47 protein-coding genes and 1 riboswitch are annotated in these 54684 nt (G+C 74.9%); of the genes, 22 read left to right on the plus strand and 25 right to left on the minus strand.

Features of this window, described 5'->3' with window-relative positions; all coding sequences use genetic code 11:
• The 3 genes from ACZ5D2_RS36115 to ACZ5D2_RS36125 form a co-directional block, all read right to left on the minus strand.
• The coding region (locus ACZ5D2_RS36115; RefSeq protein WP_468935402.1) for an alcohol dehydrogenase catalytic domain-containing protein at window positions 1-674 on the minus strand (674 nt) is incomplete at its 3' end.
• 389 nt (window positions 675-1063) lie between these two features.
• The gene (locus ACZ5D2_RS36120; RefSeq protein ID WP_371675819.1) at window positions 1064-1885 is read right to left on the minus strand and encodes a TetR family transcriptional regulator; all 822 of its coding nucleotides are present in this window, start codon (window positions 1883-1885) and stop codon (window positions 1064-1066) included.
• A gap of 178 nt (window positions 1886-2063) precedes the next feature.
• Window positions 2064-3878: a 3-hydroxyacyl-CoA dehydrogenase family protein gene (locus tag ACZ5D2_RS36125; RefSeq protein WP_371675818.1), complete on the minus strand. Its 1815-nt coding sequence runs from the start codon at window positions 3876-3878 to the stop codon at window positions 2064-2066.
• 469 nt (window positions 3879-4347) lie between these two features.
• On the opposite strand from ACZ5D2_RS36125, the gene ACZ5D2_RS36130 reads away from it, so the two are divergent.
• Complete coding sequence (locus ACZ5D2_RS36130) at window positions 4348-4917, plus strand: HEAT repeat domain-containing protein (RefSeq protein WP_371675817.1); 570 nt, start codon at window positions 4348-4350, stop codon at window positions 4915-4917.
• Window positions 4918-5011: 94 nt separating this feature from the next.
• On the opposite strand, the gene ACZ5D2_RS36135 is transcribed toward ACZ5D2_RS36130, so the two are convergent.
• Entirely contained in the window at window positions 5012-5443 is a 432-nt protein-coding gene (locus ACZ5D2_RS36135; protein ID WP_371675816.1) for a RidA family protein, read from the minus strand.
• A 24-nt stretch (window positions 5444-5467) separates the two neighbouring features.
• Entirely contained in the window at window positions 5468-7057 is a 1590-nt protein-coding gene (locus ACZ5D2_RS36140) for an alpha/beta hydrolase (RefSeq protein ID WP_371675815.1), read from the minus strand.
• 648 nt (window positions 7058-7705) lie between these two features.
• Here ACZ5D2_RS36140 and ACZ5D2_RS36145 point away from each other — a divergent pair.
• From ACZ5D2_RS36145 to ACZ5D2_RS36160, 4 genes are all read left to right on the plus strand, one after another.
• Window positions 7706-8149, plus strand: a complete 444-nt coding sequence (locus ACZ5D2_RS36145) for an SRPBCC family protein (protein ID WP_371675814.1) — start codon at window positions 7706-7708, stop codon at window positions 8147-8149.
• 229 nt (window positions 8150-8378) lie between these two features.
• Window positions 8379-9212: a M55 family metallopeptidase gene (locus tag ACZ5D2_RS36150; RefSeq protein ID WP_468935407.1), complete on the plus strand. Its 834-nt coding sequence runs from the start codon at window positions 8379-8381 to the stop codon at window positions 9210-9212.
• A gap of 1 nt (window position 9213) precedes the next feature.
• Window positions 9214-10557, plus strand: a complete 1344-nt coding sequence (locus ACZ5D2_RS36155; protein WP_371681117.1) for a M20/M25/M40 family metallo-hydrolase — start codon at window positions 9214-9216, stop codon at window positions 10555-10557.
• Window positions 10558-10570: 13 nt separating this feature from the next.
• Window positions 10571-12562, plus strand: coding sequence for a dipeptidyl-peptidase 5 (locus tag ACZ5D2_RS36160; RefSeq protein WP_468935409.1), 1992 nt, complete (start codon window positions 10571-10573; stop codon window positions 12560-12562).
• 115 nt (window positions 12563-12677) lie between these two features.
• Here ACZ5D2_RS36160 and ACZ5D2_RS36165 read toward each other — a convergent pair whose 3' ends face one another.
• Complete coding sequence (locus ACZ5D2_RS36165; RefSeq protein ID WP_468935411.1) at window positions 12678-13436, minus strand: hypothetical protein; 759 nt, start codon at window positions 13434-13436, stop codon at window positions 12678-12680.
• A 34-nt stretch (window positions 13437-13470) separates the two neighbouring features.
• Between ACZ5D2_RS36165 and ACZ5D2_RS36170 the strand changes: the two genes are divergently transcribed.
• Window positions 13471-14064: a GNAT family N-acetyltransferase gene (locus ACZ5D2_RS36170; RefSeq protein WP_371675810.1), complete on the plus strand. Its 594-nt coding sequence runs from the start codon at window positions 13471-13473 to the stop codon at window positions 14062-14064.
• 64 nt (window positions 14065-14128) lie between these two features.
• Window positions 14129-16096, plus strand: a complete 1968-nt coding sequence (locus ACZ5D2_RS36175) for a DUF5107 domain-containing protein (RefSeq protein ID WP_371675809.1) — start codon at window positions 14129-14131, stop codon at window positions 16094-16096.
• Window positions 16097-16109: 13 nt separating this feature from the next.
• Here ACZ5D2_RS36175 and ACZ5D2_RS36180 read toward each other — a convergent pair whose 3' ends face one another.
• Complete coding sequence (locus ACZ5D2_RS36180) at window positions 16110-16853, minus strand: nucleotidyltransferase domain-containing protein (protein ID WP_468935413.1); 744 nt, start codon at window positions 16851-16853, stop codon at window positions 16110-16112.
• Between the two features lie 126 nt (window positions 16854-16979).
• The gene (locus ACZ5D2_RS36185; RefSeq protein WP_468935415.1) at window positions 16980-17846 is read right to left on the minus strand and encodes a methyltransferase domain-containing protein; all 867 of its coding nucleotides are present in this window, start codon (window positions 17844-17846) and stop codon (window positions 16980-16982) included.
• Window positions 17847-18034: 188 nt separating this feature from the next.
• Between ACZ5D2_RS36185 and ACZ5D2_RS36190 the strand changes: the two genes are divergently transcribed.
• The 5 genes from ACZ5D2_RS36190 to ACZ5D2_RS36210 all read left to right on the plus strand — a co-directional run bounded on the left by ACZ5D2_RS36190 (window position 18035) and on the right by ACZ5D2_RS36210 (window position 23491).
• Entirely contained in the window at window positions 18035-18607 is a 573-nt protein-coding gene (locus ACZ5D2_RS36190) for a TIGR03086 family metal-binding protein (protein ID WP_371675806.1), read from the plus strand.
• Window positions 18608-18746: 139 nt separating this feature from the next.
• The gene (locus tag ACZ5D2_RS36195) at window positions 18747-20006 is read left to right on the plus strand and encodes an aminotransferase class I/II-fold pyridoxal phosphate-dependent enzyme (RefSeq protein WP_468935462.1); all 1260 of its coding nucleotides are present in this window, start codon (window positions 18747-18749) and stop codon (window positions 20004-20006) included.
• A 43-nt stretch (window positions 20007-20049) separates the two neighbouring features.
• Window positions 20050-21252: an MBL fold metallo-hydrolase gene (locus ACZ5D2_RS36200; RefSeq protein ID WP_468935417.1), complete on the plus strand. Its 1203-nt coding sequence runs from the start codon at window positions 20050-20052 to the stop codon at window positions 21250-21252.
• Between the two features lie 60 nt (window positions 21253-21312).
• The gene (locus tag ACZ5D2_RS36205) at window positions 21313-21981 is read left to right on the plus strand and encodes a formylglycine-generating enzyme family protein (RefSeq protein ID WP_371675804.1); all 669 of its coding nucleotides are present in this window, start codon (window positions 21313-21315) and stop codon (window positions 21979-21981) included.
• Between the two features lie 82 nt (window positions 21982-22063).
• Window positions 22064-23491 carry an amidase gene (locus ACZ5D2_RS36210; RefSeq protein WP_468935419.1) on the plus strand — a complete coding sequence of 476 codons (1428 nt, stop codon included), beginning with the start codon at window positions 22064-22066 and terminating at the stop codon, window positions 23489-23491.
• A 77-nt stretch (window positions 23492-23568) separates the two neighbouring features.
• Here the strand turns inward: ACZ5D2_RS36210 and ACZ5D2_RS36215 are convergent, their stop codons facing one another.
• Together ACZ5D2_RS36215 and ACZ5D2_RS36220 are read right to left on the minus strand one after the other, a co-directional pair.
• A complete protein-coding gene (locus ACZ5D2_RS36215) occupies window positions 23569-24282 on the minus strand; it encodes a DedA family protein (RefSeq protein WP_371675802.1) in 714 nt (237 codons plus the stop codon).
• Complete coding sequence (locus ACZ5D2_RS36220) at window positions 24279-25055, minus strand: MBL fold metallo-hydrolase (RefSeq protein WP_468935421.1); 777 nt, start codon at window positions 25053-25055, stop codon at window positions 24279-24281. Before ACZ5D2_RS36220 ends, ACZ5D2_RS36215 begins: the two co-directional genes overlap by 4 nt.
• 141 nt (window positions 25056-25196) lie before the next feature.
• Here ACZ5D2_RS36220 and ACZ5D2_RS36225 point away from each other — a divergent pair, with 141 nt between their 5' ends.
• The 4 genes from ACZ5D2_RS36225 to ACZ5D2_RS36240 all read left to right on the plus strand — a co-directional run bounded on the left by ACZ5D2_RS36225 (window position 25197) and on the right by ACZ5D2_RS36240 (window position 29847).
• Window positions 25197-25601 carry a hypothetical protein gene (locus tag ACZ5D2_RS36225; protein ID WP_371675800.1) on the plus strand — a complete coding sequence of 135 codons (405 nt, stop codon included), beginning with the start codon at window positions 25197-25199 and terminating at the stop codon, window positions 25599-25601.
• A 145-nt stretch (window positions 25602-25746) separates the two neighbouring features.
• On the plus strand, window positions 25747-27852 hold the full coding sequence (locus ACZ5D2_RS36230) for a phage holin family protein (protein ID WP_468935424.1): 2106 nt from the start codon (window positions 25747-25749) through the stop codon (window positions 27850-27852).
• 75 nt (window positions 27853-27927) lie between these two features.
• Entirely contained in the window at window positions 27928-29343 is a 1416-nt protein-coding gene (locus ACZ5D2_RS36235; protein WP_468935426.1) for an amino acid permease, read from the plus strand.
• A gap of 54 nt (window positions 29344-29397) precedes the next feature.
• On the plus strand, window positions 29398-29847 hold the full coding sequence (locus tag ACZ5D2_RS36240; RefSeq protein ID WP_371675797.1) for an SRPBCC family protein: 450 nt from the start codon (window positions 29398-29400) through the stop codon (window positions 29845-29847).
• A 78-nt stretch (window positions 29848-29925) separates the two neighbouring features.
• Here ACZ5D2_RS36240 and ACZ5D2_RS36245 read toward each other — a convergent pair whose 3' ends face one another.
• Window positions 29926-31509, minus strand: a complete 1584-nt coding sequence (locus ACZ5D2_RS36245; protein WP_266843735.1) for an RNA polymerase sigma factor — start codon at window positions 31507-31509, stop codon at window positions 29926-29928.
• 237 nt (window positions 31510-31746) lie between these two features.
• Window positions 31747-32508 (minus strand): methyltransferase domain-containing protein, encoded by a 762-nt coding sequence (locus ACZ5D2_RS36250; RefSeq protein WP_371675796.1) that lies wholly within the window; start codon window positions 32506-32508, stop codon window positions 31747-31749.
• A 57-nt stretch (window positions 32509-32565) separates the two neighbouring features.
• A riboswitch (ZMP/ZTP riboswitch) is annotated at window positions 32566-32663 on the plus strand.
• 27 nt (window positions 32664-32690) lie between these two features.
• Here ACZ5D2_RS36250 and ACZ5D2_RS36255 point away from each other — a divergent pair.
• The gene (locus tag ACZ5D2_RS36255) at window positions 32691-33560 is read left to right on the plus strand and encodes a bifunctional 5,10-methylenetetrahydrofolate dehydrogenase/5,10-methenyltetrahydrofolate cyclohydrolase (protein ID WP_356218220.1); all 870 of its coding nucleotides are present in this window, start codon (window positions 32691-32693) and stop codon (window positions 33558-33560) included.
• A 142-nt stretch (window positions 33561-33702) separates the two neighbouring features.
• Here ACZ5D2_RS36255 and ACZ5D2_RS36260 read toward each other — a convergent pair whose 3' ends face one another.
• The 5 genes from ACZ5D2_RS36260 to ACZ5D2_RS36280 all read right to left on the minus strand — a co-directional run bounded on the left by ACZ5D2_RS36260 (window position 33703) and on the right by ACZ5D2_RS36280 (window position 40038).
• Window positions 33703-34905 (minus strand): MAB_1171c family putative transporter, encoded by a 1203-nt coding sequence (locus ACZ5D2_RS36260; protein WP_371675795.1) that lies wholly within the window; start codon window positions 34903-34905, stop codon window positions 33703-33705.
• A complete protein-coding gene (locus ACZ5D2_RS36265) occupies window positions 34902-36374 on the minus strand; it encodes an NAD(P)/FAD-dependent oxidoreductase (RefSeq protein ID WP_468935429.1) in 1473 nt (490 codons plus the stop codon). The genes ACZ5D2_RS36260 and ACZ5D2_RS36265 overlap by 4 nt, the downstream gene beginning before the upstream one ends.
• A 74-nt stretch (window positions 36375-36448) precedes the next feature.
• The gene (locus ACZ5D2_RS36270) at window positions 36449-37027 is read right to left on the minus strand and encodes a toxin-antitoxin system, toxin component (protein ID WP_371675793.1); all 579 of its coding nucleotides are present in this window, start codon (window positions 37025-37027) and stop codon (window positions 36449-36451) included.
• A gap of 360 nt (window positions 37028-37387) precedes the next feature.
• Window positions 37388-38221 (minus strand): helix-turn-helix domain-containing protein, encoded by an 834-nt coding sequence (locus ACZ5D2_RS36275; RefSeq protein ID WP_371675792.1) that lies wholly within the window; start codon window positions 38219-38221, stop codon window positions 37388-37390.
• A gap of 23 nt (window positions 38222-38244) precedes the next feature.
• Window positions 38245-40038: a hydroxysqualene dehydroxylase gene (locus ACZ5D2_RS36280; protein WP_468935433.1), complete on the minus strand. Its 1794-nt coding sequence runs from the start codon at window positions 40036-40038 to the stop codon at window positions 38245-38247.
• 169 nt (window positions 40039-40207) lie between these two features.
• On the opposite strand from ACZ5D2_RS36280, the gene ACZ5D2_RS36285 reads away from it, so the two are divergent.
• Entirely contained in the window at window positions 40208-40513 is a 306-nt protein-coding gene (locus ACZ5D2_RS36285; protein WP_371675790.1) for a 4a-hydroxytetrahydrobiopterin dehydratase, read from the plus strand.
• A gap of 131 nt (window positions 40514-40644) precedes the next feature.
• On the opposite strand, the gene ACZ5D2_RS36290 is transcribed toward ACZ5D2_RS36285, so the two are convergent.
• The 6 genes from ACZ5D2_RS36290 to ACZ5D2_RS36315 form a co-directional block, all read right to left on the minus strand.
• Window positions 40645-41070 carry an RICIN domain-containing protein gene (locus ACZ5D2_RS36290; protein WP_468935438.1) on the minus strand — a complete coding sequence of 142 codons (426 nt, stop codon included), beginning with the start codon at window positions 41068-41070 and terminating at the stop codon, window positions 40645-40647.
• A gap of 11 nt (window positions 41071-41081) precedes the next feature.
• The gene (locus ACZ5D2_RS36295) at window positions 41082-41930 is read right to left on the minus strand and encodes an aldo/keto reductase (RefSeq protein ID WP_468935441.1); all 849 of its coding nucleotides are present in this window, start codon (window positions 41928-41930) and stop codon (window positions 41082-41084) included.
• Window positions 41931-42189: 259 nt separating this feature from the next.
• The gene (locus ACZ5D2_RS36300; protein ID WP_371675787.1) at window positions 42190-42960 is read right to left on the minus strand and encodes an ABC transporter ATP-binding protein; all 771 of its coding nucleotides are present in this window, start codon (window positions 42958-42960) and stop codon (window positions 42190-42192) included.
• Window positions 42957-45794: an ABC transporter permease subunit gene (locus ACZ5D2_RS36305; protein WP_468935445.1), complete on the minus strand. Its 2838-nt coding sequence runs from the start codon at window positions 45792-45794 to the stop codon at window positions 42957-42959. The genes ACZ5D2_RS36300 and ACZ5D2_RS36305 overlap by 4 nt, the downstream gene beginning before the upstream one ends.
• Before the next feature lie 9 nt (window positions 45795-45803).
• Window positions 45804-47075 (minus strand): ABC transporter substrate-binding protein, encoded by a 1272-nt coding sequence (locus tag ACZ5D2_RS36310; protein ID WP_468935448.1) that lies wholly within the window; start codon window positions 47073-47075, stop codon window positions 45804-45806.
• A gap of 138 nt (window positions 47076-47213) precedes the next feature.
• A complete protein-coding gene (locus tag ACZ5D2_RS36315; protein WP_371681114.1) occupies window positions 47214-49037 on the minus strand; it encodes an AMP-dependent synthetase/ligase in 1824 nt (607 codons plus the stop codon).
• Between the two features lie 255 nt (window positions 49038-49292).
• On the opposite strand from ACZ5D2_RS36315, the gene ACZ5D2_RS36320 reads away from it, so the two are divergent.
• Complete coding sequence (locus tag ACZ5D2_RS36320) at window positions 49293-50030, plus strand: hypothetical protein (RefSeq protein WP_468935451.1); 738 nt, start codon at window positions 49293-49295, stop codon at window positions 50028-50030.
• A 32-nt stretch (window positions 50031-50062) separates the two neighbouring features.
• Here ACZ5D2_RS36320 and ACZ5D2_RS36325 read toward each other — a convergent pair whose 3' ends face one another.
• A complete protein-coding gene (locus tag ACZ5D2_RS36325; RefSeq protein ID WP_371675783.1) occupies window positions 50063-50914 on the minus strand; it encodes a LysR substrate-binding domain-containing protein in 852 nt (283 codons plus the stop codon).
• A gap of 152 nt (window positions 50915-51066) precedes the next feature.
• On the opposite strand from ACZ5D2_RS36325, the gene ACZ5D2_RS36330 reads away from it, so the two are divergent.
• The gene (locus ACZ5D2_RS36330) at window positions 51067-52119 is read left to right on the plus strand and encodes a bile acid:sodium symporter family protein (protein WP_468935454.1); all 1053 of its coding nucleotides are present in this window, start codon (window positions 51067-51069) and stop codon (window positions 52117-52119) included.
• 9 nt (window positions 52120-52128) lie between these two features.
• Window positions 52129-52554, plus strand: coding sequence for a (2Fe-2S) ferredoxin domain-containing protein (locus ACZ5D2_RS36335; RefSeq protein WP_266843755.1), 426 nt, complete (start codon window positions 52129-52131; stop codon window positions 52552-52554).
• 48 nt (window positions 52555-52602) lie between these two features.
• On the opposite strand, the gene fdhD is transcribed toward ACZ5D2_RS36335, so the two are convergent.
• Window positions 52603-53445: a formate dehydrogenase accessory sulfurtransferase FdhD gene (fdhD, locus tag ACZ5D2_RS36340; RefSeq protein WP_468935457.1), complete on the minus strand. Its 843-nt coding sequence runs from the start codon at window positions 53443-53445 to the stop codon at window positions 52603-52605.
• 206 nt (window positions 53446-53651) lie between these two features.
• Here fdhD and ACZ5D2_RS36345 point away from each other — a divergent pair, with 206 nt between their 5' ends.
• On the plus strand, window positions 53652-54593 hold the full coding sequence (locus ACZ5D2_RS36345; RefSeq protein ID WP_266843757.1) for a beta-ketoacyl-ACP synthase III: 942 nt from the start codon (window positions 53652-53654) through the stop codon (window positions 54591-54593).
• Window positions 54594-54684: the final 91 nt, after the last annotated feature.

Below are 54684 nucleotides of genomic sequence, written 5' to 3' on the forward strand. Positions count from 1 at the left end.
CCCTGCTTCATCCCGGCGCCGTTGCGGGAGACCAGCTGGCGGTACGCGGTCGAGTTGACCAGGCCCGGGGACGCGGCCTCCTCCCAGCTGAGGTGGTCCGGCTTGGGCATCAGCTGGTTCGACTTGACCAGGGCGATCTCGGCGAGGCCGCCGAAGTTGGTCTCGAAGCCCCAGATGCGCTGCTCGGGGTCGAGCATCGTGTCGTTGTGGCCGTCCGAGGACTCCAGCTCGACCGAGAGGCAGTGCGCGACGACCTCGTCGCCCGGCTTCCAGGCGTTGACGCCGGGACCGGTGCGCAGCACGACGCCCGCGAGGTCGGAGCCGATGACGTGGTACGGGAGGTCGTGGCGCTTGGTGAGCTCCGAGAGGCGCCCGTAGCGCTCCAGGAAGCTGAAGGTGGACACCGGCTCGAAGATCGAGGTCCACACGGAGTTGTAGTTGACCGAGGAGGCCATGACGGCGACCAGGGCCTCGCCCGGCCCGAGTTCGGGGACCGGGACCTGGTCGAGGTGCAGGGACTTGCGGGGGTCCTTCTCGCGGGTGGTGAGCCCGGCGAACATCTCCGCCTCGTCCTTGTGCACGGTGATCGCGCGGTACGAGTCGGGGAGCGGCAGGGCCGCGAAGTCGGCGGCCGTAGCGGCCTGCGACTGGATCGCGTCCAGGATGTCCTTCACGGTATTGCCTCCGGCTGAGCGCTGATGAGGGTGCGCTGAGGGATACGCGTTGCGTGCGTGGGAGCGGGTGGGGGTGCTGCGAGTGCCGTCGGTCCGGCGGAGCGGTGGTGCTGGCGCACCCGTGGTGAGGTGCGCGGGGCCTGGTGACGCAGGCATCCGGGGCGCGTTCCGTGCCGAGTGGGCGTGGGCCGCGGGGACATCCGGACGAGATTCAACGTATGGCACCCCGTGTCACTCAGCAAGGCACCGCGTGCCAAAACTTTCTCTCATTTGCCTATTGACCTGCGCAGATGAGCGATGATCGATCAGAGTTACCGGCGAGTAGGGGCAACCCGGACAAACGAAAGTGGCCGCCCCCGAATCGGGAGCGGCCACTGTGACGAGCGTGACTACTTGTTCCTGAGTGCCTCTTCGATGGTCCTCATGACCTCGTCGAGCGGAGCGTCGGTCCGGGCCACCGCGACCAGCACCTCGCCCTCGGTGCGGACGGCCGCCTGCGGAGCCGGGTCCGGGGCGCCCGCGACGGCCGTGCGGCCCGCGCCGATCCCGGAGCCGAAGGTCTTGCGGACGATCGAGAAGGCGTGGTCCAGCTGCGCCTCCACGTCCCCCTGCCCGCCGGCCCGCAGCCAGCGCCGCAGCACGTGGTTGTGGGCGGTGACCACCGCCGAGGCGGCCACCTCGGCCAGCAGCGGATCGTCGTTGCCGTCGTGGTGGTCCTGCTCGTCGAAGTGGGCCAGCAGGTAGCGCGTGAACAGCCGCTCGTACCGGGCCACCGAGGCGATCTCCCGCTCCCGCAGCGCCGGCACCTCGCGGGTCAGCCGGTAGCGCTCCACCGACACCGCCGGCGAGGCGGCGTACATCTTCATGACTTCCTTGATCCCCCGGCACACCGTGTCGAGCGGGTGCTCGTGCGCCGGGGCCACGTCCAGGACCGCCTCGGCACGGATCAGGGTGTCGTCGTGGTCCGGGAAGATCGCCTCTTCCTTGGAGCGGAAGTGCCGGAAGAAGGTCCGGCGGGCCACCCCGGCGGTCGCGGCGATCTCGTCGACCGTGGTGGCCTCGTACCCCTTCGTCGCGAAGAGCTCCATGGCGGCCGCGGCGAGCTCGCGGCGCATCTTGAGCCGCTGGGCGGCGGCCCGCGTGCCGGCCGCGCTCTCCGGGGCGTCGGAGGCCGAGGAGGCGCGGGGTGAGGTCTTGGCGGGCTGGGACATAGAGCGAAAGTACTTCATTCGCGCGGGCGAGCGCGCCTGTGGGGGGTCGGACAGGGGTGGATGCGGGGGAGGGCCCGCACTGGGCCCGGGAGGGTTCGTCCGCCGTGAGGGTCCGGCGGACCCGAGCAGCCCTCCCCACGCATCCTGCTCGTGGACCGCCGGATCGGGGGGAGTCCCCTTACCGGCGGGCGTACTCACGGAATCCGCGGCCCGTCTTCCGGCCCAGGCAGCCCGCCGCGACCAGGTGCTCCAGCAGCGGGGAGGGGGCCAGGCCGGGGTCGCGGAACTCCTGGTGGAGGACCTTCTCGATGGCGAGCGACACGTCCAGGCCGACGACGTCGAGCAGCTCGAAGGGCCCCATCGGGTACCCGCCGCCCAGCTTCATCGCGGCGTCGATGTCGTCGATGCCGGCGTAGTGCTGCTCGACCATCTTGATCGCGTTGTTCAGGTACGGGAACAGCAGCGCGTTCACGATGAAGCCCGCCCGGTCCCCGCAGTCCACCGGGTGCTTGCGCACCTTCGCGCAGACCTCGCGGACGGTGGCGTGCACGTCGTCGGCCGTCAGGACGGTCCGGACCACCTCGACCAGCTTCATGGCCGGGGCCGGGTTGAAGAAGTGCATGCCGATCACGTCCTGGGGACGCGCCGTGGCCCGCGCGACGGCGATCACCGGGAGCGAGGAGGTGGTGGTGGCCAGGACCGCGCCCGGCTTGCACACCTTGTCCAGGCCCGCGAAGAGCTCCTGCTTGACGGCCAGGTCCTCGGCGACGGCCTCCACCGCCAGGTCCACCTCGGCGAAGGCCTCCAGCGAACCGGCCGGGGTGATCCGGCCGAGGGTCTGCGCGGCGGCCTCCTCGGTCAGGCGGCCCTTGGACACCGCACGGCCCAAGGACTTCCCGATCGCGGCCTTCGCGGCCTCGGCCTTCTCCTGGCTGCGGGCCGCCAGCACCACGTCGTAGCCGGCCTGCGCGAAGACCTGGGCGATGCCGCTCGCCATGGTCCCCGAGCCGGCCACGCCCACCGAGGAGACCGGACGGCCCGTGCCCAGCAGGGACCCGTCCAGCGGGGTCTGCAGGTCGCGGACGACCACCGCGCTGCCCGGTGCCTCGTAGGTGTAGAACCCGCGGCCCGACTTCTGGCCGGTCAGTCCGGCCTCGGCGAGGTGGCCGAGGATCGGGGCCGGGGCGTGCAGCCGGTCGCCGGAGGAGGCGTACATGGCCTCCAGCACGGTGCGCGCGGTGTCCACGCCGATCAGGTCGAGGAGCGCCAGGGGCCCCATCGGCAGCCCGCAGCCCAGCCGCATCGCCGCGTCGATGTCCTCGCGGGAGGCGTACTTCGCCTCGTACATGGCGGCGGCCTGGTTGAGGTAGCCGAAGAGCAGGCCGTCGGCGACGAAACCGGGCCGGTCACCGACCGCGACGGGCTGCTTGCCCAGCTCGCGGGCCAGCTCGGTGACCGCCTCGACGGCGGGCGGCGCGGTCAGCACGCAGGAGACGATCTCCACGAGCTTCATCGCCGGGGCCGGGTTGAAGAAGTGCAGGCCGAGCACCCGCTCGGGGCGCAGCGACTCGGCGGCGAGCCGGGTCACCGACAGGGCGTTGGTGCCGGTGGCCAGGATCGTGTCGGGGCGCACGATCGCGTCGAGCTCGTCGAAGAGGCGGTGCTTGAGCTCGTAGTCCTCCGGGACCACCTCGATGACGAGGTCGGCGTCGGCCGCGGCGCCGAGGTCGGTGAAGGTGCGGAAGCGGGCCAGGACCCCCTCGCGCTCCTGCTCGGTGAGGCGCTCCTTGGCGACGGAGCGGGCCGTGGCGGCGGCGAGGGAGGCGGTGGCCCGGCGGGCGGCGGCCTCGCTGACGTCGATGCCGATGACCTCGCGGCCGGCCCGGGCGAGGACCTCGGCGATGCCGGTGCCCATCGTGCCGAGGCCGACGACGGCGACGGTGCGCGGACTGCTGGACGGGGTGGACTGACTGGACGTGGACGGAAGGTCCATCGCGGGACTCCAGTGGAATGAGGGTGACGACTGGGAAGCGCGCGCGGTGCACGGTGCGCGCGGGGTGCCGTACGGCGAAGGGGTGCGGAGAAGTGCGGAAACGCGGTGCGGGGACGCCGTGCGTCGACGCGGTGCGCGCAGAGCCGTACGGGCGTGCCGTGCGGGGTGGGCCCGCGGTGCTCGCGTCCGGGGAGGCCGGATGCGGCGGGCCCGGGCGGCACGACCCTGTCCCGGGGTCCTGCCGTGCGTGTGGGTGGTGCGGTGAACCGACTGGCACGGGAGGCTGCGTCACCAGGCCGGTCCCGTGCGTGTGGGATCGACAGTAACCCGGTGGTAACTGGCGCGCCAGAGCACGGAGATGTGACCTGTACCGCCCAAATGTACCGATCATCGATGATCGATCAACCGGGTCCTGCGGAACTCCGCCGAACGGGGCGTGGCGAGGCCCGCCCGGCCCTAGGGTGGCCGTGTGAACGACGTGCTGGAGCGCCTGCGGGCCGAGGCGGACGGATCGCCGGAGTACGAGGAACTGCTCGTGGCGGGTCCCGACGCGCTGGCCGCGTCGCTGACCTCCGCCGGGCGGCACCTGTGGGCGCGCGAACTGGCGGCCTACCGGCTCGGCTTGGCCCGGGACCGGCGCGCCTTCGAGCCGCTGGTCCTGCTGCTCAACCACCGGGACCCGGCGCGCTGCGAGGCCGCCGCGCAGGCGCTCGCCGTCCTCGGGGACCCGCGCACCGCCCGCGCGGCGGCGGCGCTCGCGACGAACGCCCTGCGCACCGCCTACGCCCTGCACCCGGTCCGGCTGCTGGCCGCGCTGCGGGCCCCCGAGTCGGCCCCGGCGCTGATGGCCACCCTGTCGAGGCTGCTCGCGCCGCACGACCCGTACTGGCGGGTGGCCCTCGCCTGCGTCGAGGGGCTCGGGGCGCTGGCCGACCCGCGCGCCCGCGACGTCCTGGTCCGGGCCCAGGCGCACCCCCGGCTGGCGGCGGCGGCCACCGACGCCCTGGGCCGGCTGCTGGCCGGCCACCCGGACGCGTAACCGGGTCCCGCCGGCCGCCCGGCGCGGCGGCCGTCCCCCGGCGGCCGCCCTTCAGCCCGCTCCTCTTCCGCGGCCGCCCTTCCGCGGGCGCCCCTCAGCGGCCGCCCGTCTCCGGGACGATCGCGAAGGCCTCGATCTCCATGAGCAGCTCGGGCCGGAACAGGGCCGAGACCACCACCGCCGAGGAGGCCGGCAGCAGGTGCGGGGGGATCACCGCGTCGCGGGCGGCCCGGACGGCCGGGAAGTGGGCCGTGTCCGTCATGAAGTAGGTCAGCTTCACCACGTCCTCGAACCCGGCCCCGGCCGCGGCCAGGCACCGTCGCAGGTTCTCGAACACCTGCCGGGCCTGGGCCGCCGGGTCGCCCTCGCCGACCACCTCGCCCTTCTCGTCGAGCGCGCACTGCCCGGAGACGGCCACGAAACGCCCCGTCCCCCAGACGACGTGCTGGTAGCCGTGGCCGGGGGCGACCCCCTCGGGCGCCGTGATCCGGGTGAGCGCGCCGCCGTCGTTCTCAGAAATGGTCATGGACACGATCTTGCCGGGTACGGGTCAGCCGCGGAACCCCAGCAGTCCGTGCAGGGCGGCTCCCCCGGCCGACGGCGGCACCGCGCGCGTCGCGGCGGCCGGCTTCGGGGCGGGCTGGGCCGGGCAGGTGGCGTCCGCGGCCTGACCCGTCCTCAGGTACGCGGCGAGCTTCTCGTCCAGGCACTTGTTCCCGCTCAGGGCGACGCCGTGGTTGCCGCCGCCCTCCTCCACCACCAGCGCCGAGCCGGCCAGCTTGTCGCGCATGGTCACCGCGCCCTCGAAGGGGGTCGCCGCGTCCTCGGTCGCCTGGAACAGCAGCGCCGGGGGCAGGTCGTGGTTCGTCACGTCCGGAGCCTGGAGCGGCTCCGTCTTCCAGAACGCGCACGGGGCGTTGTACCAGGCGTTGTTCCAGGTCATGAAGGGCGCCTTGGCGTGCGTGCGCCACATGTCGGCCCGCCACCGGTTCCAGTCCCGGGGCCAGGCCGAGTCCCGGCACTGCACCGCCGTGTACACGCTGTAGCTGTTGCCCGCCGAGGGCTCCACCGCCGCGAACCGTTCGTACGCCGCCACGAGCGGCTTCGGGTCCTCGCGCACCGCGTACGAGGCGAAGGCCTCGGCGAGGGCCGGCCAGTAGCCGTTGTAGTAGCCGCCCGGCATGTAGGTGTCCTCCAGCTCCGCCGGCCCCACCTTCCCGCCCGCCGGAGCGGACCGCAGCGCCGTGCGCATCGCGTACCAGCGCTCCTCGACCGCGGCCGGGTCGGTGCCCAGGTGGTAGGTGGCGTCGTACTGGGCCACCCAGGCCAGGAAGGACTTGTGGCGGGCGTCGAAGGCCTGGTCCTGGGCGAGGTTGTCCTCGTACCAGACCCCGCCCGGGTCGACCACGGAGTCCAGCACCAGGCGGTGCACCCGGTCCGGGTGCAGGCGGGCGTAGACCGCGCCCAGGTAGGTCCCGTAGGAGTAGCCGAAGTAGCTGAGCCGCTCGGCGCCCAGGGCCGTGCGCAGGACCTCCAGGTCGCGGGCGGCCGAGACGGTGCCCACGTACGGGAGGACGTCCGCGTGCTTGGTCTGGCAGGACTCGGCGAAGGACCGCACCCGCTCCAGGTTGGCCTGCTCGGTCGCCGGGTCGAGGGGTACGGAGTCGGGGCGGACCGGCTTGAAGTGACCGGCCCCGCAGTCCAGGACGGGCTCGCTCTTGCCCACGCCCCGGGGGTCGAAGCCGATCACGTCGTACTGGCCGGCCACGTCCTTGGGCAGAGCGGAGGCGACGAAACCGGCCAGGGTGCGCCCGCTGCCGCCCGGGCCGCCGGGGTTGACCAGCAGGGGGCCCTGGGAGGTGGCGGCGGTGTGCGGGACCCGGGTCAGGGCCAGGGAGATCTGCCGCCCGGCGGGGTGGTCGTGGTCGAGCGGGACCTTCAGGGAGGCGCACTGCAGCGTCGGGTAGCGGGGCGTCGCGCAGCCGCTCCAGCGCAGGGTGGCGGCGGCCGGGGCGGGTGCGGGCGCCGCGGCGGGCGCCGGAGCGGCGACGACCGGGCTCGCGAGGGCGGCGGCGATGGCGGAGAGCGACAGCAGTACGGCGGCGCGCTTCTTCGACGGATGCGGAACGGGGTGCAGCATGGGGCCTCCCAGCCGAGGGTTCTGGGCGGAATCGTCCCGGAAACCGTCGCGGGAAGACGGGATTGGGCAGCCTATTGGCCCGATGTGATGACCCCTCGGCAGGCGCGCGCGGCCATCGGGGTGATCGCCGGAGGGCCGGCCGGGCCGGCCCCGCGGGGGGCGGGGCCCCCGGAACGCTCCGGGACGGGTGCGGCTCGCGCCGCCCGCGGTCCTGACGGGCCGGTGCCGAATTCGGCACCGGGTCGGCGGACTTGGCGCGCGCCCCCGTGCCGGCGACCGGCCGGCGCGCGCGGCCCGCCCCGTACACGCGTGCGCGGCGCTCGACCGGGTGGGGGTGGCGCCCCCCGGTCCGGGCCGCGAACCGCTCGCGCGGTCCGGGCCGCAGATGGAGTACCGGGGGTGTCGCGGGCGTCGCCCCCGGCGCGGCGACGGCCCAGGTCGTCCGCCCCGGGGGGCGCGGAGCCGGGATGCCGGGCCGTCCGGTCCGCCCCGCGCGCGGACCCCTCCGGGCCGGCCCGCCCGCCCGGAGGGGCACGGACGTTCCCGTGAGCACGCGGGGGCGCTTCCCCGGGCCCCGGATTTGGGCGCCCGCCCCGGAGGTGGTTGGCTTGCCGCCGACGAGCGAGAACGACTGCTGGAGGAACAGGTATGGCGCAGGTCGAGGCCACCACGGAGCGCATCATCGGGGCCGACGCGGAGACCGTGTTCGACACGCTCGCGGACTACACCGGCAGCCGTTCCAAGCTGCTCCCCGAGCACTTCAGCGAGTACGAGGTCCGCGAGGGCGGCGACGGCGAGGGCACCCTGGTCCACTGGAAGCTCCAGGCCACCAGCAAGCGCGTACGGGACTGCCTGCTGGAGGTCACCGAGCCCACCGACGGCCAGCTCGTGGAGAAGGACCGCAACTCCTCCATGGTCACCACCTGGACCGTGACCCCCGCGGGCGAGGGCAAGTCCAAGGCCGTGGTCAGCACCGTCTGGAACGGCGCGGGCGGCATCGGCGGCTTCTTCGAGCGCACCTTCGCGCCCAAGGGCCTCGGCCGCATCTACGACACCGTCCTCGCGAACCTCGCGCAGGAAGTCGAGTCCTGAGCAAGGCCGTTGCCGCGGCACCCCGGGAACCGGCTCACCGGTTCGGGTGGTTTTCCGCGCCGCGGTGAGCCGCCCGGCGCCCCGGCCGGGCGCCCCGGCCGGGTCCCGGCCCGCTACCGGGCCCGAGGGCCGGCCCGCCCGGCGCCGCCCCCCGGGCGTGGCCCCCGGGACCGGAGGGGGGCGGGCGGCTAGGGTGGGGCCCTCCGCGACCCGACCCACCGGGGGCACGATGAAGATCCTCATCTCCGCCGACATGGAAGGCGCCACCGGCGTCACCTGGCCCGCCGACGTACTGCCCGGGACCGCCCAGTGGGAGCGCTGCCGGGCCATGTTCACCTCCGACGTGAACGCCGCCGTGCTCGGCCTCTACGACGGCGGCGCCGACCGGGTCCTCGTCAACGAGGCCCACTGGACCATGCGCAACCTGCTGCTGGAGCGGCTCGACGCACGGGCCGAGATGCTCACCGGCCGTCACAAGTCCCTCTCCATGGTCGAGGGCGTGCAGCACGGGGACGTCGACGGCGTCGCCTTCGTCGGCTACCACACGGGCGCCGGCGCCGAGGGGGTCCTCGCCCACACCTACCTCGCCAACTCCATCACCGGGGTCTGGCTCAACGGCCTGCGCGCCAGCGAGGGACTGCTCAACGCCCACGTCGTCGCCGAGTACGGGGTCCCCGTCATCCTGGTCACCGGCGACGACCTGACCTGCGCCGACGCCGCCGCCTACGCCCCCGACGCGCGCACCGTCGCCGTCAAGGACCACGTCTCGCGCTACGCGGCCGTCTGCCGCACCCCGGCCCGCACCGCCGCCGACATCCGGGCCGCCGCCGCCGAGGCGGTCGCCCTCGCCGTCCGCCACGAGCCGGTACGGGGCGGCCCGTTCGCGGTGGAGGTGGAGTTCGACGCCGAACACCTGTCGATGGCCGCCACCGTGGTCCCCGGGGTCGAACGCTGCGCCGAACGCCGGATCGCCTACACCAGTGGGACCATGTACGAGGGGATCCGGACCTTCAAAGCCGTCACGACGGTCGTCTCCGCGGCCGTGGAGGAGCAGTATGGCTGACATGCGATGGGTGGACGGCGAAAACGGCGCGCTCGACGCGACGGCCTTCGAGGAGGCCGTCGGCTTCACCTCCGACCTGATCCGGATCGACACCAGCAACCGGGGCGGCGGCGACTGCCGCGAGCGGCCCGCCGCCGAGTACGTGGCGGAACGTCTCGCCGGCGCCGGACTGGAGCCGGCCCTGCTGGAACGCACCCCGGGCCGGACCAACGTGGTGGCCCGCGTCGAGGGCACCGACCCCACCGCGCCCGCCCTCCTCGTCCACGGCCACCTCGACGTGGTCCCCGCCGACGCCGCCGACTGGAGCGTGGACCCCTTCTCCGGGGAGGTCCGCGACGGCGTCGTCTGGGGCCGCGGGGCGGTCGACATGAAGAACATGGACGCGATGGTGCTGGCCGTCGTACGGGCCTGGGCGCGCCACGGCGTACGGCCGCGCCGGGACATCGTGATCGCCTACACCGCCGACGAGGAGGACAGCGCCGTCGACGGATCGGGCTTCCTCGCCGACCACCACCCGCACCTCTTCGAGGGATGCACGGAGGGCATCAGCGAGTCCGGAGCCTTCACCCTGCACACCGGGCCGGGCCGGTCCCTCTACCCCATCGCGGCCGGCGAACGCGGCACCGCCTGGCTGAAGCTCACCGCGCACGGCACCACCGGACACGGCTCCAAGCCCAACAAGGCCAACGCCGTCAGTCGGCTCGCCGCCGCCGTCGCCCGGATCGGCGAACACGAGTGGCCGGTCCGGCTCACCGGCACGGTCGCCGCCTGCATCACCGAACTCGCGGCCCTCCAGGGCCTGTCGGTGGATCCGCGCGCCCCCGGCTTCGACCTCGACGCCGTCCTCGGCAAGCTGGGCCCGGCCGGCGCACTGGTGGAGGCCACGGTCCGCAACAGCGCCAACCCGACGATGCTGGAAGCCGGTTACAAGCTCAACGTGGTCCCCGGACGCGCCACCGGGTACGTCGACGGGCGCACGCTGCCCGGCGGCGAAGCCGAGTTCGCCGCCACCCTCGACGCGCTCACCGGGCCCGAGGTCCACTGGGAGTTCCACCACCGCGAGGTCGCCCTCGAAGCCCCCGTGGACGGGCGGACCTACGGGATCCTGCGCGAGGCCGTCGAACACTTCGACCCCGACGGGCACGTGGTCCCCTTCTGCATGGCCGGCGGCACCGACGCCAAACAGTTCTCCCGCCTCGGCATCACCGGCTACGGCTTCTCCCCGCTCAAGCTGCCGCCCGGCTTCGACTACTGGGCCCTCTTCCACGGCGTCGACGAGCGGGTCCCGGTCGACGCCCTCCACTTCGGCGTCCGCGTCCTCGACCGCGCGCTGCGGACCCTGTGAGGGGCACCCGTTGATGGATCCGCCCGCCTCCGACGGCCCCTACGGCAGCTGGCCCTCGCCGATCGACGCCGCCCTCGCCGCCGCCCACGACGGCCGCCCCGAGTACCTGGGGACCGTCGGCGACGAGGTGTGGTGGACCGAGCCCCGCCCCGGCGAGGGCGGCCGCCGGACCCTGGTGCGCCGGCCCGCCGACGGCCGCGCCGCCCGCTCGGTGCTGCCCGCGCCGTGGAACGTGCGCAGCCGCCTCACCGAGTACGGGGGCCTGCCCTGGGCGGGTGCCCAACAGCCCTCGGGGGGACCGCTCGTGGTGTTCGTCCACCACGGCGACCAGCGGCTGTACGCGTACGAGCCCGACGCGCCCGCAAGCCCGGACCCCCGTCCCCTCACCCCCCTCTCCCCGGTCGGCGGCGGCCTGCGCTGGGCCGACCCGGTGCTGCGGGGCGCCGAGGTCTGGTGCGTGCTGGAGGAGTTCACCGGCCCCGCGCCCACCGACGTCCGCCGGGTCACGGCCGCCGTCCCGCTCGACGGATCGGCCGCCGGGGACCGGGCCGCCGTACGGGAACTCACCGACGACCGCCACCGTTTCCGGACCGGCCCCAGGCTCTCCCCGGACGGCCGGCGGGCGGCCTGGCTGGTGTGGGACCACCCCCGGATGCCCTGGGACGGCACCGAACTGCAGCTCGCCGACATCACCCCCGACGGCACCCTCACCGCCCCCCGCACCGTCCTCGGCGGCCCCGAGGAGGCCGTGGCCCAGGTGGCGTGGGCGGCCGACGGGACCCTGCTCGCGGTGAGCGACCGCAGCGGCTGGTGGAACCCGTACCGGGTGGACCCGGACGGCGGAGAGGCCGTCAACCTCTGCCCCCGCGAGGAGGAGTTCGGCGGCGCGCTGTGGAAACCCGGGCTGAGCTGGATCGCCCCGCTGCCCGACCGGCTGATCGCCGTCCTGCACGGCCAGGGCGCCGCCGTCCTCGGCATCCTCGACCCGGAGAGCGGCCACCTGGTCGACGCGGCCGGTCCCTGGACCGCCTGGCAGCCCGCGCTGGCCGTCAGCGGCACCCGCGTCTACGGGGTCGCGGCGAGTCCCCGCAGCGGCTACGAGATCGTCGAACTCGACACCGCGACCGGCCACACCCGGGTGGCCGGCGCCCGCGCCACCGACCCGGTCGACCCCGCCCACTACCCGGAACCGCAGACCAGGACCTTCCCCGGCCCCGGCGGCCGGGAGATCCACGCCCACGTCTACCCGCCGCACCACCCCGCCCGGCGGGCCCCCGCCGACGAACTGCCCCCGTACGTGGTGTGGGCGCACGGCGGCCCCACCGACCACGTGCCGCCCGTGCTCGACCTGCACATCGCCTACTTCACCTCGCGCGGCATCGGCGTCGTCGAGGTCAACTACGGCGGCTCCACCGGCTACGGCCGCGCCTACCGCGAGCGGCTGCGCGAGCAGTGGGGCGTCGTCGACGTCGAGGACTGCGCCGCCGTCGCCCGCGCCCTGGCCGCCGAGGGCACCGCCGACCCCGGCCGGCTCGCCATCCGGGGCGGCAGCGCGGGCGGCTGGACGGCGGCGGCCTCGCTGGCCGCCACCGACCTGTACGCGTGCGCGGCGATCATCTACCCCGTCCTGGACCTGCGGGGCTTCGCCGCCGAGACCCACGACCTGGAATCGCGCTACGTGGACGGTCTCGCCGGACCGCCGCCGACCCTGGCCGTGCGCTGCCGCGAGCGCTCCCCGGTGGCCCGAGCCGACCGGATCGCCGCGCCCTTCGTGCTGCTCCAGGGCCTCGACGACCCGGTCTGCCCGCCCGCCCAGGCCGAACGGCTGCTGGCCGCGCTGCGCGGGCGCGGCGTGCCGCACGCGTACGTCGCCTTCGAGGGCGAGGGGCACGGCTTCCGGCGCGCGGAGACGATGGTGCGGGCGCTGGAGGCGGAGCTGTCCCTGTACGCGCAGGTCTTCGGGTTCGTGCGGGACGACGTCCCCCGTCTGGCCCTGCACGGCTGACCCCCGCGGCCGGTGCGGGCGGTCACGGGGCCACGGCCCGCCCGCCGGCGCCGCCCGTAGGCCCGGCGGGTGCCGCCCGGGGGCCCGGCGGGGACCGTGGCCGGCACCCGCCGGATCAGGCGGTGTGCAGCCAGACGCGCAGCGGGCCGATCGGGGTGAACCCGGCGCGCACGGCCGCGTCGAGGTCCTCCCCCTGCTCGTACCCCACCACCGGCAGGCCGGGCCAGCGGGCCGCGACGGCCTCCAGGACGGCCGCCCAGGCCGCGTCGACCGCCGCGGCCGCCCCGTCCGGGTCGGAGCCCGCCCCGTGCGCCCCGTCCACCGTGAAGAGGTTGGACACGCCGACGACGCCGCCCCCGGCGCTCGCGACGGCCCCCGCCACGATCCGCCCTCCCGAGCGGCCCGCGAGGAAGACGAGGTCCCGGGCGAGCAGGTCCGCGTGGAACAGCCCGGTGCTCGCCGCACCGTCCCAGGCCGCCTCCCAGGCGTCCAGCTCGGCGGCGGTCCGGACCTCGGACCACTGCGTGCCCGGGGCCGGCCGCCCGGCCGGCCCCGCCGGGCGGTGGATCCACTGCGCCTCGAACAGCACCTCGAAGCCGGCCGGGGCCAGGTCCAGCGAGGCGAAGCTGTCCTTGACCGAGCAGCCGGGGGAGCCGGTGTCGATCCCGGCCACCACCTCCTGCGCCGAGGCCTCCGGGGTGAGGGAGACCGCGTCGGGGTAGAGCGGCGGGGTGCGCCGCGCGCTGCTCCACACGGAGCCGGAGAAGGCTCCGTCGCGGCAGACGGCCGCGACCCACTCGGCGTTGTTGCGGGCCGCCGCGAGCACCAGGGTCGCGGTGCCGACGGTTTCGGAATTCCGGGGGGTGATGATCACACCGGAATGCTGCCACGCCTCGTAGCCTGGGACGATGCCATTTCCTCCGTACCTCGTGACGGGCCCCCGGGTCGGCCTCGCCCCCTACCGCCCCGCCGACGGACCCGAGTTCACCGCCCGCGCCCGCGAGAGCCGCGACCTGCACGAGCCCTGGCTGTTCCCGCCCACCACGGTGGAGGAGTACGAGCCCTACGCCGCCCGGCTGGCCGGGGGCGAGGGGCGGGCCGGGTTCCTCGTCCGCGAACGCGCCACCGGGGACCTCGCGGGCTTCGTCAACATCAACAACATCGTTCTCGGCGCCTTCCGCTGCGGCGCCCTGGGCTACGGGGCCTTCGCGCACGCCGCCGGCCGCGGACTCCTGGGCGAGGCCCTCGACCTGGTCCTCGCCCACGCCTTCGCCCCGCAGGAGGGCGGCGGCCTCGGGCTGCACCGCCTGGAGGCGAACGTCCAGCCGGGCAACGCCGCCTCCATCGCCCTCGTCCGGGGGCGCGGCTTCCGTCTGGAGGGGCTCTCGCCGGACTTCCTCCACGTGGCCGGAGCCTGGCGGGACCACGAACGCTGGGCCGTGACGGCGGACATGTGTACGACCCCGCGGCCCGCCGGACCGGCCACGGGCTCCTTTGCGTAATCCTGACCGGTGGTGATGCGCGGAACCCCTGTGCACCGGCCGGGACGGCGTGTTCCATTTCCTCATGGCCACCACCGTCCGACGTGCCCTACTGACCCTCCCGGCAGCCCCGTTGGGACCCGACAACCCCCTCCCCGCCCTGCGCGCGCCCGAAGCGGTGCACGAACTGGACGAGCGCTCGCGCCACGGACTGCCGCGCGACATGGCCCGCCAGGTCGGCCACGAACCGCTGCGCTCGCTGCTTCCGGTGCACCTCCGCGACGGCTACGGACGCGAGCGCGCGGAGCGGGAGTTCGAGGCGGTCGTCATCGACAACGGCCGCCTGCGCGTCACGGTGCTGCCGGGGCTGGGCGGGCGGGTCCACTCCCTCGTCCACCTCCCCACCGGACGCGAACTCCTCTACCGCAACCCGGTGTTCCAGCCCGCCAACTTCGCCCTCAACGGCGCCTGGTTCTCCGGCGGCATCGAGTGGAACATCGGCGCCACCGGACACACCACCCTGTCCTGCGCCCCCCTGCACGCCGCGCTCGTCCCCGCCCCCGACGGCGGCGTGATGGTGCGGCTGTGGGAGTGGGAGCGGCTGCGCGACCTGCCCTTCCAGGTGGACCTGTGGCTGCCCGCCGACTCGGACTTCCTCCACGTCGGCGTCCGCGTGCGCAACCCGCACGAGCGGCCCGTCCCCGTGTACTGGTGGTCCAACACCGCCGTCCCGGAGGAGCCGGGCCGCCGCGTGCTCGCCCCCGCCGAGGAGGCCTGGCACTTCGGGTACGAGCGTGCGCTGCGCCGGATCCCCGTGCCGCGCTGGGAGGACGCCGACCGCACGTACCCGCTCAACAGCGCCCACCCGGCGGACTTCTTCTACGAGGTCCAGGACGCGGACCGGCCCTGGATCGCCTCCCTCGACGCGGAGGGGCACGGCCTGGCGCAGGCCTCCACCGGGCGGCTGCGCGGCCGCAAGCTGTTCGTGTGGGGCGCCGGCGCGGGCGGCCGGCGCTGGCAGGAATGGCTCACCGCCCCGGGCACCGGCGGCTACGCCGAGATCCAGGCCGGGCTGGCCCGGACCCAGCTGGAACACGTACGTCTGGAGGCCGGGGCGGAGTTCGCCTGGATGGAGGCGTACGGGCCGCTCTCGGCGGAGCCGTCGGCCGTCCACGGCGCCGACTGGGCGGCGGCCCGCGGTGCGGCCTCGGCGGCCCTCGACACCGCGCTGCCGGCCGAGGCGCTGGAGGCCGCCTACGGGGCGTGGCGCGGGCACGCCGACACCGAACCGGGGGAGCGGCTGGCCGAAGGCTCCGGCTGGGGCGCGCTGGAGGTGCTGTGCGGGGGCTTCAAGCTCCCCGGCACCCCCTTCCCGGAGTCCACCCTGGGGGAGGACCAGCGGCCCTGGCTGGAGCTGTGGCGCAGCGGGGTCTTCCCCACCCCGCGCAAGGTGGTGCCGCCGGGGCCGGCGCTGGTCGCGCCGCACTGGCGGGACATGCTGGAGACCGCCCCGGCCGACCCGCTGACCGAGTACCACCTGGGCGTGGCCCAGTGGCACGCGGGCGACACCGCCCAGGCCGTGCGCAGCTGGGAGCGCGGGCTGGCGCTGGCGCCCTCCCGCTGGCCGCTGCTGCGCGCCCTCGCGGTGGCCGACGCGCTGGCCGGGGACCGGGAACGGTCCGCCGACCGGTACGCGGAGGCCTTCGAGGACCTGGCGGGGGAGAGCCGGGGCGGCGAACGCTGGGAGGCCGCCGAGTCCGCGCTGGGGCGGGAGGCGATGACCGCGCTGCTCGCCGCCGGACGCCTGGCGGCGGCCCGCGCGGTCTGGGACCGGCTGCGGCCCGTGCTGCGGGAGCAGGGGCGGTTCCGGCTGCTCGCCGCGCGGCTGCTGGCGGCCGAAGGGCACGTGGGCGCCGCCCGCCGGGTCTTCGAGGACGGCTTCGAACTGCCCGACCTGCGGGAGGGCGAGGAGACCCTCTCGGAGATCTGGTCCACCCTCACGGACGCCCCGCTGCCCCCGGCCTACGACTTCCGCATGCGGCCGCCGGGGTAGCCGGGTGGCCGGGTCAGCGGCCGGCGGCGGCGATCGAGTCGATGGTGCCACGCCAGGTCCGGCGGTACCCCTCGCGCAGGGGCCCGCCGGTCAGGCCGAGGACCTCCCACGCCGCCTCGGCGAGCGGGGCCGGATCACCCTCCCCGGCTGCGCGCAGGTGCCCGTCGAGGAGGGCCGCCCCGAGCCGCGGGTCCGCCCGGAGCAGGCGCCTGGGCAGCCACTTCCCGGTGCCGGTCCAGGCGCGGCGGTGGTCGAGGAGCAGGTCGGCCGCGGCGTCGAACACGACGCCGGCCACCGTGAGGCGTTCGCTCCGGTCGCCCGCGTCGGCGAGGTCGTCCAGGGCGTCCGTCAGCCCGTACCGCTTGGTCTCGACCGTCGCCGGGTCCAGCGCGGGAGGCCCCGCGCGCAGGTCCGCCTCGGCGCGGGCACGGGCCCGCCCGGCCGCGCCGTCCGTGTCGGCGAGTACGAGACCGGTGGCGTACATGCTCTGCAGTACCGCGCGGCGGGCGGCGACGTCCGCCGCGAAGAGCTCCGCGAGGCCGGTGGGGGTGTGGACGAAGAGCTCCACGACCCGGCCCTCGAAGCGGAGCGTCTCGCGGTAGGTCTCGCCCCCGTCCCCGATCAGTACGGCGATGTCGAGGTCGCTGAGCGCGGTGGCCCGCCCGGACGCCGTGGACCCGGCGAGGACGACGGCCGTCGCGTCGGGGAAGAGGTCACGGGTCAGACGTCGCGCCTGGGCGAGGGGGTCGGTGGTCACGGCACTCACGGTGTCACGGCCCGCGCACCCCGATCAACGGAGTTCCGCACCGCACCGCGGCGACCGGCTCCGCGGCGACCGGCTCCGCGGCGCCGGCCCCGGGACCGGCCCCCGGACCGGCACCCGTCAGACCCGGCACAGCAGTTCGCCGTTCAGAACGGAGAACCAGGCGTCGGGGTGGGCCCCCCAGGCGTGCCAGGCCTCGGCGATGGAGGCCAGGCCGGAGGCCGTCGCGTGGCCGCCCCGGACCGCGACGTCCGCGTACGCGGAGGCCGTCGTACGGTCCGCCCACAGCGCCGACCACCAGGCGGTCTCCTCCGGAGTCGCGTAGCACCAGGCCGTGGCCGAGCAGGTCAGGTCCGTGAACCCCGCCTCCCGCGCCCAGGCGCGCAGCCGCCGCCCGGCGTCCGGTTCCCCGCCGTTGGCACGGGCGACCCGGCGGTACAGGGCCTGCCATTCGTCCAGGACCGGGGAGGCCGGGTACCAGGTCATCGCCGCGTAGTCGGCGTCGCGCACGGCCACGATCCCGCCGGGGCGGCAGACCCGCCGCATCTCGCGCAGGGCCCGTACCGGATCGCCGACGTGCTGCAGCACCTGGTGGGCGTGGACCACGTCGAAGGAGTCGTCGGGGAAGTCCAGCGCGTGGACGTCCGCGACGGCGAAGTCGACGGACCCGGCCGGCCCGTGTTCGCGCACGTGGGCGCCCGCCTGCTCCAGGACGCCCGCCGCCGCGTCGACCGCCGTGACCCGGCCGCCCGGGGCCACCAGCAGCGCCAGGTCCGCCGTGATGGTGCCCGGTCCGCAGCCCACGTCCAGGACGTGCATGCCCGGACGCAGTTCGGGGATCAGGTAGGCCGCCGAGTTGGCCGCCGTGCGCCAGCGGTGGGAGCGCAGGACCGACTCGTGGTGGCCGTGCGTGTAGACGGCGCGCTCGTGGGGCTTGCAGGGCTCGTGCGGCTCGTGGGCTTCGTGGGTCCCGTGCGTGTCGTTCATGGCTGCACTCCTCTTCGTTCGAAGCGTGATGATCACGGTAGCGGTTCGATCGGAATCTGAGATGGCCGTTTTGACATGTGGACACCATCCTTGATTTCCAAGGGGATTGGGCGGGTCGGTGGCAGGGAAAGGCAGGGGCGAGGACAGTGGGCCCCAGGGGGACCCGACCGCGGAGGACGGTGAGACCCATGCCGGAGACGCTGCTCGAACAGCACGCCGCGGCGCTGCGGCTGTTCGGCGAGCGCGTACGGGAGGTCGCGGACGCGCAGTGGGACGCGCCGACCCCCTGCACCGAATGGAACGTGCGGGACCTGGTCAACCACGTCACCGGCGAGCAGCGCTGGATCCCGCCCCTGCTCACCGAGGGCCGCACGGTCGCGGAGGTCGGCGACGCGCTCGCCGGGGACCTGCTCGGCGCGGACCCGGTGGCCTCCTGGGACCGGGCGGCGGCCGGAGCGAGCGCCGCCTTCGCCGCGCCGGGTGCGCTGGAACGGACCGTCGCGCTCTCCTACGGGCCCACGCGCGGGTCGGCGTACTGCTCGGAGCTGATCACCGACTGCGTCGTGCACACCTGGGACCTCGCGCGGGCGATCGGCGCGGACGACCGGCTGCCGGACGGGCTGGTGGAGTTCGCGATCAAGGAGGTCATGCCCTACGTGGACAGCCTCGCGGCGAGCGGCATGTTCGCCGCGCCGCTGGACGTGCCCGCCGGGGCGGACGCGCAGACCCGGTTGCTGGCCATGACCGGGAGGCGCGGATGAGGGCGCGCGGCCGACCGGGCACGCGGTCGGCGGGCATAGTGGGGCGAATAATCGTATAAAGGTCGGAGCTGATCGTTCAGCGGCGACGGCGACGGCATGGGTGTCGGTGGCAGCGGCGGGAGGCGGACACGTGGTGGGGATGGCGGACGGGCCGGCCGGGGTGCCCGGGGTGTCCGGGGACTGGCGCTCGGGCGCGCGGGGACGCGGTCCGGTCCGCTACGGTCCCCCCGCGCCGCAGCCCGGCCTGCCCGTCCTGCCGGAGCTGACCGCCGTGCTCGCGGACGCGGCCGGCCGGGCCGCCCCCGAACCCCCGGGCGGCGGCGGGGCCGTCCGCGAGGCGGCCTGCCGGCACTGGGGCCGGCGCGGGCTCGCCACCGCCCCCGAGAACGTGGCCGCCGGGCCCGGCGCCCCCGCCCTGCTGCTGGCCCTGCTCGGCGCGTACGGCGGCGATGTCATGCTGCCCCGGCCGTGTCCCGCCTGGTGGACTCCGCAGGTCCGGCTGCTGGGACGCCGGGCCTACCACGTGCCCACCCCCGCGGAGTGCGGCGGCATCCCCGACCCCTACGCGCTGCTGGAGACCGTCCGACGGGTCCGGGCCGAGGGCGGGGACCCGCGCGTCCTGCTGCTGTCGGTGGCCGACGACCCCACCGCGACGGTGCCTCCGCCCGAGATGGTGCGGGAGGCCTGCGAGGCGGCGGAGTCGGCCGGGCTGTTCGTGGTGAGCGACGAGAGCTGGCGCGACACCGTGCACCGGCCGTACGACACCCTGGTGCTCAGCCCCGCCGAGATGCTCCCCGAACAGGCCGCCGTCCTGGTGGACCTGGCCGGATCGCTGCTGCCGGCCGGCTGGCCCGCCGCCGTGCTCCGTTTCCCCGGCACCCCGAGGGGCACCTGGCTCAGGGCCCGCACCCTCGACGTCCTCACGGCCACGGGAGCCCTGGTCGCCGGGCCGGTCGCGGGGGCCGCCGCGCACGCGCTCGACGAACCCGACGCCGTCGCCGGGCGGGCGTACGCGGCCGCCGCGATGCACGGCGCGGTCGCCGCCGCCGCACACCGGGAACTGCTGGCCGTAGGCGCGCTCGCCCGGCCCCCGCAGGCCGGGCGGCACCTGTACGCGGACCTGAACCCGCTGCGGGCCGGGCTGGCCCGGCACGGTGTCGGCGACGCGATGGAGCTGGAGGACTGGCTCGGCGCCCGGCTGGGCGCGCCGACACCCGGCGGGCAGCGGTTCGCGGACGACCTGGGCGCGCTGCGCGTGCGGCTGTCGACCGGACCGCTGCTGGGGGCCACCCCGGAGGAACGGCTCGCCACGCTCGGCGCCCGCGACCCGCTGGGGCTGCCGCACGTCCGGGGCGCGCTGGACCGGCTCGGGTCGGTGCTCGCCGGGCTGGCCGACTGACCTTCCCCCGCTCGATCCGGCCGCGCTGAACGGAGACTCCTCGATGAGGGACCAGACGGACGCCCCCGCGCCGCCCGCCCCCACACCCCCACCCGCCCCGCCCCCGGCCGTCCCCGCGTCCCCGCTCCCGTCGGGTTCGGCGCCCGCCGACGCGGCCCCCGCGCCCCGGACGGCCGCCGACGGGTGCTCCGACACCCCCGGGCCGGGCCCCGCCCCCGCGCCGGCGGGCGGCCGCGCGGGCAGGCCGCCCGGTGAACGGCGGGCGTGGCCGCGTTCGTTCGCGGACCGGCTGACGACCCCGCTCCCCGGTGTCCGGGCCTTCGCCCGGCTGGCCCGCGAGGGCGCCTTCCGCCCCGGCCCCGACGGGCTGAGCGGTATCCCCGACCTGCCGTACGCCCCCGCCCCGCTGCCCCCCGCCGCCCCCGGCGGCGTCTGCGTCACCTGGGCCGGACACGCCAGCTGGGTGCTGCGGACCGGCGGGCTGACCGTGCTCACCGACCCCGTCTGGTCCCGCCGGATCCTGGGAACCCCGGCCCGGATGACGCCCGTCGGGGTGCGCTGGGAGGAACTGCCGCCCGGCGACGCGGTGGTGATCAGCCACAACCACTACGACCACCTCGACGCCCCGACCCTCAAGCGGCTGCCCCGCGACACCGCCCTGTTCGTCCCGGCCGGCCTCGCCCGATGGTGCCGCCGCCGGGGCTTCACCCGGGTGACCGAGCTCGACTGGTGGGAGTCCGCCGAACTGGGCCGCGTACGGTTCGACTTCGTTCCCGCCCACCACTGGTCCAGGCGCTCGCTGCTGGACACCTGCCGCACCCTGTGGGGAGGCTGGGTGCTGACCGACGCGGCGAGCGGCCGGAAGGTCTACTTCGCGGGGGACACCGGCTACGGCCACTGGTTCGCCGAGATCGGCCGCCGCCACCCGGGGATCGACCTCGCGCTCCTGCCCATCGGGGCCTACGCCCCGCGCTGGTGGCTGCGCGACGTGCACGCCGACCCGGAGGAGGCCGTCCGGGCCTGCCTCGACCTCGGGGCCCGCCGCATGGCCCCGATGCACTGGGCCACCTTCGTCCTCTCCGCGGAACCGGTCATGGAGCCCCTGCACCGCGCCCGCGCCGCCTGGGCCCGCGCGGGGCTGCCCCGCCGGGACCTCTGGGACCTCCCCGTCGGAGGCTCCCGCACCCTCGGCCCCCCACCGCCGTGCCCCGACGCCCCGGCTCCCGCCCTCCGGAGCGGAGCGTAGGACCCCAACAGCGGTCGTGGACGGATCGGTTGGGGTCCGTACCGATAGGATCACCTGTTCATGGACCTCGGTACGGGCATCAAGATGATCTCCATTCCCGGCGGGCGGGTGACCCTCTCCGACCGGCGGACGCAGCGCAGCTGGCAGGTCGCACTCGAACCCTGCCGGCTCTCCGCCCTGCCCGTCACCCAGGGGCTGTACGCGCGGGTCACCGGTCTGCGCCCGAGCACCGTCCACGGGGACCGGCTGCCCGTCGAGGGCGTCTCCTGGTGGGACGCGGTCCGTTTCTGCAACGCCCTCTCCCTGCGCGAGGGCCTCGCCCCCGCCTACCGCCTCGACGGCGAGAGCGCCGCATGGGACACCTCCGCCGACGGCTACCGGCTGCCCACCGAGGCCGAATGGGAACACGCCTGCCGCGCCGGCACCGACGGCCCGCGCCACGGCCCGCTCGACGACATCGCCTGGTACCGCGGCAACTCGGACGGGACCCTCCACGAGGCGGGCGGCAAACTCCCCAACGCGTGGGGCCTGCACGACATGCTCGGCAACGTCTGGGACTGGTGCTGGGACCTCTACGACCCCGAGGTCTACGGCACCTACCGGGTGCTGCGCGGCGGCGGCTGGTTCGACGAGCACTGGAGCTGCCGTGCCTCGGCCCGCCGCCGCAGCCACCCCACCTTCCGCGTCGACGACGTCGGCTTCCGCCTCGCCCGCTCCGGCGCGGCCTGAACCCGCCGCGCCGGCCCCGTCGACCCCCTGTCGCACCCGGCCCCGCCTGGCATACCGTGCCGGTTCCGGCACACAACCCACCGTGAGGGGCGCGTACGTGGACGACGGCGAACTGCTGTTCCTGGGGGCGGCCCGGCAGGCCGACCTCGTACGGTCCGGGAAGGTCACCGCGCGGGCGCTGACCGAGGCCGCGCTCCGGCGGACCGAACGCCTGGACCCCCGGCTCGGGGCGTTCCGCACGGTCCTCGCCGGGCCGGCCCTCGCAGAGGCCGACGCCCGCGACGCGGCCCGCGCGGCCGGCGAGGGGGACCTGCCCCTGCTCGGGGTGCCCGTCGCCGTCAAGGACGAGCTCGACGTCGCCGGTGAGGTCACCACGTTCGGCGGCGCCGCCCACCGCGTCCCGGCCGCCAAGGACTCCGAGGCGGTCCGCCGGCTGCGGGCGGCCGGCGCCGTGATCATCGGCAAGACCGCGATGCCGGAGTACGGCCAGTGGCCGTTCACGGAGTCGTCCGCGCACGGCTACGCCCGCAACCCCTGGGACACGGCCCGCACCACCGGCGGCTCCAGCGGCGGCAGCGCCGCCGCCGTCGCCGCCGGACTGGCCGGCGCCGCGCTCGGCGGGGACGGAGGCGGATCCCTGCGCATCCCGGCCGCCTGCTGCGGGCTCTTCGCCCTCAAACCGCAGCGCGGCCGCGTCTCCACGGCCCCGCACCCCCACCTCTGGTACGCCCTCGGCACCATCGGACCGCTCACCCGCTCCGTGCTCGACAGCGCCCTGCTCTACGACGTCCTCGCCGGCCCGGCCCCCGGCGACCGCTGGGCGGCCCGGCCCGCCACGACGAGCTTCGTGCGGGCGGCCTCCACCGAGCCCGGCCGGCTGCGGATCGGCTGGTCGGACACCCCCGCGGTACCCGGCGTGCGCCCCCACCCCGAACACGCGGCGGCCCTGCGGCGGACGGTGGCGGCCCTGCGCGAACTGGGCCACGACGTAAGGGAGGTCGACCCCCGCTACCCCGACACCACGGCCGCGTTCCTGCCGCAGTTCTGCGGGGGCGTCCGCGCGGAGGCCCGCACCGCCGACCGGCCCGACCTGCTCGAACGCCGCACCCGGCAGACCCTGCGGTTCGCCCGGCTGGTACCCGAGGCGGCCGTGGAGCGGGCCGTGCGCGCGGGGGAGCGGATGGCGGTACGGGCCAACCGCGTCTTCGACCGCGCCGACCTGCTGCTCACCCCGACGCTCGCCCGGCGGCCGCGCCGGGTGGGTGTCCTGGACGGCGCGGGCATGACGGGGGCGATGCTGCGCTCCCTCCCGATGATCGCCTACACGGCCCTGTGGAACGTCACCGGCAACCCCGCCGCCTCCCTCCCGGCCGGCTTCGGTACGGACGGACTGCCGCTCGCCGTCCAGCTGGTGGGCCGGCAGCACGACGAGGCGACCGTCCTGAAGGTCTGTGCCCAGCTCGAAGCCGCCCGCCCGTGGGCCCACCGCATCCCCGGCCTGGCCCTCTGACGGACCCGCCGGGGGCGCGGGCCCGGCGTCGACTCGGGGCGCGGGCCCGGCGTCGCCGCAGGCCCGGCCGGACGCGCTCAGGGACCCGCCGGGTCCGCCCCGTCCGGCCGGTCCGCCCCGCCCGGCCCGTCCGGCCCCTTCCCCCGGTCCGGCCCGTACGGGCCCTCGGGCCGCAGCCGTCGCCACACCGCCGGGACCGCGCTGATCAGCAGCGTCAGGCCCACCGCCAGGACCACGCCCTTCCACGGCTCGGAGAACAGCGAGCCGCCCAGGATCCCGATCAGCGCGTACGTCGCCGCCCAGGCCAGACAAGCCGGCGCGTCCCCCCGCACGAACCGCCGCAGCGGCACCCCGCCCAGCAGGCAGGCCAGCATCACCGGGATCCGCCCCGCCGGGACCAGCCGCGACAGCACCAGCACCAGCACCCCGTGCTCGTCCAGCTTCGCCTGCGCGCGTTCCAGCCGCTCCGGCGTGGCCCGCCCCCGCAGGGATTCGAGCCGTCGCGAGCCGCCCCGCGAACGCACCCCCCGCTGCCCGAGCCAGTACAGGGCGACGTCACCGCAGAAGGCCGCGACCGCCGCCACCGCGAACACCCCCAACACCCCGAACGGCAATGCCTGCTGATGGAAGGCCACCACGGCCGCCGAACTCACCAGCGCCCCCGTGGGGACCACCGGTACCAGCGCCCCCAGGGCCACCAGCACGAACAGCGCCGGGTACCCCACCGCCCGCTGCGTGGTCTCCGGCGGCACCCGGCCGACGACCTCCGCCGCCTCCCACCACGGCGTCACGGCAGCCGCACCCGCTCCCCGTGCCCCGGGACCCGTACGGTCACCTTCGGCGCGAGCCGCAGCGCGCACCGGGCGAACTCCTCGCCCGGCGAGTGGAACTCGTGCGGCCGCACCGCGTCCATGCCGATCGGCCAGTACGTCCCGTAGTGGACCGGCACCGCCGCCGTCGGACCCAGCAGCGCCGCCGCCCGCGCCGCCCGCTCCGGATCCAGGTGCCCCGGCCCCAGACAGGGGCCCCAGCCGCCGACCGGCAGCAGGGCCACGTCCACCGGCCCGACCTCCTCGGCCATGGCCTCGAACAGCCCGGTGTCCCCGGCGAAGTACGTGCGGGCCGCGCCCTGGACCACGTACCCCAGGGCCGGTGCCCGCTGCGGCCCGAACGGCAGCCGCCGCCCGTCGTGCCGGGCGCTGACCGCCCGTACCCGTACGCCCTCGCGCACCGCGACCTCGTCCCCCGGGGCCACCTCCGTCACCGTCAGCCGACGGATCCGTGCCAGCCGGGCCAGCCCCGGCACCGCCCGGCACGCCCCGCGCGGCACCACCAGCCGGCTGCCCACCGGCAGCCGGGCCAGCGACGGCAGGTGCAGGTGGTCGGCGTGCAGGTGCGACACCAGCACCACGTCCGCCTCCGCCGCCTCCGGCGGGGGCACCGCACCGCGGCGCCGCCGCAGGTGCGCGAACCGCCGGGCGAACAACGGGTCCGTCAGCACCCGTACCCCCGAATCCCGCACCGTGCACGTGGCATGACCCCACCAGGTGATCTCCACCGGCACCCCGGCACTCCCTCCCTCGGACCCCCACGGTCCACCGAGCGTAGGTCTTCCCCCGCCGATCCGCGCGCAAGGCGGTCGCGGACAACCGGAACCCGACGGCCCCCTCCTCCCGGAGCCCACAACGGAGTAGGGTCGGGCGCCATGGAAGAGCTGCGCGTGGCCGCGATCGCCAGCCTGGCCCCGCTCGAGGAACTCGACGCCGACCCCTTCGCCGTGGACACCCGCGGCCAGCACGCCATGTGCGCGCGCTGGGCCGCCGAGCAGGGCTACGTGGTCACCCGCCACCTGCTCTTCTACGGGCTGCGGGCCGACCACTGCGGGCTCTGGTGCGACGTGGACGCCGGGCAGGTCGACCTGTTCGTCGCCCCCAACCGGCGCGTCCTCGCCCGCGCGCTGCGCTCCGTCGAGGAGTTCACCGCCGAGTGCGCGCGCCGCGGGGTCCGCCTGGAGACCACCGGACTCGACGAACCGCACTACACCACCGCCATGAAGGCCGAGGTGCACCGCCGCCTGTCCATGCCCACCGCCGGATACGACGGCACGTAGGCCGCCCCTTCCGCACACCCCTTCCGCACGCCCGTGGCCCGCGTCCGTGCGCCACCCGTGTCGACCGGCCGGGTCCACGGCCCTGTGCGACGCTGGCGAGGGGACCGCGGGCGGGGCGCGGACCGTGGAGCGAGGCGGGTGCGGCGTGAGGCGAGGGCGGTGGCGGGCCGCGGGCGGCGCGCTGGTACGGGTGCTCGTCGTGTGGGCGGTGTCCACCCTCACCATGCTCGCGCTCGCCGCGCTCCTGCCCGATTTCCGCCTCCAGTCGGCCGACGGCGACAGCGTCACCCGGGTCGGGCTGACCGCCGCCTGGGCCGCCGGGGCCTTCGGCCTGCTGAGCGCCCTGGTCTGGCCCGCCCTCGTCCGCGCCCTGCTGCTCGTGCCCGCCCTGGTGCTCGGACTGCTGGTGTTCTTCCTCAACGGTTCCCTGCTGCTGATGGCGTTGAACCTGATCCCCGGGGAGCGGGGCGCCGAGGTCGCGCCCGACACCGCGGTGGTCGTCGCGGCGGTGATGTCCGCCGTCGCCTCGGCCACCTCCACCGCCCTCGCGGTACGCGACGACGAGGCCTACCGGCGCCGCCTGTACCGGCTCGCCGACCGCCGCCGGCGCCGCTACGGGACGCCGCGGGGAGGCAGCCCCGGACTGCTGTGCGTCCAGCTCGACGGGGTCGGCTTCGAGGTGCTGCGCCGCGCCGCGGCCGAGGGCCTGATGCCGACGGTGGCGGACTGGCTGGAGCGCAGCCACCGCGTGACGTCCTGGCGCACCGACTGGTCCAGCCAGACCGGCGCGAGCCAGCTCGGCATCCTGCACGGCTCCAACTTCGACGTCCCGGCCTTCCGCTGGTACGAGAAGGACTCCCGCGAGGTGATGGTCTGCAACCGGCCCACCAGCGCGGCCGAACTCCAGCGCCGCGCCGTCGAGCGCACCGGCGACGGCGGTCTGCTCACCCTCGACGGCGCCAGCCGCGGCAACCTGTTCGGCGGGGGCGCCGACCAGCTGGCCCTGGTGCTGTCGGTCGCGGCCCGCCGGGGCCCCGCCCACCGTTCCCGCTCCGGGTACTTCGCCTACTTCTCCGACCCGGCCAACGCGGTGCGCACCACCCTGTCCCTGGCCGCCGAGGTGGTCCGGGAGATCGGCCAGTCGCTGCGCGCCCGTGCCCGGAAGGTGGCGCCCCGGGTCTCCCGCGGTGGCCTGTACCCGCTGATCAGGGCCTTCGCGACGGTCATCGAACGCGACGTGGTCGTCTACGCGGTGCTCGGGGACATGCTCGCGGGCCGCGCCTGCGTCTACGCCGACCTGGTCGCCTACGACGAGGTCGCGCACCACTCGGGACCGCACGGCCGCGACACCGACCAGGTGCTGGCCCGCCTCGACCGGAGCCTGGCGCTGATCGCCCGGGTCGCCGAGCACGCGCCGCGGGAGTACCGGTTCGTCCTGCTGTCGGACCACGGACAGAGCCCCGGGGAGACCTTCCTCGGCCGTTACGGCCTGAGCCTGAAGGACCTGGTCCGGGCAGGCTGCGGGCTGCCCGTCCCGCGCCGGGCCGGCCGGACCCGCAGCGGCGCCGAGGCACGCGCGGCCGTACGGGCCGCCCTGCACCGGCCGGTGGAGGAGGCGGACGAGGAGGCCCGCCCGGAGCCCGGACCGGATCCGCTGGTGCTGGCCTCGGGCAACCTCGGGCTGATCTCCTTCCCCGACGTGCCGGGGCGTGCCTCACGGCAGTGGATCGAACGGGCGCACCCCGCCCTGCTGCCCACCCTGGCGAACCATCCCGGCGTGGGCTTCCTCCTGGTGGACGGGGAGGTGCTCGGGCCGGCCGGGGCGGCGGCCCGGCTGGACGTGCCCGGCGCGGCGGAGGAGCTGCTGGCGGCCTTCGGCCCGGGCGCGGCCGACGCGGTCCGCCGGACGGACTCGTTCCCGCACGTGGCGGACATCATGGTCAACTCCGCGTACGACCCGGAGAGCGGGGCCGTGCACGCCTTCGAGGAGCAGATCGGCTCGCACGGGGGCCTCGGCGGGGAGCAGGGCCGCCCCTTCCTGATGTGGCCGACGGAGCTGTCGGAGCCCGGTCGGGAGCTGGTCGGCGCCGAGGCCGTGCACCACGTGCTGCGCCGCTGGCTGCGCGAGGCGGACGGGCCGCAGGTCCCGCTGACCGGCACCGGCCGGGGTCCGGAGGATCACCGGCCGGACGGCCCGCCGGGCGGAACCCTTCCTTCCGCAGGGGTGTCCGCACCGGACGAAAACCGGTGATTTGGTGCAGTCCCCGGCGTGGTCAACCATGTGCTGACCTGCCCACCATGTGAGACATTCCGAGGCGCACCACCGATGAGCAGCACCGCAGCCCCGCCGACCGAGGTCGACCGGGCCTCCGAAGCCCCCGCGGCCCCCGGGTCCGCCGCCGTCCCGCCGGGCGACCGCCCCGGGGACCGGCACACCCGCCGCTTCGGCCTCCCGATCGCCATCTGCCTGGTCATGGGCAACATCATCGGCGGCGGGATCTTCCTGCTCCCCGCCTCGGTGGCACCCTTCGGCACGGTCAGCCTCGTGGCCTTCGCCGTCCTCACCGCCGGCGCGATCGCCCTGGCCCTGGTCTTCGGCCGCCTCGCCGAGCGCCACCCGCAGACCGGCGGGCCGTACGTGTACGTCCGCGCCGCATTCGGGGACTTCGCGGGATTCCTCGCCGCCTACAGCTACTGGATCACCACCTGGGTCTCCAACGCCGCCCTCGCGGTCGCGGCGGTCGGCTACCTCGGGGTGCTCTTCCCCGCGGTCGGCGCCCACCGGTGGTCCATGTGCCTGGCCGCCCTGGCCGTCCAGTGGCTGCCCGCCCTCGCCAACCTCGCCGGCACCCGGTACGTGGGCGCCGTCCAGCTCGTCGCGACCGTCCTGAAGCTGGCCCCGCTGCTGCTGGTGGCCATCGGCGGACTGTTCTTCTTCGACCCCGCGAACCTCGGCCCGTTCCGGACCACCGACCAGAGCCCCGTCGGGGCCGTGTCGGCCTCCGCCGCGATCCTGCTCTTCAGCTACCTCGGCGTGGAATCCGCCGCGGTGAGCGCGGGCGAGGTCCGCGACCCCGCCCGCAACGTCGGCCGGGCCACCATCCTGGGCACGGCGGGCGCCGCGGTCGTCTACCTCCTCGGCACCCTCTCCGTCTTCGGGCTGGTCGCCCACGAGAAGCTGGTCTCCTCCCAGGCCCCCTTCTCGGACGCCGTCAACGCGATGTTCGGCGGCACCTGGGGCGGCACGGCCGTCGCCTGCGCCGCGGTGATCTCGATGGTCGGCGCGCTCAACGGCTGGACCCTGCTCAGCGCGCAGACCCCGTACGCCGCCGCCCGGGACGGGCTCTTCCCGAAGGTCTTCGAGACGAGGAAGCGCGGGGTCCCGGTGGTCGGCGTCCTGGTCACGGCCGTGCTGGCCTCCGCGCTGACCGTCTACAACTACACGGCCGGCTCCGCGGGCGTCTTCGAGATGCTGGTGCTGGTCACCACCTTCACGGCCACCGTCCCCTACCTGCTGTCCACCGCCGCACAGCTCTACTTCCTGGCCTCCGGCCGGAGCGAGCGGGTCCGGCGCGGGCAGCTGGTGCGCGACGCCGTCCTCGCCGGTCTGGCCTTCGCCTTCTCGATGTGGCTGGTCGCCGGATCCGGCTACGCGGCCGTCTACCAGGGCGTGCTCTTCCTCTTCGCGGGCGTCCTGCTCTATGCGCTGATGGCCGCCCGCAAACACCGGGCCCCTGCCTGACCTGCGGAGTAGCGTGGTCGGAGGGGACCGCCAGGGGGTCGAAAGGGGGTCGCCATGTCGGCGATCAGGGAGACCATCGACATCTCCCGCAGCCCGGCCGAGGTCTACTCCTACGTGACGGACCCGACGCGCCTGCCGGAATGGCAGGGCAGCGCGGTGTCGGTCCACCCGCTGGGCGACATGCCGGTCCACGTCGGCTCCCGGGTCGAGGTCACCCGGCGGATCGGCAAGCGGGAGTTCCCCACGACCATCGAGTTCCTGGAACTGGACCCGCCCAGGAGCTGGCACCTGCACGGGATCGACGGCCCCGTGCGGCCCGACGTGCGGGGCACCATCGAACCCCTCGGCGACGGCCGGCGCTCCCGGGTGACCCTCGCCATGGACTTCGAGGGCCACGGCATCGGCCGGGCCCTCGTACCGCTCCTCGTGCGGCCCTTCGCCCGCAAGGAGATGCCCCGGGGCGAGGAGAAGCTGAAGCACATGCTCGAACACCCGGCCGCCTGAGGAACGCGGAAGCCCGCGCCGTACGAACGGCGCGGGCTTCCGCGTTCCGCCGCCGGGCCCGCGGGCCCGGCGGCCGACTCAGTCGAGGTAGTCGCGCAGCACCTGCGAACGCGACGGGTGGCGCAGCTTCGACATGGTCTTGGACTCGATCTGGCGGATGCGCTCACGGGTGACCCCGTACACGCGGCCGATCTCGTCCAGGGTCTTCGGCTGGCCGTCGTTCAGGCCGTAACGCATCGAGACGACGCCCGCCTCACGCTCCGAGAGCGTGCCCAGGATCGACTGCAGCTGCTCCTGGAGGAACGTGAACGACACGGCGTCGGCCGGGACGACCGCCTCGGAGTCCTCGATGAGGTCACCGAACTCGCTGTCGCCCTCCTCACCCAGCGGGGTGTGCAGGGAGATCGGCTCGCGGCCGTACTTCTGGACCTCGATGACCTTCTCGGGGGTCATGTCGAGTTCCTTGCCCAGCTCCTCCGGAGTGGGCTCCCGGCCGAGGTCCTGGAGCATCTGGCGCTGCACGCGCGCCAGCTTGTTGATGATCTCGACCATGTGGACGGGGATGCGGATCGTGCGCGACTGGTCGGCCATGGCACGCGTGATCGCCTGCCGGATCCACCAGGTCGCGTACGTGGAGAACTTGAAGCCCTTGGTGTAGTCGAACTTCTCCACGGCGCGGATCAGACCGACGTTGCCCTCCTGGATCAGGTCCAGGAAGAGCATGCCGCGGCCCGTGTAGCGCTTGGCCAGCGAGACCACGAGGCGGAGGTTGGCCTCCAGCAGGTGGTTCTTGGCCCGGCGGCCGTCCTCGACGAGGATCTCCAGCTCGCGCTTGAACGCGGGCTTGTGGTCCTCCTCCTCTTCGAGCTTGTACTCGGAGAAGAGACCCGCCTCGATGCGCTTGGCGAGCTCGACCTCCTGCTCGGCGTTGAGCAGCGGCACCTTGCCGATCAGCTTCAGGTAGTCCTTGACGGGGTCGGCGGTGGCGCCGGCGACCATGACGGTCTGCGCCGGGGCGTCGTCCTCGTCGTCGTCGGACAGCACGAAGCCCTGGGTTCCGGCCGCCTTGGGCGTCTCCTCCTCGGCCTCGTCGGCGAGGTCCTCGACGGCCCAGTCCTCGCCCTCGGCGCCCGGGTTCTCGGCGTCGTCCGCGTCCTTGGCGCCGGCCTTCTTGGTGGCGGCGGTCTTCTTGGTGGCCGTGGCCTTCTTGGCCGCGGTCTTCTTGACCGTGCGCTTCTTCGGCTCGGCGGCGGCCTCGGCCGTCGCCTCGTCCCCGGTGGCGGCGGCCGACGGAGCGGATATCGCCGCCGCGGTGGCGGGGGCCGTGGCCGAGGTCTTGCGCGCGCCGATGGGGCGCGGCGGGGCGGCCTTCTTCGTCACGGTGCGGGCGGGGGCGGCGGCCGCCTTGCGGGGCTTCTTGGCGGCGGCCTTGGTGGCGGGGGCGGCGCTGACGTGGAGGGCGACACCCTCCTCGTCCAGGACCTGGTTCAGGCTGCGCAGGACCCGCTTCCACTGGTCCACCGGGATGCGGCCGGCCTCGAAGGCCTGGCGCACATCGTCACCGTTGATGTGACCCTGCTCGCGGCCGCGCTCGACGAGCGCGACGAGGGCCTCCGATTCGGCGATCTCCGGAGGGAACGTACGGGACGGGCTGAGCGACACAAGGAGCCTCTCGTTGCGAACAGATAAGGGGTGGGCGGGACATCATCGCGCGAACTCGGGAAACAGACCCGAGGGGGGTCTGTATTCCGGGGCCGCGCGAGGACACCTGTCGGTTCATCGCATGCCCGAGTCGATTCGTTACGCGCTGAATTGAGTGACCTGCGCCACGCTGTGGCCGCGCAACCGATTCCGCGTGGATCCGTCCGCGCCGGATCCACGCCTTCCGCCGGTCCGACCTCAGTCCGTTTTGCGAGCTTCGATCAGGAAACGGGCGGTGTGCGCGACGAACGGGCCCTCGCGCTCGATCCGTTCGTGGAGCTCGCGCAGCCGGTCCCGGTACTGCCCGACCGTGAAGCCGGGCACCATCCAGATCACCTTCCGGAGAAAGTAGATCACGGCTCCGATGTCGTGGAACTCCGTCCGCAGCCGCTCGGAGCGCAGATCGACCACTTCCAGGCCCGCCTTCGTGGCGTCGGCGACCGCGTCGTCGGGGTGGCGGGCGCGGCGCACCTCCTCCGGCTGCGGGCCCAGGAAGTACTCGACGAGCTCGAACACGCTGGCCGGTCCGACCTGCTGCGAGAGGTACGTCCCGCCCGGTGTCAGCACCCGCGCGATCTCCTCCCACCAGATGGTCACCGGGTGCCTGCTCGCGACCAGCTCGAAGGCCTCGTCGCCGAAGGGCAGCGGCGGCTCGTCGGCGTCGGCCACCACCACCGCGCCGAGCGGGTGCAGCAGCCGGGTCGCCCTGTCGATGTTCGGCGGCCAGGACTCCGTGGCCGCCGTCAGCGCGGGAAGGGGGCCCGCGCCCGCCAGCACCTCGCCCCCGCCGGTCTGGATGTCGAGGGCGGACCGGACCCGTGCCAGCCGATCGGCCAGCAGCCGCTGGTACCCCCAGGAGGGCCGCTGCTCGGTGGCCCGGCCGTCCAGCCAGGAGAAGTCCCAGCCGTCCACGGAGACGGTCTCGGCTTCGGCGACGAGATGGTCGAAAGTGCGCGTCATGCCCCGATCGTCCCAGGCCGGGCCCAGGCCGACCACCGGATATGTCGACTAGACTGTGCGACGGGCCGTGACTGGCGTTCGGGTGGATCACCACCGGGGAGCGGCCCGGCGTGCCCACCTCCGTACGTCGACTGCCGCGCGCCTGGGCGATCCGCGATCCGCAGCGACGTTCAGGAGACCCCATGACGACCGCCACCGCCCAGCTGATGGACGGCACCGCCCTCGCCCGCCGCATCTCCGAGCAGACCGCCGCCCTCGCGGCGAAGATCACCGAGCGCACCGGTACCGCGCCCTGCCTCGCCACCGTCCTCGTCGGCGAGGACCCCGCGTCCGTCACCTACGTACGCATGAAGCAGAACCGTTGCGCCAAGGCCGGGATCACCTCCCGCCACGTGGAGCTGCCCGCCTCGACCACCACGGAGGAGCTGGTGGCCGCCCTCACCGAGCTCTCCGAGGACCCGGAGATCAGCGGCATCCTGCTCCAGCACCCCGTTCCGCACCACATCGACGAGCGCGCCGCCTTCGAGGCCATCGCCCCGGGCAAGGACGTCGACGGGGTCACCATGCACTCCTTCGCCGCCATGGGCTTCGGGCTGCCGGGCTTCGTCTCCTGCACCCCCGGCGGCATCATGCGCCTCCTGGAGGCCTACGACGTCGACCTCACCGGCAAGCACGCCGTCGTCGTCGGCCGCAGCGCCATCCTGGGCAAGCCGGCCGGCATGCTGCTGCTGGAGCGCAACGCCACGGTCACCTACTGTCACTCCCGCACCGTGGACCTGCCCTCGATCGTGCGCCAGGCCGACGTGCTCGTCGCCGCCGTGGGCAAGGCCGAGTTCATCCGCGGCGAGGACATCAAGCCGGGCGCGGTCGTGCTCGACGCCGGCTACAACGAGGGCAACGTCGGCGACGTCCACTTCGAGTCGGCCGCCGCCCGCGCCTCCCTGATCACCCCGGTGCCCGGCGGCGTCGGCCCGATGACCATCGCCGTCCTGCTGGAGCAGACGGTGCAGGCCGCGGCGGCGCAGGCCGGCCTGGACCTCGCGGCCCTCTGACCCCCACCGCACGCGACGGCGTACGGAGTACGAACGCCCCGGACCCTTCGGTCCGGGGCGTTCGCCGTGCTCCGGACAGGACGGCCGAGGGGTCACCGCGCCCGGCGGGTCCCGCCGGGCCGGTCCGGGGCCTGCGGACGGCTCAGCCCGCCGCCGGCGCTCCCCGGCGGGCCGCCGCGACGATCGGGGACGCGCGGAACTCCCGGGCGAGCGCCGTCAGGGGCTGGGAGCCCAGCCGGTGCGGGACGGCGTCCTTCCGCCCCGTCCCGGCCGCCCGGCCGCCGGAGCCGCCGGAGCCGTTCCGGTCGGCGGCCGCCCGGAGCCGGCAGGCGGCGGCGAGCATGGCGGCGTCCGCCACCACCGAGGCGGCCGGCTCGTCCAGGCCCTGCCGGCGCGCGGCCCCGTACGCCGCCGTGCGCACCTCGGGGTCGAACCAGCCGGCCAGGGCCAGCAGCCCGTCGTCGATCACCGACTCGCGGTGGACCAGCCGGATCCCCACCGGTGACCACCAGGTCAGCGGGACCGTCGTCACGTTGCGGGACGCGAACCCGCGCAGCGCCTTCCACAGCGGACGCAGCCTGCGGTACTGGCTGAAGTCCCGCCAGGCCTCCGAGCCGCCGGCCAGGGGCACGATGAACCCCGCCCCGACCATCACACCGGCCGCGGCGGCCAGTGGCGGTGCCACGTCCGTGGACAGGTGCACCCAGTCGCGGCCGGCCCAGCGGGCGGCCACCGAGGCCCACTTGGCGGCGAGGTAGGACAGGTCCAGCGCCCCGCCGAGCACGATCAGGGCCAGCCCGCTGCGCAACGGTCGCAGCGAGCGGTCCGCCCGCCACAGCCACTTCCCGCACAGCCAGGTCAGCGCCGAGGTGCCCACGGTGTGCGCCACGAGGAAGCAGACGATCATCTCGCGGATCCAGGGCGTCGTGGCGTAGTACGTGTCCAGGTCCTGGAGCCGCTCCACCGGCGCGTCGCCGATCACGAACAGGGCGACGATCGCGACGGCCGCCGCGCCGAAGACGGCGATCGTCCGCCGCGTGGCCCGTCGCACGGCCGCGGGCGGCCCGCCGCGCCACTGCAGGACGAGGACGACGCACGCCCCGGAGAACAGCGTGGCCAGGCAGAACACCAACGGCGCGGAGAAGTTGACCACGCCGGTGAGACGGTTGACCGCCGAGATCGTCGGCGGCGACGCCAGGAAGTTGATGGGGGCGCCCAGGACGAGCAGCGCGCACGCGGTCCGGTTCAGGGGCTGGTCCCAGTCCCGGCGCATGCTCGGGGCCTTGATCAGCAGCGCCAGGACCATCAGGATTCCCGGCAGCTGCACCAGGATCCCGCCGCTCACCGGCCCTGCCCGAGGGGGTCGACGGGGTCCGCCGGGTCCGCCGTTCCGGCCGCAGGGTCCGCCGTTCCGGCCGCCGGGGGGAGCCCGCCGACGGCCCGCTCCCCCGCGGTGAGCGGCGGCACCGGGGACGCGCCCCGGTCCGAAGCGCGCAGTACGTGCCAGAGCACCGACGGGCGCAGCCAGTGGGTGGGCGCGTCGCTCATGGTGATGACGTCGAACAGGGCCGCGGTGAGCACCTCGTCGGTGGTGGCGCCCGTCATCAGCCGCCCGACGTACGCGTCGAGGAGCCCGGCCCCGGGCCGCGGCTCCATGCCGGTGGCCCCCGGGTAGCGGATGTCCTGCGTCGTGGCGAGCTCCCAGGCGGTGCTCACCCGCGGGGTGAGCGCCCGCTGTGCCGCGCGGCCGATGCCGGGGTGGCCGAGCCCCTTCGCCCGGAGCAGCTCCCGTACGGCCAGCAGCCCCTGCGCGGCGACCGACATGCCCTGCCCGTACAGCGGGTTGAAGGTGGCGACAGCGTCGCCGACGGCGAAGAAGCCGTCGGGCAGCTCCGCCTTCTCGAAGAAGACGCGGCGGTTGGCGTTGCCCCGGGTGACGGCGACGTCCGTCAGGGGTTTCCTGCCCTCCAGCAGTTCGCCGACGATCGGGTCCCGCAGCCCCTTGGCGAACGGGACGAACAGGTCGGGGTCCCCGGTCGGCTCGCCGCCCCGGGTGCCGGAGAGGGTGGCCTGCCACCGGCCGTCCTCGACGGGCACGATCGTGGCCGTCCGCCCGGGTACGGGCACGCGGGGGTCGGACTGCACGTTGACGATGGGGAACCCCGCCGCGTGCGCCCCGGCCGGGGCCTCGAAGATCCGCGTCGCGTAGACGAGACCGGAGTCGACCTCGGACCGCCGGATGCCGTTCACGCCGAGCGCCCCGAGCCAGGCCGTGGCCCGCGAACCGCGTCCGCTCGCGTCGATCACGAGGTCGGCGTCCACCGTCCGGTTCCGCTCGTCGGGGGTGTCGACCCGGACGCCGGTGATCCGGGCCGCGGTGCCCTCCAGGCCGCGGACCCGGCTCCGCTGGAGGACGCGGACCCCGTCGAGGCCGGTCACCCGGGCGCGGACCACCGAGTCGAGGAGGTCGCGGCTGCAGGAGATGTTGAACTGCTTCTCCCCGCACCGCGAGATCCAGCCCTGCGCGGTCATGGTGGCCAGGTCCGTGGGCAGACTGCGGCGCAGGGCGCCCGCAGCCGTCCAGTCGTCGGTGATGCCGGGCAGGATCCGCTCGAAGGCGCGCGCCCCGCCCGACCAGAGCAGGTGGGTGTGGCGGGCTTGGGGGAGTCCCCGGCGCGGCGCGGGGCCCTCGGGCAGCACGTCCGCCTCGATGACGGTGACCGTCGCGTGTTCGGCCAGTACGGCGGCCGCGAGGAGGCCGATCAGGCTGCCGCCGATCACGACGGCGTGGCGGGACGCGGATGACTGGTTCATCGTGGGCGTGCTCTCTGTCTGGGGCCGCGGCCGGGGCAGCGGCGCGCGGGGGCGGCGGCCGGTGGGGGCGCCGGTCACCGGCGGGGCGTGGGGCTTCCCCAGCCGAGCGAGGTGCTGATCCGCTCGATCGCCTCGGGGAACCGCTCCTCCCGGGGGCCCTGGAGGTAGGGCCGCAGGAGTTTGCCCAGGTGCAGGCCGAAGGTCTCGGCCCGGATCTCCGCCGGGTCCCCCAGGTCGGCCCGGGCGGCGGCCCGCCGGATCACCGAGGCCAGCCCGGTCTCGGACTCCACGAGTCCGGCGAGGCAGCCGTGGCGCCCCGTCAGGCGGGCGGCGACCGTCATGCCCGGACCGAGGTCGAAGGAGGTCCCCTCCTCCACGTGCCACAGCTCGTGGCAGGCGATGACGAGCTGGTGCTCGGGGCGGGTGTGCGCCTCGATGACGATCAGGTCGCGGTCGTCGAGGTCCAGCCACAGTCCGCTCGCCGAGTCCGGGGGGAACGGGGCGAAGTGGAAGTCGACCGGCCGTCCGGCGCGCCGGCGTTCGAAGGCGGCACAGAGGGCGCCGATGACCCCGGCGACGTCGGTGGGCCGGGTGATCCGCGTGCCGGCCAGCAGGTCGGCGCCGAGCCCGCGCATGGTCCGTGTGGTCCTCATGGCGCCTCATCCCCGACGGGGTGGGGCCGGGCGGCGGCTCGCACGGGGTGATTCTCCATATGTCGACAAGACGTTCGATCAGTTTGTTTTGAGCGCAGCCTAGCCGCCGTTGCCGCCCCCCAACCAGCGCCTCCCGCAATGGCGGCCCCCGGCCGGGCACGCCCGCACCCCGCCATGACCCCGGAGGTAATCGACCCCTTTCCGGGGCGCGGGCACAGTGGGGTCCACGGGCTCCGGGGCCGCGCACTCGGCTCCGGGACCCGCACCCCCGACATCCACCGACCGACCCCGACGGAGGCGACCGGCGACGGCCTCGCCCGCTTCGCGCCGCTCCGGCAGCCGGCGCTGCGCGCGGCCGGCTCAGGGAGCCAGTGAACGCAGGTACTTCACCGTCGCCGGGTCGGCGGGGAGGAAGGTCTCGATGGCCAGCTCGGCGACCGTCACGTCCAGCGGCGTGTTGAAGGTCGAGATCGAGGACACGAAGGACAGCAGGTGCCCGTCGTGCTCGATCAGCAGGGGCAGCGCGATGTACGGGACCGGCTCCTCGCCTCCCTCCCCGCCGTCCGCGCCCCCCGGCCGGTGCGCGTCGGACGCCGGCTCCGGCTCCGGCTCCGGCGGCAACGGGTACGCCGCCACCTCCTCGTGCAGGGCGCGCAACGGCTCCGAGCGCGACAGCGCGATCTGCCGCTCCATCTGCGCCAGCAGATGACCGCGCCACTGGCGCAGGTTGCGGATCCTGGGGGCCAGCCCGCGCGGGTGCAGGGTCAGCCGCATGGCGTTCAGCGGCGGCTCCAGCAGGTCCTCGGGCACCCCGTCCAGCAGCATCGCGATGCCCCGGTTGGCCGCCACCACCGTGTACGTCCCGTCCACCACCAGTGCCGGGTACGGCTCGTAGCCGGTCAGCAGCTGCTCCATGCCCGCGCGCAGGGCTCCCATGGCGGGCGCGTCCAGCGGGGTGTGCGCGTACCGGGGCGCGTAACCGGCCGCCAGGAGCAGGGCGTTGCGCTCCCGCACCGGCACGTCGAGGTGGTCGGCGAGCCGCAGCACCATCTCCTCGCTCGGCCGGGACCTGCCGTTCTCCACGAAACTGATGTGCCGGGACGAGGAGTCGGCGCGGCCCGCCAGCTCCAGCTGGCTGATCCCGCGCCGCTCCCGCCAGGTGCGCAGCAGCATTCCCACACTCGCCGTCGTCATACCCGGACGGTAACCCGGCCCCCTCAGCCCACGTCGAAGACGTTCCGCAGTCCGAGACGGTGGCGCCACAGGTCGTGGCGCCTGGCCGACTCCACCTCGGGGGCCCGGTAGAGACCGGTGACGGTGCACCGGTCCGCCGCCGAACCCTCCCGGTCCAGCAGGGCGTTGACCGCCGCACGGGCCGAGGCGTTGGCGCCCTCCATCGTCGCGAGGTCGATGTCGACCGCCACGTAGTCCCCGCTGAGGAAGAAGTTGGGGACGCGGGTTCCCGCGCTCGGCCGGTTGTGGAAGGTGCCGGTGGGATGGATCAGCAGTTCGTCCTGGTTGGTGGGGTGCGGCGTGCCGAGGCCGTCGACCCCCGGGTCCAGGAACCAGGAGTGCAGCGTGGCGTCCCGGAGCGGAGCGGCCCCGGTGTCGTTCAGGGAGGCCTTCAGCTGCGCCCACACCTCGCGGGCCACCTCCTCGCGCGTGCACTCCTTGGCCGTCTTCCCGTACAGGATCCCGGGCCTGTCCCATTCGGAGACGTCCACGGACAGGCAGTCCACGGCCGTCCCGTCGCCGTAGTCGGCGGGGAAGTCACGGGAGGGCCAGTGTTCGGCTTGCTGGATGGCCGTCAACGACCAGGGAGAGTCGATGCAGTTGAGGTGTCCGTGGACGAGCGGGGCGCGTTCGGTGAGGTAGAACTGGATGCCGGTCATCCAGTCCGTCCGGAGCGCGTCGCAGCGCCCCAGCATCGGGTCCGCGGCCCGCAGGGCCGGGCTCCAGGTGCGGCGGGCGTGTTCGACGGGCAGCGCGCTGACGTAGTGGTCGGCGGTGACCGTGCGGCGCGCCCCGGACGGCTCCAGCACCGCGACCCCGCTCACCCGGCCGCCGTCGCAGCGGACCTCCTCGACGGTCCAGCCGATCCTGAACTCCACTCCGAGGGAGCGCAGATGGGTCTCCCACGGAGTGATCCACGCCTCGTTGGTCGGGAGGTTGAGGATCCGGTCCGGCGGGCCGTCGGCGCCGCGCCCCAGGAGGTTGAAGACGAAGGCCTCGCCCAGGGTGCCCACCGTACGGGTGGAGGCCTCCTCGGCCTTGGTGGCCACGATGTTGCGGGTGACGCCGATCGCCAGGATGCGCTGGTACTCGGTCGACATCCGGGCCGCCCGGGTGAACTCCCACCACGGGGTGCGCTCCCACACCTCCTCGCGGCGCTCGTCGCAGCTGGTGAGGAAGACGAGCACGCGGTTGACGAAGTACGCCGTCTCGTGCGCGGGCAGCCGGACCAGCGTCTGCAGGATCCCGGTCAGGGCGCGGCCGATCTCCTCGGGCGTCAGCCCGGCGGGGGAGTGGCCGGGCCAGGGGACGGGGGCGCGCAGGTCCTCGCGTCCGCCCGACCGGGCGAACATCATCTCCCGGGGGGCGACGAGGTTGTCCCACACCCCGTTGGGGTTCCCGGGGAACGGGATGCGCCGCATGGTGTCGGGCAGGTTGTGGTAGATGCCGGGGATGAAGCGGAATCCGTGCTCCGCCGGCAGGGGGCGCCGCCCGCCCCGGGCGCTGCCGGGGACGTCCATGCTGCGGGCCTTGCCCCCGAGCGCCCGGCGTTCGTACACCGTGACGGCGTACCCGCGCTCGGCGAGCTCGTGCGCCGCGGTCATCCCGGCCACCCCGCCGCCGAGGACCGCGACGGTGCGCCGGTCCGCCGCGGCGCCGGCGCCGGAGCCGGTGGCCGCCCGCGCGGTGCCCGCCCCCGCGGCCGACAGGGCGCCCGCCGTGGTCGCCGCCGCGCCCGCGATGAACGCGCGCCTGGAACCGCCCGTACGAGCCGCCATGCCCCGCCTCCTTGTTACCGGTGGTAACGCCTGTCCGGCGCAGGAGCATAGGGCGCCCGCCCGGGGCCCGGAAGCTGCGCGGGAGCACCCGGTCGCACTATGGCGCGAAAGGTTCGATCCGGCGCAGCTGTGGGAAACTGACCACACGTCACGGGGAAGGAGAACGCGGATGCCGAGCGAACCGCTTTCGCAGAAGGAGATCGAGGACCGGCTGCGGGAACTCCCCGGCTGGTCCTTCGAGGACGACCACATCGTCCGCACCTACCGGCTGGCCACGCACCGGGCCGCCAGTGCGCTGGTCACCCACGTCACCGTGGTGCAGGACGAGTTGAACCACCACTCGGACCTCACCCTGGGCTACGACACCGTGCGCCTGTCGGTGAACAGCCACGACGCCGGCGGCCTGGTCACCGAGAAGGACTTCGCCCTCGCCGAACGCGTCGAATCCCTCGCACCCGCCCACGGCGCGAGCTGACACCCGGCGCCGCCGCCCCGCCCGGTCCCGCGAGGCCCCGACCGGCCCCGCCCGGCCACAGCGCAGGGGCCGGGGCCGCGGCCGGCCAGGGGTCTACGACGCCGCGCGCCCCGCAGCCGTCCGGCGCGGGTTCACACCGGCTCCAGCCGCCACCACTGCGACGGGGAGTCGGTGTCCTCGCCCTGCCGGGCCCGGCCCTCGGCGTCGGCCTCCAGCGACAGCCCGCTGATGCACGCCACCAGCGACACCACCCCCGGCTCGTCGAGGTGTTCCTCGACGAGCCACTCCTGCGCCCCGAAGGCATTGGCCCGCCACACCTGCACCCGGGCCCCGCTGTCCGTCGAGGCGTTCGCCACGTCCAGGCGCCGCCCGTTGTCCTCGCTCACGACGTGGAAGATCCCGCCGCCGCTGTGCACCGGCGAGATCCGCCACCGGCGGGCGGCGGCGGGCGCGGGCGGCCCGTCCGGGCCCACCCGCACCCGGGAGGCGCCCTCCAGCTGCAGCACCAGGCCGCTGTCCACGTTGCGGATCCGGTAGACCCCGTCCACGAGGTTCACGCGCCCGCTCCTCAGACGTCGAAGACGGCCGGGTCCGGACCGATCCGGCGGCCCGCCGCGCCCGCACCGAGGGCGGACAGCTCCGCGAGGTCCGCGGCGTCCAGCTCGAAGCCGAACACGTCCAGGTTCTCCCGGATCCGGGAGGGCGTCACCGACTTCGGGATCACGACGTTGCCGAGCTGCAGGTGCCAGCGAAGTACCACCTGCGCGGCGCTGCGGCCGTGCCGGGCGGCGACGGCGGCGACCGCGGGAAGGGTCAGCAGCTCCTTGCCCTGGCCGAGCGGGGACCAGGCCTCGGTGACGATGCCGAGGGAGGCGTGCAGCGCCCGCAGCTCCTCCTGCGGGAACAGCGGGTGCAGCTCGACCTGGTTCACCGCCGGCACCAGGGCGCTCTCGCCGCGGAGCCGCTCCAGGTCCGCCGGGCGGAAGTTCGACACGCCGACGGCCTTGGCCCGGCCGGACGCCGCGATCTCCTCGAAGGTCTTCCAGATGGCGAGGAAGTCGTCGCGCATCGGGCGCGGCCAGTGGATCAGGTACAGGTCGAGGTGGTCGAGGCCCAGCTTGTCGAGCGAGTCGTCGAAGGCCCGCAGCACCTCGTCCCGGCCCCAGCGCCGCTTCGGACCGTTCCACAGCTTGGTGGTGACGAACAGTTCCTCGCGCGGCACCCCGGACGCGGCCACGGCGCGGCCGGTGCCGCGCTCGTTGCCGTAGATCGCCGCCGTGTCGATGCTCCGGTAGCCGGCCTCCAGCGCCGTACCCACGGCCCGCTCGGCCTCGGAGTCCGGGACCTGCCAGACGCCGAAACCGAGCTGGGGCATGGCCGTGCCGTTGTTGAGCTTGATGCTGGGGACCTGGTTCACGTCTGGTCGTTCCCTCGGGGTCGGGGCGGTGTGGTCCGTGCCACGGCGTACGACGGGCGACAACCGGCCGCCCGTACGCCCTATTCCCGCCATCGGGGCGGACCTCACAGGCCTCCGCCGGACCCGGCGGCGACCCCGCCCGGACCCGGCGCCGACCCCGCCCGGACCCGGCGCCGACCCCGCCCGGACCCGGCGCCGACCCGCGCGGACCTCGCCCGGACCTCGTACGGCCCACCGGGGCGGCGCTCCCGCGGCGTGGTCACCGCGGACCCAGGTACGCCTCCCGCACCAGCGGGTTCGCCCGGACCTCGGCCGGGGTTCCCTCGGCGAGGACCGTACCGAGGTCCAGGACCACCACCCGCGCGCACAGCTCCATCACGAAGGCCACGTCGTGCTCGACCAGCAGCACCGCGCAGCCCTCCTCCCCGGCCAGCCTCCGCACCACCGCGGCGAGCCGCTCCCGCTCCGCCCCCGACAGCCCCGAGGCGGGCTCGTCCAGCAGCAGCACCCGCGGCCGGTCGGCCACCGCGCGGGCCAGCTCCACCATCCGGGCCCGCCCGGCCGGCAGCCCGCTCGGGTACGCGGGCCCCAGGGCCCCGATCCCGCACTCCGCCAGCAGCTCCCCGCCCCGCTCCCGGCGGGCCCGTTCCCGGGCCCGCCGGCCCGGCGCGGCCGGCAGGCCGGCGGCCAGACCGCCCCCGCCGCCCCGCCACTCCTGGGCGACGAGCACGTTGTCGGCCACGCTCAGCTGCCCGAACAACTGTCGGCGCTGGAAGGTCCGGCGCACGCCGTGCCGGGCCCGCCACACCGGGGAACGGCGGGTGACGTCCACCCCGTCGAGGAACATCCGCCCGCGGTCCGGCCGCCGGAGCCCCGACAGCACGTCGAACAGGGTGGTCTTCCCGGCCCCGTTCGGCCCGATCAGCCCGCACACCTCCCCGGCCCGGACCCCGAGGTCCACCCCGGTCAGGGCCCGGACCCCGCCGAACCGCACGCCGACCCCCCGCGCCTCGAACACGTACCCGCTCACCGCGCCACCCCCAGGTAGGCCTCGGTGAGCCGCTCCGCGTCCACCTCGGCCCGCGGGCCGCACCAGGAGACCCGGCCCCGGGCGAGGAAGGCCACGCGGTCGGCGATCCCGAGTACGGCGTCGGCCCTCTCCTCCACCAGCAGCACCGCGCAACCCGCCCCGCGGAGCTCGGTGAGCAGCGCGTACACCTCCTCCACGACGCGCGGAGCGAGGCCGAGCGAGGGCTCGTCGGCGAGCAGCACCGCCGGCGGGCGCTGCAACAGCGGGGCCAGCGACAGCATCTGCTGCTCCCCGCCCGACAGGGCCCCGGCGGCCACCCTGCGCCGCTCCCCGAGCCGGGGGAAACGGTCGTACACGGCCCGTCGTTCCCCGGGGTCCTCCAGGTGCAGGGCGAGGTTCTCCTCCACGGTGAGCGCCGGGAAGATCCCCCGCCCCTCGGGGGCGAGGAGCACCCCGGCCCGGGCGCGGCGTACGGGGCCGTCACGCGTGGCGTCCCGCCCGGCCACGAAGACCGACCCGCCCGTGGCGGGCAGCAGCCCGGCGGCCACTCGGCAGGCGGTGCTCTTCCCGGCCCCGTTGGGCCCGAGCACGGCCAGCACCTCCCCGCGCCGCACGCCGAGGTCCACCCCGCGCAGCACGTTCCCCCCGTCGTAGCCGGCCCGGATCCCGCGCAGCTCCAGCGCGGCCCGGTGGCCGGCCGGTGCCCCGGCGGGGTGCGCGGGGCGCGGAACGCCGCCGGTCGGGGCCGCGCGCCGCGCCCCGGACCCCTCTCCGGGGCGGGACCCCCCTCCCGGGCCGGTGCGCCCGCCGTGGCCCGGGGGCTCGCCTCCGGTGTCGGGAAGGGCCGGGGCGGGGGACCGCCCCGTGGAGCCCGGCTCCGCCCCCGCCACCCCGGCCGGGGAGCCCGCCGGCCGGTCGCCCCCGGCACGGGCCCGGCGTTTCGCCCGGCGCAGCGGAACGGCCGCGCAGTACCCGTCGGGGTCGTTGGCCAGCGCCAGTCCGGCCAGCCCGAACAGGATCACCGGCAGGTGCGCCGACTCCGTCACGTAGTCCGACAGCAGCCGCGGGGCCACCGCGTAGACCAGCCCCGCCACCACCGCGTACGGCGGCCTCCGCACGCCCGCCGCGACCACCACCGCCAGCCACACCAGCCCCGTCATCGCGGTGAAGTCCGTGGCCGTGATCCGGGTGTTGTACGAGGCGTACATCACGCCCCCGAAGCCCGCCAGTCCCGCCGACAGGGTGAACAGCAGCAGCTTCGTGCGCAGCACGGACACCCCCGAGGCCATCGCCGCGGCCGGCGCCGACCGCACGGCCAGCATCGCCCGCCCCGACGGCGAGTCGCGCAGCGCGCTCAGCCCGGCCGCCACCAGTGCGATCAGCACCACCAGCGCCACCCCCAGCGCCCGGTCGTCGGAGAGGTCCACCGGCCCGACCACGGGCCTCGGCACCGCCCACCCGGCGTCCCCGCCCCGCAGCCACCGCATCTGGAACAGCACCTGGTCGGCCAGGAACGCCAGCGCCAGGGTGGCCAGCGCCAGCGACCGCCCGCCGAGCCGCAGGGCCGGCAGCGCGACCAGCGCCCCCAGCACGGCGGCCACGCAGGTGCCGACCGCCAGCGCCGCCACGAACGGCCAGCCCCGGCTCATCAGCAGCCCCGCCACGAGGGCCGAGGCGGTGACGAAGGTGGCCTGCGCCAGGGAGACCATCGCGCCGAGCCCGGTCACCACCGTGAAGGACAGGAACACCAGGCCGACGGCCAGCCCCTGCGCGAGCAACCCGCTCCAGAAAGGGGTGGTGACGGTGTAGAGGGCCACGCACAGCAGCCCGGCGCCGGCCGCCCACACCCCCCACCGCCGTGCCCACGGGGCCCCGGCCAGATGGTCCGGCGACGGCGCGTCCGCCGGGGCGACCCCGGCGGTGCGCGCCCGCCGGGTGAGCACCAGCAGCCCGCCGAACAGGATCAGGAAGGGCACCGCCGTCCTGAACCCGGTGACGGACTCGGCGAAGGACGCGTACCCGGCGACCAGGTTCTGCAGCACCCCCAGCCCCAGCCCGCCCGCGAACGCCAGCGGCACGGACGCGAACCGCCCGATCACCGCCGCCGTCGCGGACACGAAGAGGAACAGGGTGAAGTCGTGCGCGGACAGCCCCAGCAGCGGGGTCGCCAGCACCCCGGCGAGGCCCGCCAGCCCCGACGCGATCATCCACGCGACCGACGACAGCCGGTCGGCGCTGATCCCGCGCAGCTCGGTCAGGGACCGGTCGTCCACGGCGGCCCGCAGCTGCAGCCCCAGCCGGGTGTGGCGCAGCAGCACCCACAGGGCCGCCGCCACCACCGCCGTGACCACCCAGGTGATCAGCTGGTCGGAGTCGACGCCGACGCCGTCCGCGAGCCGCCACGACCTCGCCGGGCTCGGCCCGACCCCCGGCAGCCCGAACTGGTTCTCCGCCGGCTTGAGCGGCGCGCCCGCGTCCGAGAGCAGCTCCACCGCCCACAGCCCGGCGGCGGGCAGCGCCACCAGCAGGCCGATGGTCGCCACGATCTGCGCGCTCTCCCCGACCCGCGCGAGCCGTCGGAACATCAGCCGGTCCAGCCCCCACCCGAGTCCGGGCGCCAGTCCGCAGACCACCAGCAGGGCCGCCGGGACGGCGGGCCAGCCGAGCCCGGAGTGCAGTTCGTAGAAGACCAGGGCGCACAGGTAGGCGGTGGCCCCGTGGGCGAAGTTGAACAGCCCGGACGCCGAGTACGACAGCACCAGCCCGGTGGCCAGCAGCGCGTACAGGGCTCCGGAGACCAGACCGCTCAGCACGAAGACGAGCAGATCCCCCATGGCGGGCCCCTACGCGAAGGGGACGGGCTGGTGGCAGGCGAACGGCACGGCCACCTCGTACGCCCCGTCCTTCAGCCGCACCAGCGCACCGCAGCCGAAGCTGTCCTTCTGGCCCTTGGGCTCCGACCGGTCGCCGACCAGGGTCCCCGTGTCGGAGAAGCCCCGGGCGGCCGCCTGGAAGGACTCCACGGTGAGGTCGCGGCCCGCCTTCGCCGCGATGGACAGGAACAGGTCGGCCGACATGTACCCGGTCAGCATGTGCATGTTCAGCGGTACGTCCTGTCCGTTCGCCGCCGCCTTGACGTCGGCCTTGAACCGCTCCATCTTCGGGTCCGCGGACTCGAAGGGCTGGAACTGGAGCAGCACGTAGACCCCGTCGAGGGCCTGCCTGGTGGCGTCCTTGGCGAGGAGCCCCGGGTCGTAGTCCGTGGGATCGGTGAGTACGCCCCGGTAGCCGGCCCGCTTGAGCGCGGTGAACAACCCGATGTTGCTGGGGGTCTGCATGACGGAGACCACGGCGTCCGGGGCCTTCCCGTCGGGGCCCGCCAGGAGCTCCTTGACGTAGGCCGACCAGTCGCTGGGCACGGCCGTGGCCGGTACGGAGGCCTTGGCGTAGGACACCGTGAACCCGGCGGCGGTGAAGCCCTGCCGGAAGGTGCGGATGCCGAACTTCCCGGCGTCGCTGTCGTTGGCGATGATCGCGACCGACTTGCCCCCGGCCCCGCCGAGCACCCGGCCGATGCCCTCGGGCCAGGTCTGGTTGAGGGTGCCGCCGGGGGAGGGGACCAGGCAGCCGTTGAACCCGTAGACGTACTCCGGCCCGCAGAAGGACGGCAGGGTGCCCCAGCCGAAGGTGGGGACCTTCTCCTTTTCCAGGAAGTCGGCGCCGGAGAAGGTCACCGAGCTCATCGGGGACACCGCGAAGACCTTGTCCTGCTGGACCAGCTTGCGGGCGGCCGCCAGGTTCTTCCCCGGGTCCTGGCCGTCGTCCTCCGCGCCGATGTAGTCGATCCTGCGCCCGGCGACTCCGCCCTCGGCGTTCGCTCTCAGGAACCGGGCCCTGGCCCCGAGGTCGGTGTCCTTCTTGCTGTAGCCGCTCGCGCTGGTCATCGACACGATGCCGCCGACCTTGACGGAGTCCGCGCTCACCCCGCGCGTGTTCCCGGTCCGGCCTCCCGGCCCGTCGGGAGCGGGGCCGTGGGAGGTGGAGGCGGAGTTGCAGGCGGAGACGAACGCGAGGGCGGCCGCTGCGGCGGCCAGGGCGCGGACGGTTCGCGACATGGTGAGGATCCCCTCCGGTAGGAATCCCCGCATTCTGTGCGCGACCTGACGGACCGTCAATATCGGCGACCCGATGAAGTGACGGGCCATCAGCTCGACTCGTGGAGGTTCTCCGCGCAGCGCTCCCGGGAAGCCCGTTCAGGACGGGTACAGCTCCGCGACCTCCCGCGCGTACGCCTTCTCGATCGCCCGCCGCTTCAGCTTCAGCGACGGCGTCAGCAGCCCGCGCTCCTCCGTGAACTGCCCCGGCAGCACCCGGAAGGCCCGGATCCCCTCGGCCTGCGAGACCAGCGTGTTGGCGGCCACCACCGCCCGCCGCACCTCCGCCGCCAGCTCCGGGTCACCCACCAGCTGCTCCGCCGGCCGCTGCGGCAGCCCGCGCATCGACAGCCAGTGCGCCATCCCCTCCACGTCCAGGGTCACCAGCGCCGCGATGAACGGCCGGTCGTTGCCCACCAGCACGCACTGCGACACCAGCGGATGCGACCGCACCCGCTCCTCCAGCACGGTCGGCGCCACGCTCTTGCCGTTGGAGGTCACCAGGATCTCCTTCTTCCGCCCGGTGATCGTCAGGTACCCGTCCCGGTCGAGGCGCCCCAGGTCCCCGGTCGCCAGCCAGCCGCCGCGCAGCACCTCCTCCGTGGCCCGGGGATCGTTCAGGTACCCCGAGAAGACGTGATCGCCGCGCAGCCACACCTCCCCGTCGTCGGCGATGTGCACCGTGCTGCCCGGGATCGGCCGCCCCACCGTCCCGTACTTCGTCGCCCCCGGCGGATTCGCCGTGGCGGCGGCGCAGGACTCGGTCAGCCCGTACCCCTCGAACACCGTGATCCCGGCGCCGTCGAAGAACAGCCCCAGCCGGCGTGACATCGCCGACCCGCCCGACATCGCGTGCCGGACCCGGCCGCCCAGCGCCTCGCGCACCTTCCCGTACACCAGCTTCTCGAAGAGCTGGTGCTCCATCCGCAGCCCCGTCGACGGCCCCGGCCCGGTGCCGAACGCCTTCTGCTCGCGCGCCTCCGCATACCGCACCGCCGTCTCCACCGCCCGGTCGAAGGGACCCCGGCGCCCCTCCGCCTCCGCCTTGCGGCGGGCCGCCGCGAACACCTTCTCGAAGACGTACGGGACCCCCAGCACGAAGGTCGGCCGGAAGGCCGCGAGGTCCGGCAGCAGTTCGGCGGCGGCGAGCACCGGCTGGTGCCCCAGCTTGACCCGGGCCCGTACGGCGGCCACCTCCACCATCCGCCCGAAGACGTGGGCCAGCGGCAGGAAGAGCAGCGTCGACGGCTGCTCGCCCGGTCCGGCCCGGAACACCGACTCCCAGCGGTCCACCAGGGTGTCCGCCTCGAACATGAAGTTCGCGTGGGTGAGCACGCAGCCCTTGGGCCGGCCCGTGGTCCCCGAGGTGTAGATGACGGTGGCGACCGCGTCCGGGGTCACGGCCCGGCGGTGACGGTGCACCACGTCCCCGTCCACCGACCGGCCCGCCTCCACCAGCTCCCCGACCGCCCCCGCGTCGAGCTGCCACAGCAGGCGCAGCCCCGGCAGCCGCTCGATCACCGAGCCGACCGTCATGGCCTGGTCCTCGTCCTCCACGACGCAGCCGGCGCAGCCGGAGTCGTAGAGGATCCAGTGCACCTGGTCCGCCGAGGACGTCGGGTAGACGGGGACGGGCTGGGCGCCGATCGCCCACAGGGCGAAGTCGAACAGGGTCCACTCGTAGCGGGTACGGGACATCACGGCGACCCGGTCCCCGAAACCGATCCCCTGCGCCAGCAGCCCCTTGGCGAGCGCCAGCACCTCGGCGGCCAGCTCCCCGGAGGTCACGTCCCGCCAGACGCCGTCCACCTTGCGCCCGAGCACCACCCGTTCGGGCTCCTCCCCGGCGTACTGGAAGACGCAGTCGGCCAGTCCGCCGACCGCAGGGCCCGTGACCACGGGTGGAACGCCGAACTCGCGCAACATTCCGCTCCTCTCCTGCCGAGCGCCGCGACGCTACCCCACCGGCCCGGGGCACCGGCACCCCCGCGGAAACCTCCACAAGATCCCCCCGGGCCCGCGTGCCCCGACGGCCCTGGTCGGGGCGCGTACGTCGCCCGGACGGGTGAGCCGGTCCGCTGTCCGGTCCCGCCCCGCGGGATGTCGCCCGGATACCGGGCCCCGTCCCGTGATCGGCTGCCGGGCGGCCCTTCCGTCCACTCCGACAGGTGGTTCCAGATGAACCGTCCCCGCCTCCTCGCCACGGCCTTCCCGACCCTGCTCGCGGCGGCGCTCTGCGGTGCCGCGGCGAGCCCGCCCGCGTCGGCCGCGGCCGCCGTGTCCGCGGCGCCCGCCGTGTCCGCCGCGCCCGCTGTGTCCGCCGCGTCTGCCGCGTCTGCCGTGCCCACCGTCAGGCCGCCCGTACCGCACTGCCTGGCCCCGGACGGCGTCGACATCAACAAGCTCTTCCACATCAAGCAGCGGATCATCGGCCCCTCGGCCTGCCGGGTCGCCTTCGCCGGGGAGCCCTGGGTCAGGGTCGTGCCGAGTTGGACGACCGCCGCGGACGCCCGGACCGCCGTCTATCCGGAGGGCTACCGGCCGCTCCGCCCCGGGATCGCCCCCGTCGAGGACTTCAACGCCAAGTTCGAGAGCGCCACCTACGTGCAGGACCGGGGCACCCCGCGGGAGAAGACCTTCACCTTCAGGAAGAAGGACGTCCTGCGCACCGGCTTCGTCGGCGACGACGGACTCCCCTTCACGGGGATCGCCTCACCGCCCTTCAAGGCGCTCCCCGTCGGTGCGCACACCTCCACCGTGTTGATCACCCTCAAGGCCGAGCACTGCGACGGCCTCGGAAACGTCCGCGAGGACAACTGCCTGCCGGCGGGCACCAGCCTGTACACCGGGGACACCCCCTTCGAGGTCCAGCCCCGCCCCCGTGACCTCCAGGCCCGCGAGGGGCTGCCCGGATAGCCCCCGGAACCCCGCCCCGCCCCGTCCCGGAACTACGCCGGCCGGCTCAGGCGGTCGCCGCCCGCCAGGACCGCGGCCGCCAGCGCCTCCGCCGCCGGGGTGGGGCGCCGCCCCTGGAGCAGGGCGAACTCCACCGGCCCCAGCTCCGGCAGCCCGCCCACCCGTACCAGCCCCGGCGGGATCAGCCCCCGGGTGTGCGCCATCACCCCGAGCCCGGCACGGGCCGCCGCGATCAGACCGCTGAGGCTGCCGCTCGTACACGCGATCCGCCACGCACGCCCGTCCCGCTCCAGCACCTCCAGGGCCCGCGCCCGGGTGATGCCCGGCGGCGGGAACACGATCAGCGGCACCGGACGCTCCGGGTCCACGCGCGCCCCCTCCGCCCCGATCCACACCATCCGGTCCCGCCACACCAGCCGGCCCCGCTCGTCCCCCGGCCCGCGCCGCTTGGCCAGGACCAGGTCGAGGCGCCCCGCGTCCAGCCGCTCGTGCAGGATCCCCGAGAGCTCGACCGACAGCTCCAGGTCCACTTCCGGATGCTCGTGCCGGAACCCCTCCAGGATCTCGGGGAGCCGGGTCAGCACGAAGTCCTCCGACGCCCCGAACCGCAGCCGCCCCCGCAACCGCGTCCCGGTGAAGAAGGCAGCCGCCCGCTCGTGCGCCTCCAGGATGGTCCGCGCGAAGCCCAGGAGCGCCTCGCCGTCCTCCGTGAGCCCGACGCTGTGGGTGTCCCGGACGAACAGCGTCCGCCCCGTCGCCCCCTCCAGCCGCCGCACGTGCTGGCTGACCGTGGACTGCCGCACGCCGAGCCGGGCGGCGGCCTGCGTGAAGCTGAGCGTCTGGGCCACCGTGAGGAAGGTCCGCAGCTGAACGGGGTCGTACATGGAACCAGCCTATTGCGCTTCGTGATGACAGTCAGTGCAGTGTGCGTGTTTCCCGATGACCGCGCACCCGCGAGCATGAACGGACGACCCCCTCCGCTTCCAGCTCCCTCCCGCGGCCCTCCGCCCCGACCCACAGCGAGTGAACACCGACCATGCGACGCCGTCCCCGCCTCCCCGCCCGGCTGCCCCTGGACCCGTACGTACTGGCCCTGCTCGCCACCGTGGGCCTCGCCGCGCTGCTCCCGGCCCGGGGCGCGGCCGCCACCGTCGCCGACGGCGCCTCCACCGGCGCCGTCGCCCTGCTCTTCTTCCTCTACGGGGCCCGGCTCTCCACCCGCGAGGCCCTCGACGGGCTGCGCCACTGGCGCCTCCACGTCACCGTGCTGGCCTGCACCTTCGTGCTCTTCCCGCTCCTCGGCCTGGCCGCCCGCGGCCTCGTCCCCACCCTGCTGACCCAGCCCCTGTACAGCGGCCTGCTCTTCCTCTGCCTGGTCCCCTCGACCGTCCAGTCCTCCATCGCCTTCACCTCCATCGCCCGGGGCAACGTCCCCGCCGCGATCTGCGCCGGCTCCTTCTCCAGCCTCGCCGGCATCGTCCTCACCCCCCTCCTCGCCGCCGGCCTGCTCGGCGCCGACGCGGGAGGCTTCTCCCCGGACTCCCTCCTCAAGATCGTCGTCCAGCTGCTGCTGCCCTTCCTCCTCGGCCAGGCCCTGCGCCGCTGGGTGGGCGGCTTCCTGGTCCGCCACAAGAGGGTGCTCGGCTACGTCGACCGGGGCTCGATCCTGCTCGTCGTCTACGCCGCCTTCAGCGCGGGCATGGCCGCCGGAGTCTGGCACCGCGTCAGCCTCCCGAGGCTCGGCGCGCTGCTGGCGGTGGAGGCCGTACTCCTCGCCGTGATGCTCCTCGTCACCTGGTACGGGGCCGGACGCCTCGGATTCGGCCGCGAGGACCGGATCGCGATCCAGTTCGCCGGGTCGAAGAAGAGCCTCGCCGCCGGACTCCCCATGGCCAGCGTCCTGTTCGGCGCCCAGGCCGCGCTCGCGGTGCTGCCGCTGATGCTCTTCCACCAGATGCAGCTGATGGTCTGCGCGGTCCTGGCCCGGCGCCGCTCCCGGGACCCGGGGGCCCCCGGGAGCGAACTCCCCCCGGGGTGTGTGGCGGAGGTCTCGCCCCTGGCCCAACACCCGGCCCCGCAGGGCCGGTAACGTGCGGCGGTGACCTGGATACGCCCGCTCGCCGCCCATGCCCCGCGCCCCTGCACCCTGGTGGTCTGCCGCGGCTGCTGCTGCGGGGACCCCCGCAAGAACCCCGGTTCCGACCACGCCGGCCAGCTCGCCCGGCTGCGGGAGGCCGCCGCCGCGTCCGGGGGCCGGCTGGCGGTCCGTACCAGCGACTGCCTCGGACCGTGCGCGCAGGCCAACGTGATCGTGGTCCAGCCCACCAGCGAGGCCCGGAGCCGGGGCGCCCGGGCCGTCTGGTTCGGCTGGGCCCTCGACGACACCGCCACGGACGAGATCATCGACTGGGCCCGGTCCGGCGGTCCCGGCAGCACCCCGGTCCCCGCCACCCTGGACCTGCACCGCATCGACCCCCCGGCCCCGAAGGAGCCCACCACCCCGCGCCGGGGCCGCCGGCGCTAGCGCCGGCGGCCGCCGCAGCGGCCTCCGTGGTCCTGGGGCCGGGCGCCCCTACGCGGGTCCGGCGGGCAGGACGATGCGGTGGTCGCCCGCGTAGATGTTCATGTCCGGGCCCCGCAGGAAGCCCACCAGGGTCAGGCCGGACTCCAGGGCCAGGTCCACCGCCAGCGAGGACGGCGCCGAAACCGCCGCCAGCACCGGGATCCCGGCCATGACGGCCTTCTGCGCGAGCTCGAAGGAGGCCCGGCCCGACACCAGGAGCACCGCACCGGCCAGCGGCAGCCGTCCCGCCTGCAGGGCCCGCCCGACGATCTTGTCCACGGCGTTGTGCCGGCCCACGTCCTCCCGTACGTCGAGCAGCTCCCCGTCCGCCGAGAACAGCCCGGCCGCGTGCAGCCCGCCCGTGCGGTCGAAGACCTTCTGCGCCGCGCGCAGCCGGTCCGGCAGCTCGCCGAGGAGGCCGGCCGTCACCCGTACCGGGTCGGCGGCGAGCCCCGGGAAACGGGTCGCCGTACGGACCGCGTCCAGGCTGGCCTTGCCGCACAGACCGCAGGAGGAGGTGGTGTAGACGTTCCGCTCCAGCGTGATGTCGGGCACCGGCACTCCGCGGGCCAGCTGCACGTTGACCACGTTGTAGGTGTTGGAACCGTCCTCGGTCGCACCCTCGCAGTAGGTGACGGCCTGGACGTCCGAGGCGTGCGCGACCACGCCCTCACTGGCGAGGAAGCCCACCGCCAGCGCGAAGTCGTCACCCGGGGTGCGCATCGTGATGGCCAGCGGCTTGCCGTTGAGCCGGATCTCCAGCGGCTCCTCCGCGACCAGCGTGTCGGGGCGCGCCCCGACGGCCCCGCCCCGGATCCGTACGACCCGGCGCCGCTCGGTGACCCGTCCCATGGCGATCAGCCACCCGTTCCGTACTCGTCGTGCTCTTGACGAGGACATTCTCGCGGATTCGCGGCCCACGGGGCTCCCGGCAGGAAGTTGCTCGGAATTCTCCAAATTCCGGTGCAGGAATCCTGTCGGGTCACACGCACCCGTACCCACCGGTAGCAGGCGAAGCTGGGTAATTCCTGACCGCCGTACAGAGGGGGACCCCGCCCATGACCGGTTCACGCGTGGTGGCGCTAGGGCACTACCAGCCCGCGAAAGTGCTCACCAACGAGGACCTCGCGGCCATGGTCGACACCAACGACGAGTGGATCCGGTCGCGCGTCGGCATCCGGACCCGGCACGTCGCGGGTCCCGAGGAGCCCGTGGACGAGCTGGCCTACCAGGCCGCCGGCAAGGCCCTCGCGAACGCCGGTCTGATCCCGGACGACGTCGACCTCGTTCTGGTGGCCACCTCCACCGCCATCGACCGTTCCCCCAACATGGCCGCGCGGGTCGCCGCGAAGCTGGGCATGGGCGGGGCGCCCGCGGTGATGGACATCAACGTCGTGTGCTCGGGCTTCACCCACGCCCTGGCCACCGCCGACCACGCGATCCGGGCCGGCGCCGCGACCCGCGCCCTGGTCATCGGCGCCGACAAGATGACCGAGATCACCGACTACGCCGACCGCACCACCTGCGTGCTGACCGGCGACGGCGCGGGCGCGGCCGTCGTCGAGGCCAGCGCGGAGCCGGGCATCGGCCCCGTCCTGTGGGGCTCGGTGCCGGAGATGGGCCACGCCGTGCGCATCGAGGGCTCCCCGCCGGTCTTCGCGCAGGAGGGCCAGTCCGTCTACCGCTGGACCACCAGCCAGCTCCCGCCGCTCGCCCGCAAGGTCTGCGAAAAGGCCGGGATCACCCCCGAGGACCTGGCGGGGGTCGTCCTGCACCAGGCGAACCTGCGGATCATCGAGCCGCTCGCCGCCAGGATCGGCGCCGTGAACGCCGTGGTCGCACGCGACGTCGTCGACTCCGGCAACACCTCGGCGGCCAGCATCCCGATGGCCCTCTCCAAACTGGTCCAGCGGGGCGAGATCCCCTCCGGCGCCCCGGTCCTGCTCTTCGGCTTCGGCGGCAACCTCTCCTACGCCGGCCAGGTCATCCACTGCCCCTAGGGGGTGTCTGACGGATGTCCGTGGGGAAGGAGCGGCGTCCGGTGCGTGCTCTCGGCGTGCCGACCGGAAGCCCGCGTACCGGACGTACTTG

The organism is Streptomyces sp. NPDC031479 (assembly GCF_055581065.1).

Excerpts from the sequence above, each read along its gene's own strand:
- ACZ5D2_RS36120 (WP_371675819.1), bottom strand. The coding sequence starts at position 1,885 with ATGTCCCAGCCCGCCAAGACCTCACCCCGCGCCTCCTCGGCCTCCGAC.
- ACZ5D2_RS36125 (WP_371675818.1), bottom strand. The coding sequence starts at position 3,878 with ATGGACCTTCCGTCCACGTCCAGTCAGTCCACCCCGTCCAGCAGTCCG.
- ACZ5D2_RS36135 (WP_371675816.1), bottom strand. The coding sequence starts at position 5,443 with ATGACCATTTCTGAGAACGACGGCGGCGCGCTCACCCGGATCACGGCG.
- ACZ5D2_RS36140 (WP_371675815.1), bottom strand. The coding sequence starts at position 7,057 with ATGCTGCACCCCGTTCCGCATCCGTCGAAGAAGCGCGCCGCCGTACTG.
- ACZ5D2_RS36145 (WP_371675814.1), top strand. The coding sequence starts at position 7,706 with ATGGCGCAGGTCGAGGCCACCACGGAGCGCATCATCGGGGCCGACGCG.
- ACZ5D2_RS36150 (WP_468935407.1), top strand. The coding sequence starts at position 8,379 with ATGAAGATCCTCATCTCCGCCGACATGGAAGGCGCCACCGGCGTCACC.
- ACZ5D2_RS36155 (WP_371681117.1), top strand. The coding sequence starts at position 9,214 with ATGCGATGGGTGGACGGCGAAAACGGCGCGCTCGACGCGACGGCCTTC.
- ACZ5D2_RS36160 (WP_468935409.1), top strand. The coding sequence starts at position 10,571 with ATGGATCCGCCCGCCTCCGACGGCCCCTACGGCAGCTGGCCCTCGCCG.
- ACZ5D2_RS36170 (WP_371675810.1), top strand. The coding sequence starts at position 13,471 with ATGCCATTTCCTCCGTACCTCGTGACGGGCCCCCGGGTCGGCCTCGCC.
- ACZ5D2_RS36175 (WP_371675809.1), top strand. The coding sequence starts at position 14,129 with ATGGCCACCACCGTCCGACGTGCCCTACTGACCCTCCCGGCAGCCCCG.
- ACZ5D2_RS36185 (WP_468935415.1), bottom strand. The coding sequence starts at position 17,846 with ATGAACGACACGCACGGGACCCACGAAGCCCACGAGCCGCACGAGCCC.
- ACZ5D2_RS36190 (WP_371675806.1), top strand. The coding sequence starts at position 18,035 with ATGCCGGAGACGCTGCTCGAACAGCACGCCGCGGCGCTGCGGCTGTTC.
- ACZ5D2_RS36195 (WP_468935462.1), top strand. The coding sequence starts at position 18,747 with ATGGCGGACGGGCCGGCCGGGGTGCCCGGGGTGTCCGGGGACTGGCGC.
- ACZ5D2_RS36200 (WP_468935417.1), top strand. The coding sequence starts at position 20,050 with ATGAGGGACCAGACGGACGCCCCCGCGCCGCCCGCCCCCACACCCCCA.
- ACZ5D2_RS36205 (WP_371675804.1), top strand. The coding sequence starts at position 21,313 with ATGGACCTCGGTACGGGCATCAAGATGATCTCCATTCCCGGCGGGCGG.
- ACZ5D2_RS36225 (WP_371675800.1), top strand. The coding sequence starts at position 25,197 with ATGGAAGAGCTGCGCGTGGCCGCGATCGCCAGCCTGGCCCCGCTCGAG.
- ACZ5D2_RS36235 (WP_468935426.1), top strand. The coding sequence starts at position 27,928 with ATGAGCAGCACCGCAGCCCCGCCGACCGAGGTCGACCGGGCCTCCGAA.
- ACZ5D2_RS36240 (WP_371675797.1), top strand. The coding sequence starts at position 29,398 with ATGTCGGCGATCAGGGAGACCATCGACATCTCCCGCAGCCCGGCCGAG.
- ACZ5D2_RS36250 (WP_371675796.1), bottom strand. The coding sequence starts at position 32,508 with ATGACGCGCACTTTCGACCATCTCGTCGCCGAAGCCGAGACCGTCTCC.
- ACZ5D2_RS36255 (WP_356218220.1), top strand. The coding sequence starts at position 32,691 with ATGACGACCGCCACCGCCCAGCTGATGGACGGCACCGCCCTCGCCCGC.
- ACZ5D2_RS36265 (WP_468935429.1), bottom strand. The coding sequence starts at position 36,374 with ATGAACCAGTCATCCGCGTCCCGCCACGCCGTCGTGATCGGCGGCAGC.
- ACZ5D2_RS36270 (WP_371675793.1), bottom strand. The coding sequence starts at position 37,027 with ATGAGGACCACACGGACCATGCGCGGGCTCGGCGCCGACCTGCTGGCC.
- ACZ5D2_RS36275 (WP_371675792.1), bottom strand. The coding sequence starts at position 38,221 with ATGACGACGGCGAGTGTGGGAATGCTGCTGCGCACCTGGCGGGAGCGG.
- ACZ5D2_RS36280 (WP_468935433.1), bottom strand. The coding sequence starts at position 40,038 with ATGGCGGCTCGTACGGGCGGTTCCAGGCGCGCGTTCATCGCGGGCGCG.
- ACZ5D2_RS36285 (WP_371675790.1), top strand. The coding sequence starts at position 40,208 with ATGCCGAGCGAACCGCTTTCGCAGAAGGAGATCGAGGACCGGCTGCGG.
- ACZ5D2_RS36305 (WP_468935445.1), bottom strand. The coding sequence starts at position 45,794 with ATGGGGGATCTGCTCGTCTTCGTGCTGAGCGGTCTGGTCTCCGGAGCC.
- ACZ5D2_RS36310 (WP_468935448.1), bottom strand. The coding sequence starts at position 47,075 with ATGTCGCGAACCGTCCGCGCCCTGGCCGCCGCAGCGGCCGCCCTCGCG.
- ACZ5D2_RS36320 (WP_468935451.1), top strand. The coding sequence starts at position 49,293 with ATGAACCGTCCCCGCCTCCTCGCCACGGCCTTCCCGACCCTGCTCGCG.
- ACZ5D2_RS36325 (WP_371675783.1), bottom strand. The coding sequence starts at position 50,914 with ATGTACGACCCCGTTCAGCTGCGGACCTTCCTCACGGTGGCCCAGACG.
- ACZ5D2_RS36330 (WP_468935454.1), top strand. The coding sequence starts at position 51,067 with ATGCGACGCCGTCCCCGCCTCCCCGCCCGGCTGCCCCTGGACCCGTAC.
- fdhD (WP_468935457.1), bottom strand. The coding sequence starts at position 53,445 with ATGGGACGGGTCACCGAGCGGCGCCGGGTCGTACGGATCCGGGGCGGG.
- ACZ5D2_RS36345 (WP_266843757.1), top strand. The coding sequence starts at position 53,652 with ATGACCGGTTCACGCGTGGTGGCGCTAGGGCACTACCAGCCCGCGAAA.